This window comes from Caulobacter sp. SSI4214 (assembly GCF_012184455.1).
GTDB lineage: Bacteria > Pseudomonadota > Alphaproteobacteria > Caulobacterales > Caulobacteraceae > Caulobacter > Caulobacter vibrioides_E.
In genome coordinates this window covers 1-56,315 of the sequence record NZ_SZWJ01000008.1, presented here as the reverse complement: position 1 = coordinate 56,315, position 56,315 = coordinate 1, and the positions used below count along the sequence as shown (strand labels likewise).

At 67.9% G+C, this 56,315-nt stretch carries 49 protein-coding genes and 4 pseudogenes (1 of these 53 running past the window's edge); 25 read left to right on the top strand and 28 right to left on the bottom strand.

The window, feature by feature from the left end:
* Window positions 1-575: the 5' portion of a type I secretion system permease/ATPase gene (locus tag FCU40_RS04120; RefSeq protein WP_168073074.1), read on the bottom strand. The gene continues 1,159 nt to the left of window position 1, outside the view; the window shows 575 of its 1,734 coding nt (coding positions 1-575); it begins with the start codon at window positions 573-575; its stop codon lies off the left edge, out of view.
* A gap of 257 nt (window positions 576-832) precedes the next feature.
* Window positions 833-3,724 (bottom strand): S-layer family protein, encoded by a 2,892-nt coding sequence (locus FCU40_RS04115; protein WP_168073072.1) that lies wholly within the window; start codon window positions 3,722-3,724, stop codon window positions 833-835.
* A gap of 263 nt (window positions 3,725-3,987) precedes the next feature.
* Between FCU40_RS04115 and FCU40_RS04110 the strand changes: the two genes are divergently transcribed.
* From FCU40_RS04110 to FCU40_RS04095, 4 genes are all read left to right on the top strand, one after another.
* The gene (locus FCU40_RS04110) at window positions 3,988-4,287 is read left to right on the top strand and encodes a helix-turn-helix transcriptional regulator (protein WP_004624362.1); all 300 of its coding nucleotides are present in this window, start codon (window positions 3,988-3,990) and stop codon (window positions 4,285-4,287) included.
* Window positions 4,288-4,353: 66 nt separating this feature from the next.
* Complete coding sequence (locus FCU40_RS04105) at window positions 4,354-5,925, top strand: hypothetical protein (RefSeq protein WP_168073071.1); 1,572 nt, start codon at window positions 4,354-4,356, stop codon at window positions 5,923-5,925.
* Window positions 5,926-6,007: 82 nt separating this feature from the next.
* Window positions 6,008-7,303, top strand: coding sequence for an FkbM family methyltransferase (locus FCU40_RS04100; RefSeq protein ID WP_168073070.1), 1,296 nt, complete (start codon window positions 6,008-6,010; stop codon window positions 7,301-7,303).
* A gap of 11 nt (window positions 7,304-7,314) precedes the next feature.
* Window positions 7,315-8,619: a glycosyltransferase family 4 protein gene (locus tag FCU40_RS04095; protein ID WP_168073069.1), complete on the top strand. Its 1,305-nt coding sequence runs from the start codon at window positions 7,315-7,317 to the stop codon at window positions 8,617-8,619.
* On the opposite strand, the gene FCU40_RS04090 is transcribed toward FCU40_RS04095, so the two are convergent.
* The 14 genes and pseudogenes from FCU40_RS04090 to FCU40_RS04025 form a co-directional block, all read right to left on the bottom strand.
* Window positions 8,616-10,112: a tryptophan halogenase family protein gene (locus tag FCU40_RS04090; RefSeq protein WP_168073068.1), complete on the bottom strand. Its 1,497-nt coding sequence runs from the start codon at window positions 10,110-10,112 to the stop codon at window positions 8,616-8,618. The two genes, FCU40_RS04095 and FCU40_RS04090, sit on opposite strands and share 4 nt — an antisense overlap.
* A gap of 10 nt (window positions 10,113-10,122) precedes the next feature.
* Complete coding sequence (locus tag FCU40_RS04085; RefSeq protein WP_241693542.1) at window positions 10,123-11,157, bottom strand: cupin-like domain-containing protein; 1,035 nt, start codon at window positions 11,155-11,157, stop codon at window positions 10,123-10,125.
* The gene (locus FCU40_RS04080) at window positions 11,154-11,876 is read right to left on the bottom strand and encodes a SapC family protein (RefSeq protein ID WP_004624348.1); all 723 of its coding nucleotides are present in this window, start codon (window positions 11,874-11,876) and stop codon (window positions 11,154-11,156) included. The genes FCU40_RS04085 and FCU40_RS04080 overlap by 4 nt, the downstream gene beginning before the upstream one ends.
* 95 nt (window positions 11,877-11,971) lie before the next feature.
* Window positions 11,972-15,082, bottom strand: a complete 3,111-nt coding sequence (locus FCU40_RS04075; protein WP_004624346.1) for a TonB-dependent receptor — start codon at window positions 15,080-15,082, stop codon at window positions 11,972-11,974.
* A gap of 357 nt (window positions 15,083-15,439) precedes the next feature.
* Entirely contained in the window at window positions 15,440-16,804 is a 1,365-nt protein-coding gene (locus tag FCU40_RS04070; protein WP_168073067.1) for an alginate export family protein, read from the bottom strand.
* Window positions 16,797-17,519, bottom strand: coding sequence for a YoaK family protein (locus tag FCU40_RS04065; RefSeq protein ID WP_168073066.1), 723 nt, complete (start codon window positions 17,517-17,519; stop codon window positions 16,797-16,799). The genes FCU40_RS04070 and FCU40_RS04065 overlap by 8 nt, the downstream gene beginning before the upstream one ends.
* Window positions 17,516-17,944: a DoxX family protein gene (locus FCU40_RS04060; protein WP_004624341.1), complete on the bottom strand. Its 429-nt coding sequence runs from the start codon at window positions 17,942-17,944 to the stop codon at window positions 17,516-17,518. Before FCU40_RS04060 ends, FCU40_RS04065 begins: the two co-directional genes overlap by 4 nt.
* Window positions 17,945-17,946: 2 nt before the next feature.
* On the bottom strand, window positions 17,947-19,797 hold the full coding sequence (locus tag FCU40_RS04055; protein ID WP_168073065.1) for an amidohydrolase: 1,851 nt from the start codon (window positions 19,795-19,797) through the stop codon (window positions 17,947-17,949).
* A 35-nt stretch (window positions 19,798-19,832) separates the two neighbouring features.
* The gene (locus tag FCU40_RS04050; RefSeq protein WP_168073064.1) at window positions 19,833-20,072 is read right to left on the bottom strand and encodes a DUF1427 family protein; all 240 of its coding nucleotides are present in this window, start codon (window positions 20,070-20,072) and stop codon (window positions 19,833-19,835) included.
* Window positions 20,073-20,094: 22 nt separating this feature from the next.
* Window positions 20,095-20,757 carry a hydrolase gene (locus tag FCU40_RS04045; RefSeq protein WP_004624335.1) on the bottom strand — a complete coding sequence of 221 codons (663 nt, stop codon included), beginning with the start codon at window positions 20,755-20,757 and terminating at the stop codon, window positions 20,095-20,097.
* A 201-nt stretch (window positions 20,758-20,958) separates the two neighbouring features.
* Entirely contained in the window at window positions 20,959-21,627 is a 669-nt protein-coding gene (locus FCU40_RS04040) for a hydrolase (RefSeq protein WP_168073063.1), read from the bottom strand.
* 105 nt (window positions 21,628-21,732) lie between these two features.
* Window positions 21,733-22,977 (bottom strand): histidine-type phosphatase, encoded by a 1,245-nt coding sequence (locus FCU40_RS04035; protein WP_168073061.1) that lies wholly within the window; start codon window positions 22,975-22,977, stop codon window positions 21,733-21,735.
* 283 nt (window positions 22,978-23,260) lie between these two features.
* Window positions 23,261-23,758 (bottom strand): annotated as a pseudogene (locus tag FCU40_RS04030) (hypothetical protein); the annotation flags it as partial.
* A gap of 77 nt (window positions 23,759-23,835) precedes the next feature.
* Window positions 23,836-24,432 carry a GNAT family protein gene (locus FCU40_RS04025; protein WP_168073112.1) on the bottom strand — a complete coding sequence of 199 codons (597 nt, stop codon included), beginning with the start codon at window positions 24,430-24,432 and terminating at the stop codon, window positions 23,836-23,838.
* A gap of 154 nt (window positions 24,433-24,586) precedes the next feature.
* On the opposite strand from FCU40_RS04025, the gene FCU40_RS04020 reads away from it, so the two are divergent.
* The gene (locus FCU40_RS04020; protein WP_168073059.1) at window positions 24,587-25,891 is read left to right on the top strand and encodes an acyl-CoA dehydrogenase family protein; all 1,305 of its coding nucleotides are present in this window, start codon (window positions 24,587-24,589) and stop codon (window positions 25,889-25,891) included.
* A 249-nt stretch (window positions 25,892-26,140) separates the two neighbouring features.
* A complete protein-coding gene (locus FCU40_RS04015; RefSeq protein WP_168073058.1) occupies window positions 26,141-26,653 on the top strand; it encodes a methylated-DNA--[protein]-cysteine S-methyltransferase in 513 nt (170 codons plus the stop codon).
* On the opposite strand, the gene FCU40_RS04010 is transcribed toward FCU40_RS04015, so the two are convergent.
* Both FCU40_RS04010 and FCU40_RS04005 read right to left on the bottom strand, forming a co-directional pair.
* A complete protein-coding gene (locus FCU40_RS04010) occupies window positions 26,650-27,075 on the bottom strand; it encodes a DUF4345 family protein (protein ID WP_004618613.1) in 426 nt (141 codons plus the stop codon). The genes FCU40_RS04015 and FCU40_RS04010 overlap by 4 nt on opposite strands.
* 17 nt (window positions 27,076-27,092) lie before the next feature.
* On the bottom strand, window positions 27,093-27,476 hold the full coding sequence (locus FCU40_RS04005) for a VOC family protein (RefSeq protein ID WP_168073057.1): 384 nt from the start codon (window positions 27,474-27,476) through the stop codon (window positions 27,093-27,095).
* A 174-nt stretch (window positions 27,477-27,650) separates the two neighbouring features.
* Between FCU40_RS04005 and groES the strand changes: the two genes are divergently transcribed.
* The 4 genes from groES to FCU40_RS03990 all read left to right on the top strand — a co-directional run bounded on the left by groES (window position 27,651) and on the right by FCU40_RS03990 (window position 30,391).
* Window positions 27,651-27,941: a co-chaperone GroES gene (groES, locus tag FCU40_RS04000; RefSeq protein ID WP_004618615.1), complete on the top strand. Its 291-nt coding sequence runs from the start codon at window positions 27,651-27,653 to the stop codon at window positions 27,939-27,941.
* Window positions 27,942-27,997: 56 nt separating this feature from the next.
* Window positions 27,998-29,641 carry a chaperonin GroEL gene (gene groL, locus FCU40_RS03995; RefSeq protein ID WP_168073056.1) on the top strand — a complete coding sequence of 548 codons (1,644 nt, stop codon included), beginning with the start codon at window positions 27,998-28,000 and terminating at the stop codon, window positions 29,639-29,641.
* 262 nt (window positions 29,642-29,903) lie between these two features.
* Window positions 29,904-30,035 (top strand): hypothetical protein, encoded by a 132-nt coding sequence (locus tag FCU40_RS23210; RefSeq protein WP_004618617.1) that lies wholly within the window; start codon window positions 29,904-29,906, stop codon window positions 30,033-30,035.
* Between the two features lie 41 nt (window positions 30,036-30,076).
* Window positions 30,077-30,391, top strand: coding sequence for a hypothetical protein (locus tag FCU40_RS03990; protein WP_168073110.1), 315 nt, complete (start codon window positions 30,077-30,079; stop codon window positions 30,389-30,391).
* Here FCU40_RS03990 and FCU40_RS03985 read toward each other — a convergent pair whose 3' ends face one another.
* Window positions 30,392-31,336 (bottom strand): articulin, encoded by a 945-nt coding sequence (locus FCU40_RS03985; protein ID WP_168073055.1) that lies wholly within the window; start codon window positions 31,334-31,336, stop codon window positions 30,392-30,394. It lies immediately after the preceding gene.
* A gap of 145 nt (window positions 31,337-31,481) precedes the next feature.
* On the opposite strand from FCU40_RS03985, the gene FCU40_RS03980 reads away from it, so the two are divergent.
* A complete protein-coding gene (locus tag FCU40_RS03980) occupies window positions 31,482-32,660 on the top strand; it encodes a DUF3089 domain-containing protein (protein WP_168073054.1) in 1,179 nt (392 codons plus the stop codon).
* Between the two features lie 139 nt (window positions 32,661-32,799).
* Here the strand turns inward: FCU40_RS03980 and FCU40_RS03975 are convergent, their stop codons facing one another.
* On the bottom strand, window positions 32,800-32,982 hold the full coding sequence (locus tag FCU40_RS03975; protein ID WP_004618621.1) for a DUF1328 domain-containing protein: 183 nt from the start codon (window positions 32,980-32,982) through the stop codon (window positions 32,800-32,802).
* Between the two features lie 143 nt (window positions 32,983-33,125).
* Here FCU40_RS03975 and cobT point away from each other — a divergent pair, with 143 nt between their 5' ends.
* Both cobT and FCU40_RS03965 read left to right on the top strand, forming a co-directional pair.
* Window positions 33,126-35,072: a cobaltochelatase subunit CobT gene (gene cobT, locus FCU40_RS03970; protein WP_168073053.1), complete on the top strand. Its 1,947-nt coding sequence runs from the start codon at window positions 33,126-33,128 to the stop codon at window positions 35,070-35,072.
* Window positions 35,069-36,157 carry an esterase-like activity of phytase family protein gene (locus FCU40_RS03965; RefSeq protein ID WP_168073052.1) on the top strand — a complete coding sequence of 363 codons (1,089 nt, stop codon included), beginning with the start codon at window positions 35,069-35,071 and terminating at the stop codon, window positions 36,155-36,157. Before cobT ends, FCU40_RS03965 begins: the two co-directional genes overlap by 4 nt.
* A 41-nt stretch (window positions 36,158-36,198) precedes the next feature.
* On the opposite strand, the gene FCU40_RS03960 is transcribed toward FCU40_RS03965, so the two are convergent.
* A complete protein-coding gene (locus tag FCU40_RS03960; RefSeq protein ID WP_241693541.1) occupies window positions 36,199-37,443 on the bottom strand; it encodes a serine hydrolase domain-containing protein in 1,245 nt (414 codons plus the stop codon).
* Window positions 37,444-37,728: 285 nt separating this feature from the next.
* Here FCU40_RS03960 and FCU40_RS03955 point away from each other — a divergent pair, with 285 nt between their 5' ends.
* Together FCU40_RS03955 and FCU40_RS03950 are read left to right on the top strand one after the other, a co-directional pair.
* A complete protein-coding gene (locus FCU40_RS03955) occupies window positions 37,729-38,043 on the top strand; it encodes a hypothetical protein (protein WP_004618625.1) in 315 nt (104 codons plus the stop codon).
* A 275-nt stretch (window positions 38,044-38,318) separates the two neighbouring features.
* Window positions 38,319-38,612: a hypothetical protein gene (locus FCU40_RS03950; protein WP_004618626.1), complete on the top strand. Its 294-nt coding sequence runs from the start codon at window positions 38,319-38,321 to the stop codon at window positions 38,610-38,612.
* 155 nt (window positions 38,613-38,767) lie between these two features.
* Here the strand turns inward: FCU40_RS03950 and FCU40_RS03945 are convergent, their stop codons facing one another.
* The 3 genes from FCU40_RS03945 to rpmB form a co-directional block, all read right to left on the bottom strand.
* Window positions 38,768-41,392 (bottom strand): S8 family peptidase, encoded by a 2,625-nt coding sequence (locus tag FCU40_RS03945; protein ID WP_168073051.1) that lies wholly within the window; start codon window positions 41,390-41,392, stop codon window positions 38,768-38,770.
* 54 nt (window positions 41,393-41,446) lie between these two features.
* The gene (locus FCU40_RS03940; protein WP_168073050.1) at window positions 41,447-42,445 is read right to left on the bottom strand and encodes an ATP-binding protein; all 999 of its coding nucleotides are present in this window, start codon (window positions 42,443-42,445) and stop codon (window positions 41,447-41,449) included.
* Between the two features lie 405 nt (window positions 42,446-42,850).
* On the bottom strand, window positions 42,851-43,150 hold the full coding sequence (gene rpmB / locus FCU40_RS03935) for a 50S ribosomal protein L28 (RefSeq protein WP_004618631.1): 300 nt from the start codon (window positions 43,148-43,150) through the stop codon (window positions 42,851-42,853).
* A 242-nt stretch (window positions 43,151-43,392) separates the two neighbouring features.
* Between rpmB and FCU40_RS03930 the strand changes: the two genes are divergently transcribed.
* Entirely contained in the window at window positions 43,393-43,857 is a 465-nt protein-coding gene (locus FCU40_RS03930) for a DUF3617 family protein (RefSeq protein WP_004618632.1), read from the top strand.
* Window positions 43,858-44,037: 180 nt separating this feature from the next.
* Here FCU40_RS03930 and FCU40_RS03925 read toward each other — a convergent pair whose 3' ends face one another.
* Entirely contained in the window at window positions 44,038-44,508 is a 471-nt protein-coding gene (locus tag FCU40_RS03925) for an NUDIX domain-containing protein (protein WP_168073049.1), read from the bottom strand.
* A gap of 286 nt (window positions 44,509-44,794) precedes the next feature.
* Here FCU40_RS03925 and FCU40_RS03920 point away from each other — a divergent pair, with 286 nt between their 5' ends.
* Genes FCU40_RS03920 through FCU40_RS03910 form a run of 3 tightly spaced genes read left to right on the top strand, consistent with a single transcriptional unit; the run spans window position 44,795 to window position 46,538 of the window.
* The gene (locus FCU40_RS03920; RefSeq protein ID WP_004618636.1) at window positions 44,795-45,568 is read left to right on the top strand and encodes an SDR family oxidoreductase; all 774 of its coding nucleotides are present in this window, start codon (window positions 44,795-44,797) and stop codon (window positions 45,566-45,568) included.
* Between the two features lie 10 nt (window positions 45,569-45,578).
* Window positions 45,579-45,983, top strand: a complete 405-nt coding sequence (gene folB, locus FCU40_RS03915) for a dihydroneopterin aldolase (protein WP_168073048.1) — start codon at window positions 45,579-45,581, stop codon at window positions 45,981-45,983.
* Window positions 45,984-45,986: 3 nt separating this feature from the next.
* A complete protein-coding gene (locus FCU40_RS03910; RefSeq protein WP_168073046.1) occupies window positions 45,987-46,538 on the top strand; it encodes a hypothetical protein in 552 nt (183 codons plus the stop codon).
* A 62-nt stretch (window positions 46,539-46,600) separates the two neighbouring features.
* Here FCU40_RS03910 and FCU40_RS03905 read toward each other — a convergent pair whose 3' ends face one another.
* Window positions 46,601-47,131 carry a fasciclin domain-containing protein gene (locus FCU40_RS03905; protein WP_168073044.1) on the bottom strand — a complete coding sequence of 177 codons (531 nt, stop codon included), beginning with the start codon at window positions 47,129-47,131 and terminating at the stop codon, window positions 46,601-46,603.
* 236 nt (window positions 47,132-47,367) lie between these two features.
* Between FCU40_RS03905 and FCU40_RS03900 the strand changes: the two genes are divergently transcribed.
* From FCU40_RS03900 to FCU40_RS23205, 6 genes and pseudogenes are all read left to right on the top strand, one after another.
* Entirely contained in the window at window positions 47,368-47,736 is a 369-nt protein-coding gene (locus FCU40_RS03900) for a DUF4870 domain-containing protein (RefSeq protein ID WP_004618644.1), read from the top strand.
* 3 nt (window positions 47,737-47,739) lie between these two features.
* Window positions 47,740-48,159, top strand: a complete 420-nt coding sequence (locus FCU40_RS03895) for a hypothetical protein (protein WP_168073042.1) — start codon at window positions 47,740-47,742, stop codon at window positions 48,157-48,159.
* Window positions 48,160-48,331: 172 nt separating this feature from the next.
* Window positions 48,332-49,282, top strand: a complete 951-nt coding sequence (locus tag FCU40_RS03890) for a tetratricopeptide repeat protein (RefSeq protein WP_168073041.1) — start codon at window positions 48,332-48,334, stop codon at window positions 49,280-49,282.
* A gap of 239 nt (window positions 49,283-49,521) precedes the next feature.
* Window positions 49,522-50,085 carry an alkyl hydroperoxide reductase subunit C gene (gene ahpC / locus FCU40_RS03885; RefSeq protein ID WP_168073040.1) on the top strand — a complete coding sequence of 188 codons (564 nt, stop codon included), beginning with the start codon at window positions 49,522-49,524 and terminating at the stop codon, window positions 50,083-50,085.
* Between the two features lie 135 nt (window positions 50,086-50,220).
* Window positions 50,221-51,807 (top strand): alkyl hydroperoxide reductase subunit F, encoded by a 1,587-nt coding sequence (gene ahpF, locus FCU40_RS03880; protein WP_168073039.1) that lies wholly within the window; start codon window positions 50,221-50,223, stop codon window positions 51,805-51,807.
* Window positions 51,808-51,931: 124 nt separating this feature from the next.
* Window positions 51,932-53,020 (top strand): annotated as a pseudogene (locus FCU40_RS23205) (phosphatidylinositol-specific phospholipase C1-like protein); the annotation flags it as partial.
* A 710-nt stretch (window positions 53,021-53,730) separates the two neighbouring features.
* Here the strand turns inward: FCU40_RS23205 and FCU40_RS23070 are convergent.
* Together FCU40_RS23070 and FCU40_RS23065 are read right to left on the bottom strand one after the other, a co-directional pair.
* Window positions 53,731-53,928 (bottom strand): annotated as a pseudogene (locus FCU40_RS23070) (helix-turn-helix transcriptional regulator); the annotation flags it as partial.
* Window positions 53,911-56,315: pseudogene (locus tag FCU40_RS23065) on the bottom strand (glycoside hydrolase/phage tail family protein); the annotation flags it as partial. The pseudogenes FCU40_RS23070 and FCU40_RS23065, both read right to left, overlap by 18 nt.

The window sequence follows — 56,315 nt, the reverse complement described above, 5'->3', positions numbered from 1 at the left end:
GCGATCGAGGCCATGGTCGCCATCTGGATCGGGTTCTTGGTGGCGCCGTCGTTCATGACAGCCAGGCCGAAGATGACGATGCAGCTGATGATGGCCAGGATCCCGAAAAAGGGGTGCAGGATCCAGGACACGATGATGAACACCGGCGTCCAAGGCGCGTCGCAGAAGGCGATCAAGCCGCCGGTCATGAACTCGCGCACCGCGTCCATGTCGCGGAACGCCTGGGCGCCCGCGCCACGGCGGTTCAGGGTGGAGTCCAGCACCGCCTTGAAGATCGGATCGCGGGCCACGCTGTCGAACTTGAGCCCGCCGCGCACCAGCACCTGGGTCCGCAGCGCTTCCAGCAGGCCATAGACCAGGAACAGGAACACGCAGATCAGCGTCAGCACGACCAGGGTCGAGACGTTGCGGCTGGACAGCACGCGGTCATAGACCTGCAGCATGTACAGCGGGCTGACCAGCGCCAGGATGTTGATGAAGAAGCTGAACACCATGGCGGTGATCACCGCCGGCCGGGCGACCAGAACGGCCTGGTCGAGGATGGTCGGCTTGGCGCCGGTGCGAGTGAAGAACATTTCGAGCCTTCAGGGCGCGGCGGCGTGCCGGCGCGGTTTGTACAGTAACAACTTAAGTGGCGTCTCGACCACGAAATTGTGGCGAAAAAGCAGCGCGCCACTCGTATGCGCTAGACCACAGGACTAGCCCGGACGCAAGCCATCCAGGTCTCGCCGATGAACCCAAGAAAAATGCCGCCCCGACAAGTCGAGGCGGCATCTTACTAGTCAGAATACCCCGGCCGCCTCTCGCGAAAAGAGACGACCGGAGATATTTTTTAGATCGAGAAGACGTGGCCGACGCTGAACGTGCCGCCCGTCAGGTCGATCGTGCCCGAGAGCTTCACGACTTGGTCGACGCCGTTTTGGAACGTCGTCGCCGAGCTGTTGTCGACCACGATGTAGGTGTCGCCGTTGTAGACGAACCACTTTTCGACCGAGGTGCCGTTGTTACCAGCGCCCGAGCCCGGGACCGTCGAGGCGGTCGCCGCGTTCAGGTAGTCGGCGAAAGCGGCGGTGTTGGCCAGGGCGACCTTGTCAGCGGCAACGAAGGTGTAGGCAGCGGCGGTGTTGCCGGCGGCGAACAGGGCGTTGGCGTTGATCACGTCACCGGCGACCGAACCAGCGGTCTTCGTGAAGTCCGTGATGGTGGCATAGGTGTTGCCGTTCGCGTTCGCCGCCAGGACGAACGTGTCCGAACCCGCGCCGCCGGTCAGGGTCGAGAGACCCGCGGCCGTCTGGATGGTGTCGGCCTTGGCGCCACCGATGATGGTGTCGCTGGTGCCCGCGCCGATCAGCGAGTTAGCGGCCGTGGCCGAACCCGTGATCGAAGCGCCCGCGCCCGTGAAGGTCGAGGAATAGCTCAGGCCGCCGGTGTTGGCGCTGGCGTCCACCACCTTCAGAGCGGTGTTGCCAGCGTCGCTCGTCAGGCTCACGGCGGCCGAACCGGTCACCACCAGCTTGGTGGCGGCGGCGTCGATCAGCGTGAGGGTGTGCGTGTGAGCATTACCCGTCGGGTCGGTGTTCGCGGCGTTGACCGTCACCGTTTCCACACCCTGAACGGTCAGCGTACCAGCGTTGAGGTTCGCGGCGTTGGTGGTGTTCAGGGTGAAGGCGTCGCTGGTGCCCGAGGCGTCAGCCAGGGTGACCGTGGTGGTGGCGCCCGGAGCGGCCGAGATCGTCAGACCGGCGCCAGCGGCGACGCCCGTGAACGTCACGTTACCGGCGACGTTGTTGGCGATCGACAGGCCGGTGAAGCCCGTCGCGTTGTACGAACCGGTCGCGGCGGTGCCCAGACCCAGGGTTTCGAAGCCCGTGATGTTCGAGTTCAGCGACGGGTTCGAGAACGTGCCGGCGGCGACGTTCAGAACCAGGGTGTCGGCGCCCGTGCCGCCGGCGATCGCCTTGGTCGGAGCAGCCGAGATCGTCACGGTGTCGTTGCCAGCGCCGCCCGCGAAGGCCGTGTTGGTCGCATCGATCGTAACGTTCACGCCCTTGGTGTTGCCGGTGGCATCGACCGAGGTCAGCGTACCGCCGAGAGCCGAGACGTCGGCCGTGACAGCCGAAGCGCCGGTCAGGGCGAGGGTCTTGATGGCCGACAGGTTGTTGGCGACCAGCGTGGTCGTCGTCGAAGCATTGACCGTCACGGCGGTAGCCGTAGCGGCCGACAGAGCGACGGTGCTAGCCGACGAACCCGAGGTGTTCACCGTCACCGAACCAGCGTTGGCGTCTTGGATCACGCCGCCCGTGACCTTGCTCACATTCAGCGTCAGCGCGTGAGCGGTGGTCGTGTTGGTGATCGTCAGGTTCTGGTTGGTGCTGCCGTAGGAGACGGTGGCGACGCCCTTGCCGGTCACGGTAGCAGCGCCGGTGTTGCCGCTGATCGAGACGTTGGTCAGCGTGCTACCCACGCCGCCCGAAGCGCCCGAGTTGTCGTTGATCACAACGCCCAAACCGCCCGAGACCGTAGCCGACGAGAACGCGTTGGCGCCGGCGTTGCCGATGGTCACATTGCCGCCAGTGCCGTTCGTGATCGTGACAGCACCGCCACCGCCGTTTACGGTGAGGTTTTGGTTCGCCGTGTTCGACACCGTCACCGAGGTCGACGTGCCAGCCTTGATCGTTTGCGCAGCGGCGGCGTTTTGCAGGGCGAACGTGGCCGTGGCCAGACCCGACCAGCTCGAGACGTCGACCGAGCCAGCAAGCAGACCCGTCGTCGAGGTCAGCTGCAGGTTTTGGATATTCTTGACCGTCAGCAGGCCCAAATTCAGGTTAGCGCCGCCGACGTCGCCCAGCTTCAGGGTGTTGTTACCGGCGCCGCCGTCGATCGTGTCGAGACCCGTGACGGTGGTGTCGGTGCCCGTGAAGGTGTCGTCGCCCGAGGTGCCGACCAGGGTGTCGATGCCGGTGGTCAGGGCGAAGGTTTGGCCACCGCCGTTGCTTTGGCCGTAGGCGGTCAGCAGGTTGATGCCGGCGCTGTTGTTGGCCACCAGGTGACCGTCGTCAGCCAGATCCTTCACCAGGTTGGTTTCCGCGGCGGCGTAGGAACCGATGCCGGCGCCGTTGTTGTAGCTGGTGGCGGCGAACAGGATTTCACCGACGATCGCGGCCTTGACGGCCAGCGACAGGTCAGCGGCGGCGATACCCGGAACGTTCGCTTGGATGAAGGCGGTGTAGTAGTTGACCGAAGCGGTGCTGCTCAGGTAGGCGACGGCGTTGGCGACGTTGATGCCAGCGGCGGCGGCGGCCGAGTTGCCGATGATCACGTTGTAGGCGGCGGCGGTCGCGTCGCCGATCGAAAGAGCGCCGTAGTTGCTCGCGAACGAGGTCTTGGCGCTGGACAGGGCCAGCGAAACCGATTGAGCGATGAAACGGTTTTCGCCGTTCAGGCTGGCTTGAGCGCCCGTGCCGACATAGGCGGCGTTCAGGTAGGCCAGACCCGCTTCGCTCGGCGCGACGCCGGTGAAGAACTGGTAGGCGCCGACGCTGACGGCGACGGTCGAGTCCGAAGCCAGGTCGACGGTTTGCGACAGAGCTTGGTCGTTGGTCAGCGAGCCAGCGGCGTTCTGGTTGGCGATCGCCTGCAGGGTCAGAGTTTGAGCCGAGGTCGGCCCGGTGCCGGCGTTGGCGTTCGTGAAGAACGTCGTCAGCTGCGAAACGTTATAAGCCATTTGGCTTGTCTCCCAAAAAAATCCCACACCCCCCTGCGACCGAACGGCGCGCATGGGAGCAGCGATGGCTATAGAGCAAACGTCATACGTCCACAATAGGTGAATTTGAGGGGTACAGCATTTTTCTAACCGGTACAGCAAATTCCTATGTCGCGTTCCTTGAACCCCTCCCCGCGAAGGGGTATATGTGCGACGTTCCGCTGGGCGTATCGAGCGAGCGCGCGCCCGCGCTCCCGGCGTCGGCGGACGCGAGGCTTTATAGTATGTATGGCAACCCACAACGCCGCAGCGCCTCGGAGGTTCAAGACCTCCGCCGCGAAGGCGGCCGATGGCTGAAGGAAATGCGCGAGGCCGTCGGTCTCTCGCAGCGACAGCTCGCCGCGAAGGTCGGCGCCGACTACTACACCTTCATCTCGCAGCTGGAGACCGGCCGGGGTCGTATTCCGCCCGATCGCTATCGGGACTGGGCGCGCGCTCTGGAAGTGTCGGAAAAGACGTTCGTGCGCGAGTTGCTGCGCTTCTACGATCCGATCACCTACGATATCCTGTTCAGCGAAGAGTAGTTGGTTTAGGGTGGTGGCGCCGGTGGGGGCCGGCAGTCGCTCCAGACGCGGGGAAACGTCCGTCGCATGGCCGCTCAGGTCCTTTCATTCTTTCAGCGTTCGCCGCGTTACGCGCCCGCTCCCGCGGATTGGAGCCAGCAGGAGCTGGCCGAATTCTACCGTGTCGAAAGCGCGCTGATCCGGGCCGGCATTCGCGTCGGAACCGACCGGGGCCTCAGCGACGAGAAGGACCCCTGGTTCGTCTTCTATCGCACCGACGACGGCGAGGTGGTGATCCACTTCGCGCGTATCGATGGCGAGTACCTGATCGCCGGTCCCGCCTACGAAGAGATTGCGCGCGGCTTCGATTTCTCGGCGCTGGTCCGCAACATGGTCGCGAGCCACCCGATGGTGCGGCGCTCGCAAAGCAACGACAATATCTCGATCCACCCCGCCGCACTGCTGGTCGCCGTGGTCGGCACGGCTTTCTTCAAGACCGGCGAGGCGCGCGCGGCCGAGACCGGCGCGAGCCAAGCGCCGCAAAAGCCCGCCGCTGGGCGCCCGGCCCTCCTGTCGTCCAGCTCCGCCTCGGCGCTGAAGAACGGCGTCGCGCCGATGGCGGCCGCCAATCAGCCGGCCAGCGACTCGGTTCAGCTGCCGGCCAACCAGGCGGTGCTGATCCTGGCGGCCGCTCTATTGGCCTCTGACTATGGCGTCAGCCCCGCCAGCGTCGACCCCGTCGCCCATTCGGCGATCACGGCGGCGGCGGCGGCCCTGGATTTCGGCGGCGCGCCGCCCGCGAACACCTCAAGCGAGAACAGCCCGCCGCTGAACGGCTCCGCCCATGCGGTCGCGTTCGACAACTCACCAGAGCATATGGTGTCGTCCACACTGGCGCTTGTTGCTCTGCTAAGCGCGCGTCCAGTTCTCGATGTCGCCGCTTCGCATGACGACGTTCAGCCGCTCGCCAGCGTCATTCATCAAGAGTTGGCGACCTTCAGCCCCGTCGCGCGCCTGCCCACCGACCCGGCCAATTGGTCGCTGGACCTGCGCCTGATCCCCGGCGCCCTGCCAACGGTCGAGGCCGTGCAGCTGGTGCGGGGCATCGTCGGCGACATCAACGCGCAGAAGATCTCGGTCATCGAGGTGAGCCAGTTGCCTGACGTGCTGGCAGACCTTATCGCGCGCGGCGGTCACTATACGACGGCGCCGGCCCCCGCGCAGGGGCAAACGGTCACGGCCGATCCAGTTCCCACCTCCTCCGCCCATGACGGCGAGCCCCATGATCCTGGCGCGACGAGCGTCGCGGCTCCGGACACCGGCAGCGTCGCCAAGCCCGCAACGGTCGGATCGACGGACATCGTCGCCTCCAAGCCAGGCTTGACATCCGCGCCGGCGTCCGCGCCCGCGCCCGCGCCCGCGCCGGTTTATGCCTCGGTGGATCTGGCCAAGCAGTTCGTGGACTACTTCGTCAGCCATACCGATCACATCAGCATCATGATGCAAGGTCAGAAGGTGGTCATGTACGACGAGCGCGTGTTGCACGACGCGACCTCGGTCGATCACGTGACCAGCATCAATTTCGACTTCATCGACGGCAGCGCGATCAGCCTCATCGGCGCGCAATCGGCCTTCCTGCACGGCGGGAATCTGGTCTAGACCGGGCGTCGGGCGCCTGAAGCACCCGACGTAACCGGATCGAAAGAGCGCGCCCCTCGGGGCGCGGTCGGGAAGGACTATTTTGAGACCCGCACGCTTGGACTTGGCGATCGCTTCCGCCATGCGCGTTCCCGGCGTCGCGCCGGTCGTCGAGGCCGCACCGCCCTCCCCGCCCCCGTCTTCGCCGCCGCCTCGCCGCCGTTTCGCGCTGGCCCGCCGCCTATTGGCGCCGGTGCTTTCGCCGGTGGCGCACTATGTCCGCCGCTATCTCCAGGCCACCGTCGAGCACGAGCTTCGCCAGACCCAGGCCCACCTGGGCGCGCTGGCCGGCGAGCTGGCGTCGGTTCAAACCCGCCTGGACCACACGCAGGGCCTGCTGCAGCAGTCGCACGCGCTGCTGCATCAGGTCATCGGCCGACACGACCAGGACGCCGCGGCGATGCGCGCGCTTTCAGCGCATCTGGCGCGCCTGGAATCGCCTCTGGCGCGCATCGAGACCCGGGGCGTCGATCTTTCGGACAATCTGGCCCGCCTGCCGGGCCTGTTCGGCCCGCGCTTCGACGAGCTTGAGATCAAGCTGCGGCCGCTGATCGCCTATGACGACGAGTCGATGGCCATCCGGATGCGCGACGGCTACGTGCTGGCGCCGCGCGCCCTGCCGACCTTCGTGACCATGCTGGCCAACGCCACCAGCAAGGGTCTCGAGCCCGGCACCAGCGACGTGCTGCGCCGCCTCGTCCAGCCCGGCATGACCGTCGCCGACGTCGGCGCCAATATCGGCCTGCTGACCCTGGTTCTGGCCTGGGCGGCCGGACCGACGGGCAAGGTCTTCGCCTTCGAGCCCGAGGGCGTGCCGCGCGCCAATCTCGAGAAGATGAAGCACCTGAACGGCCTGGCCTGGGTCGAGGTGCGCGACCAGGCGGTGGGCGAGAAGCCGGGCCGCCTGACCTTCCACGTCAGCGACATCATCGGCCACAGCTCGCTCTACGCCCTGCCCGACGCGGAAGAGGCCCACACGGTCGAGGTCGAGGTGGTGCGTCTCGACGACATCGCTCCGGCCAAGCGCATGGACGTGGTCAAGATCGACGTCGAAGGCGCGGAGCTGGATGTCCTGGCGGGCATGAAGGGCCTGATCGCCAAGAACCCGGACCTGGCCATCGTCGCCGAGTTCGGCCCCGAGCACCTGAAGCGCGTCGGCCAGACCCCCGTTCAGTGGTTCAAGGCCTTCGCCGACGCCGGCTTCAAGGCCTATCTCATCGACGAGGCGACCGGCGCGGCCGAGCCGACCAACGCCAAGACCGCCGCCAAGGTGGTCTCGGCCAACATCGCCTTCGTGCGGGCCGGCGGCGACGCCGAACGCCGCCTGTTGCGGCGCTAGGACGTAAGACGATGAGAATCTGCTGGGTCACGCCGCTTTCGCTGCGTTCCTCGATCGGTCGGGTCAGCGCCGGGGTCACGCGGGAGTTGGCCGCGCGCGGTCACGCCGTCCAGATCCTGCGTTGCGAGGATCAGGACGACGCCGCCGAGGCGCTGCACGCGACCGCCCTGCCCGTCCACCACTGGCGAAGCTATGACCTCTCGCGCTTGCGGACCGAGTTCGACGTCGTGGTGGTCAATATCGGCGACAACTACCTCTTTCACGGCGGGGTCTTCGCGATCCTGGACGCCGCGCCGTGCCTGGGGATCTTCCACGACTTCTATCTCTACAACCTGTTCTCGGGCTGGCTCTATTACAACGGCCTCGACTATCGGCGGCATGACGCCGAGATCGTCGCGACCTATGGCCCGGAGGCGGAGACGCACGCGGTCGCCGTGCGCTCGGGCCAGATGCCGGACATGGGCGAGATCGCCCGCCACGTGCCGATGACCGAATGGCTGGCCGCGCGCTGCGAAGCCGCCTTGGCCCATGCCAACTTCTACGCCGCGCGCCTGGAAGCCGCCTGTCCGGGGCCCGTCGAGGTGACGCCTCTGTGCTGCCCCGACCGCGCGACCCCGCCGGGGCCACCCAAGGCCAAGGGCCCGCTGACCGTGACCACGGTTGGGGTGATGAATCCCAACAAGCGGGTCGCCGACGTGATCCGCGCCCTGGGCGGGTCGGAAACCCTGAAGGCCTGCGTCTACCGCCTGGTCGGCCCGATCCTGGACGAGGAGCGCGCCCGGCTGGAGGCCGTCGCCGCCGAGGTCGGCTTCGAGAACCTGGTCATCGAGGGCCCGGTCGACGACAAGACCCTGGACCAGCGCCTCGACGAGGCCGACATCATCTGCGCCCTGCGCAAGCCGGTGTTGGAAGGCGCCTCGGGGTCGGCCTGCGAGGGGATGCTCAGCGGCCGACCGACCATCGTGCCCCGCGCCGGCTTCTACGGCGAACTGCCCGACGACTTGGTCTTCAAGATCGACGGCGAGATCGTGATCGACGAACTCCGCGCCGTGCTCGAGCGCCTGGTCGGCGACCAGACCTTGCGGCGCGAGACCGGCAAGGTCGCTCGCGCCTGGGCGCTGAAGACCCTGAACGCCGCGCGCTACGCCGAGACCATCGAGCGGCTGGCGGAGGTCCAGATCACCAGCCGCCCTCTACTTGCGGTCGGCCGACGGATCGGCGGAGAGCTGAACGCCATGGGCCTGTCCGCCGGCGACCCGGCCGCCAGCCGCATCGGCGCGACCTTGCAAAAGCTGTTCGCGCCGCTCGAGGGTTAAGCGCTCTTGCTCAGCGGCGCGCAGTAGTCGTCGAGGAAGGCCTGGTGCGGCGGCAGCCGGGCCACCGCCCTGGCGATATTGGCCTTCAGGTCGTCCAGCGCCTGCTTTAGCTGAGCCGGCGGCATCAACCGCCCCATGCCATGATGACCGCGCGGCTCCAGCCGCTGGCCCAGCATGACCTGCAGCCAGGAGTCGACCTGGAACAGCTCGCCCGGCGCCTGGAACAGGTGGCCGCTTTCGCGGAACAGGGCGATGCGCTGGGCCAAGCTGTCGGGGATCTCCATCTCGCGCACGCGGTCCCAGAACGGGCTGTCGGTCCGTTCGGTCAGCTTGTAGTGCAGGATGATGAAATCGCGGATCTTCTCCAGCTCGTCGTCGGCCAGGCGATTGTAGCGCTCGACCACGGCGGGGCTGATCCCGTCGAACGGGAACAGCTGCATCAGCCGGCTGATCCCGATCATGATCATGTGGATCGAGGTGGACTCCAGAGGCTCGACGAAGCCGCTGGCCAGACCCAGCGCTACGACGTTCCGATCCCAGGTCTTGCGCCGCTTGCCGGTGCGGTAGCGGATCAAGCGCGGCGGGATCAGGGTCTCACCCTCGATCTCGGCCGCCAGCATCGCCTGGGCCTCGTCGTCGCTCATGTGGTCGCTGCAATAGACCAGGCCGTTGCCAACGCGGTGCTGCAACGGGATCTTCCAGCGCCAGCCTGCCCGGTGCGCGATGGCGCGGGTGTAGGGAACGGCGGGGCCGGTCGAGCGAGTCTGGACGGCCAGGGCGCTGTTGGTTGGCAGCCAATGGCTCCAATCCTCGTATCCGGCCTTCAAGGTCTGCTCGATCAGCAGACCCCGGAAGCCGGTGCAATCGATGAAGAGATCGCCCTCGACGACGGCGCCGGACTCCATGACCAGCGCCTCGAGATGGCCATCGGCGCCGCGCTGGCGAACGCTGGCGATCTTACCTTCGACACGGCGCGCGCCGGCCGCCTCGGCCATGCGACGCAGGAACTGGCCATAGAGGCCGGCGTCCAGGTGGTAGGCGTAGTTCAGCCGGGGGTCGTCGCCGGCGGAAAACCGTTCCTGCTCGGCCGCCCGCAGCTCCAGGCAGTAGTCCCCCAGATCGCCGCCAAAGCCCCCCGCCCGCGCCTCGAGCCAGAAGTGATGGAAGCCGCCCATCCAGGTGGATTTGCCGACCTGGCCGAACGAGTGGATGTAGCGATCGCCGACCTGGCCCCAGTTTTCGAACAGGATGCCCAGCTTGAAGGTGGCCTGGGTGGCGCGCATGAACGCCGCCTCGTCGATCCCCAGCAGGGCGTTGAAGGTGCGCGCCGTGGGAATGGTCGACTCCCCGACGCCGACCGTGCCGATGTCCTCGGACTCGACCAGGGTGATGTCCAGCAAAGGGCCGAGCTGGCGTGACAGAGCGGCGGCGGCCATCCAGCCGGCCGTGCCGCCGCCGGCGATCACCACCTTGCGAACGGGCGGCTGATTCATGGCGTCTTCCTCAGCGATTGACACGGTCGAGCAGGACGGCGCGCAGGCGACGTGCCCGCGAGGCGTCCAGCGGGGCGAGCGGACCGCGCGCGGCTTCCGGCAGGTGGGCGGCGGCGCGGTCGGCCGGGCCGAAGAGATAGTAGTCGAACAGCGCCTTCCAGCCCCGCTTTTCGAAGTCGGGACGGTCGCGCAGGCTGAGCAGGCCGTGCAGCAGGGTGTTGGCCGGCGTGTCGGCGAAGTCCGGCGCGACGTTCCACCAGTAGTTCACCAGCACGTTGAACGGCGCCAACGCCTCGACCTGATGCCACCACAGGGCCGGATAGACCAGCACGTCGCCCGCCTCCAGCTCGGCGACCTGGGCGACGGAGAGGGCCTCGCGAAAGCCGGGGTGAGCGTCGAAATCCGGTTCATCGAAGTCGACCATGCTGACCACCTGGCCGCCTGGCGTGGGGTCCAGCGGCCCCGGATAGAGATTGGCGACCTGATCGGGCGGGAACAGGGTGAAGCGCCGCCGGCCCACCGCGCAGACGGCGATATTGTTGGACATGTCGTAGTGGGCGGCCGCCACCGTGCGATTGCCGATCCAGATCCCGGCCAACGGCGGCTGCGGTCCGAACACCTCGGCGCCCAGACCCAGGTCGTTCTCGGCCTTCAGGCTCGGGAAATAGGCGTCGAGATCGGCCGAACCGACATAGATCGACGGCGCGCCGTCCCGCCCCTCGACCGCCTCGAGGCGACGCAGGAAGTCCTCCAGCGGCGCGCGCTCGGCCTTGAAGTTCAGGCCCGTGCGGCCCGCGTCGTAGAAGAAGCGCCCCTTGATCGCCGGATCGCCCAGATACCCCACGACCCGACCGCCCTGGTCGTGGGCGCGGATATGGTCGCGGGCCGCCTGGGCGCTCTTCAGCCCCGCCTGAACCAAGGGCCAGTCGCGGGCGAGGCCCTTGAAGACCATCGGCGTCTGCCCCGCCAGGATGGCGTCGAACGGGATCTGGGCCGGCGTCGCGACCGTGGTCTCCAGCGTCCGGCGCGGCGTCGGGGCCGTCATGCCAGCAGCGCTCGGCGGCGGTTCTTGCGGGCGATCAGGTCCTCGATATTGCCCATCGAGGCGATCACCGCCCAGGCGGCGCGCAACAGGCCCGACTGGTGCAGTCGTTCGAGGTCGGAACCGGTCACGGCCGCCAGGCGATCGGGCGCCAGGGTGAAGACGTCCGGCAGCTCATAAATCTTGTGATCGTCCAGCTTGATCTCGATATCGACCGGCTCGATCAGGCCTAGCTCATCGAAAGCGGCGAACATCGGGCCCGTCACCTCCAGCCCCTCGTGGATCACGCCCAGGGTGCGGTTGATGTCCTGGAGATAGGGCGCGGCGCCGCCGGCCGGCAGGAACAGACGCTCCCCCTCGCTGTGGCTGACGCGCGGATGGTCGAGGTCGACATGGATCATCGGCCGAGGCTGGCCGCCCCGCGCGTCGTGCTGAAGCGCGATCGAGAACGGCCCGCGCCGCTGCGCCGCTGGGATGTAGCGGGCGTTCCAGCCGGTTTCGTCCAGAAACAGGTTCTCGTCGCGGTCCAGGCCCAGCAGGGCCACGGCCTGGTAGGCGCCAGCCGGGTCCTTGCGGATCAGGATCGGATATTCGCGCTGCGCGGCCTCGAACTCGGTCGGCAGCAGCAGGGCCTGGTTGATCGCGTCGCCGAACGCCACGCCGTGACCCACGATCACGCGCAGGTCGGCGTGGTCGACATTGTTCAGCAGCACTCGGTTCATCGGCTCGCACTCACTTCAAGCCCCGCACTTCAAAGGAAGACGGGGGCCGCCGCAAGCGCGACGGCCTCCAAGTCCTTGTTTCCAGACGTTCCGAACTAGAAGCGGTAGCGGGCCCCAAGCAGGAAGCGCCGATCCAGTTCCTGAGCGAACCACAGCTCGTTTTCATCGCGAGCATAGGTGCGCAGGTGTTCGTTGGTCAGGTTGATGCCTTCGAAGGACAGCGACAGCTTGGGCGTGACATCGTAGCTGACGCTGAAGTCCACCTGGCCGAAGGGCTCCACATTGACGGGATTGCGCCCGCCGCCGCGGTTGGTGGCTTGAAGGAACCGATCACGCCAGTTGTAGGCCACGCGGGCCGACAGCCCGTGCTTGTCGTAAATCAAGGTGGCGTTGGCGGTGTCCGACAGGCCCAGCAGCGCGAACTGGTCCTCGTTCGGATTGGCGGCGTTGTCGAAGCCGACATCGCCGCTGACCTTGGTATAGGCTCCCGCGACGCCGAAGCCCGTGTCGCCGAAGAAGTGCTGCGCGGCGATTTCGAAGCCGTGGATCTTGCCGGTCTTGTTGTTGATCGGCTTGGAGACCTGGAAGTTGTAAAGCGGGTCGCTGCTGTTGGGCGTGATGTCGATCGCGGCGAGGATTTGGTCCGCGTAGGTCTGATCGAGGTCGCCGCCGGCGATGCGGTGGGCTTGGTACTGGGCCGTCGCCGCCGCCACCGAGCCGGTCTGCTGGATCAGCGCCGTCATGGTGAACAGGTTGACGTCGGTCTGGCTGGCGCCGATGCCGGACAGGGCGTTCTTGGCCGCTTCCGACCGGCTGCCCGGCCCCGCCGCGCTGGCGTCACGTAGGCCGAACAGGTTCTGCATCTGCGTGCCGGTGCCGACGAAGTTGGTCACCTGCTTGTCGAAGAAGCCGATCGAGATGTAGCTGCTGGGCTTGTAGTACCACTCCAGCGAAACATCGAAGTTGTCCGAGATCAGCGGAGCGAGGCCGGGGTTGCCGCTCGCGCCCAGCGGGATGCCGCCGTTGGCGGTCGGGCGGTTCGGGTTTCCAGGGATCGAGGCCGAGGCGAACAGGTTGCCATACTCGGGACGCGCGATGGTGCGGCTGAACGAGAAGCGGCCGGTCAAGTTGTCACGAAGGTCGATGCGGAAGTCCATCGACGGCAACAAGTTATGGTAGCTGCCCTTGCCGGACACCGGCTGATAGGTGTTGCCGGCAATGACGCTGAAGTCGTTGTCGGCCGTCCAGATGATGTTGCTGGGCACGCGGACCAGCGAGGTCGACTTGGTTTTGGTGGTCTCGTATCGGACGCCGGTGACCAGTTCGGTCGGCATGCCCGCCAGTTCGGCCTTCCAGGTGACCTGGGCGTAGGCCGCGGCGATGTCTTCCTTGACCCGATTGTCGTCCTGACCGGTGACCTGGACGGGGTTGACCGCCTTATAGACCGGCGACAGGGCGTTGTAGAGGTCAAGGGCGTTGGCGCGGAACGACACCAGACCCGGGCCGCTCTGCTTGGGATTGAAATCGTCGAACTGACAGGCCAGGCAGAACTGCTTGACCAGGCTGCCCGCGTATTTCTGGACGTCGCCGGGCGCCGAAATGCCCCAGGTGCCAAGGTCTTGCTGGGTCTGGATGTTGGTCTGGATCATTTTCGACGTGCGGTAGTCGACCCCGAAATCGAAGCGGCTGCCCTTGTCGTCCAGGTCCCAACGGCCGTCGAGGCGGATTTCCTTGACGTCCTGGCGCTGGCGCTCGGCCCAGGTGCGCGCCACCTGGCTGCCGAGGTCGCCGATGTCCAGCTTGCCGTTGCCGTTGCCGCGCGGCGCGGCGTCGTTGATCGTGAACGTCTGGACCGGGATCTCGCCGCTATAGTCGACCTGGTGCGAGGCGATGATCGGCGCCCCGATGGCGACGGCGGTCGAGCTGGCGCCGTTCGAGGCGTCGGGCCGGCTATCGGCCTTCGAGATGTGGCCGTCCAGGGTCAGCTTGAACTTGTCGGTGACGTCCCAATCGGCGTTCAGGCCGATCGACTTCAGCGTGTCCTTCGTCGCCCGATATTGCTGTTCGAAGCCCATGTCCTTGGTGCCGCTCAGCGTTTCCTGGGTCAGCAGGGCGGTGGCGACGACGGGATTGGTGTCGAAGACGACCTTGTCGAACGGGCGGTTGAACCAGTTGGAGCTGTCGTTGCGACGCTCGAACTGCTTGTTCTGAGCGTAGAGGCCGTCCAGCGTGACCTTGAAGTTCTCCACCGGGCGGTACTGCACCGAGGCCTGACCGTTGATCCGCTCGCGCTCGCCTTGGGCGAAGTGATAGCGGCTGTCGTTCGGGATCGCGACAAGAGTGTTGGGATTGCTAGGCGCGTTAACGATCTGGGTCGCGCCGCCGGCGCGGACGAAGCCGTTGGCCGGGTCGTTGAACTGGGCGAACGTGCGCATGTTCCAGTCGTTCGAGGTGGCCGAACGGCTGGTGAAGTCACGCTTCTGGTAGCTGCCGAACAGGGTGACGCCGAAGGTCTCGTTGTCATTGACCCAGTTGACCAGGCCCGAGGCCTCCGGCGTGATCTTGCTGCCGAAGTCGTCGACCTTCTTGTCCATGCTGGTGTCATAGGCGCCCTTGACGCCGATGCTGCCGGTCAGGCCGGGCTTGGCGTTGTCCAGAGGGCGACGGGTCTTGACGTTGATCGTGGCGCCGATGCCGCCCGACGGCACGGCCGCGCGGCCAGTCTTGTAGACCTCCAGCGTTGTGACGCCTTCCGAGGCCAGGTTGGAGAAGTCGAACGAACGGCTGGTGCCGGCCGCGCTATCCGAGGACTGATCGCCGCCGACCGCGGCGACCTTCGCTGTGGGCATCGAGCGGCCGTTCAGGGTCACCAGGTTGAAGCTGGGTCCGAAGCCCCGGACCGTGACCTGCGAGCCTTCGCCATTGGTCCGGTCGATCGACACGCCGGTGATCCGCTGCAGCGACTCCGCCAGGTTGGTGTCCGGGAACTTGCCCATGTCCTCGGCGGAGATCGCGTCGACCACGCCGCTGTTGTCGCGCTTGATCGCGATGGACCGCTCCAGCGACGCCCGGATGCCGGTGATGATGACCTGGTCGACGGTGTTTTGATTGTCCTGCGCCTGTTGTGCGAACGCCGGCGTGGCGAGCACGGCCGCCGTGATGGCGACGCAAGAGGCAGACGCGTGCAAGCGACGAAGCCGCTTCATAGCCGTTCCCCCTAAAAAGCCCCTGCGGGGCGATGTTATTGTTACGGACCGGAATTAGCTCCGGCCCCTCTTCCCGTTCTCGACCCGTGATCAACCAGGGCACGAGAGACCAGTTAGCGGTAACATCGGTATTGATCTGTCGCAACGGCAAAATGACAGCGCTGACAATCTTTTTCAAGCCGATTTACGTCCATTTTTATGACAAATGAACGCCGTTCGCCGACCTGCCTCCGGAGGCAAAGGGGCGCCGAAGCTCGGCCCTACGCGCGGCGATTGAGTTACATTTCGCGAACGGATCGGCTTTCGGGCCGAGCGGCTAAGAAGGACTTCGGCTTAGATCCGGGCGGACGACGACGGTCAGAAGCGCAGTTGGACGAACAGCGCCGCCAGGTCGACGGCGTGGCCGCCAAGCCGTCGCACGGCCTCGCCCGCCGACTGATGGGCCAGCTGCCCTTGAATCTTGAGGTTGCGCGTGGCCTGCCAGGTCGCGTCGAGCACCGCCGCGTCGCCGACCGCCTTGGCGTGATCGTTCCCCACCGGCGCCAGGGCCGCGCTGGGCTGCAGATAGATGGCGTCCTCGCCGGTCTCGCGGCGACGGATCATGTAGCTGGCCTCCAGCGTCAGGTCCTTGCGGGGCGAGAGGCCCAGGCTGGGCCGCAAGGCCACCAGGTTGCTCCAGCTGGTCAGGCTGGTCTCGTTGAAATAGGCCCCCTTGGGGAACAGGGGATTGAAGGTCTCCAGCCGCCCGTCATTGGGGTTACGGTCTCCCGAGCCGACGTCGAGGCGCAGGCCCAGACGCGGCCTCCACGGCGCGGCCAGCGTATAGCCGCCGGCGGCCGAGCCGCCCCAGGCGCGGATGGTCCGGCCGGCGAAGCGCCCGCCCTGGAGCATGGCCTCGGTATCGTAGTCGAACGGCCCGTGCGTCCCGGCCAGGCGCGCGCCCAGCGAGGTCCGGCGCTCGTCGCCGGTCACGGCCCCGAACTTCACCCCGTCGCGGTCCAGTTCCAGGACGTAGAGGTCCAGGCTGGCGTGGGGCGACAGACGCGCCTGACCATACAGCCCGTAAAATCGCTGGGCGCGATTGCGGGTGTCGTTGAAGGCGCCTTGCTGGATCAGGACCGGCTCCAGATAGAAGGCGTCCAGCTTCAGCGGCCCCGCCTCGCGGGTGATCCGCGCGCCATCGAAGCTCTGGCGGATGTTGGGCGCCTCGCGCACGGCGATGAAGCGCTGGGTGGCGTTGAACGACAGCTCCTGGCGGCCCAGGCGCACGCGCCACCCGTCGGCGGGCTTGAGGTCGACGAACAGCACCTGGGCGTCGAGACCGTCGCGATCGGTGGACGATGGCGGATCCTTCTTGCCGATGTCGCGGTGCACGCCCAGCTCGCCATAGACGCGGACGGCGTCGCCCAGATGCAGATCGGCGCTCAGCAGAAAGCGCGTCAGGGCGAAGGTGTCGGCCTGCTCGCCGCCCAGGCCAAAGCGCGGGGCGTCGATCGAGTCGACCCGCAGCCGGGCCTCGCCGCCTAGCGACAGATAGCCCGCGTCGCCGATCGGGATGTAGCGTAGAGCGTCCAGACCGGTCTTGTCCGGGACCTTGGCCAGATAGCCGTAGTCCTCGTCCGAGCGGATCAGCTTGAAGGGCGGCGCCTCGGCCGCGTGGGCGGCGCCGGCCATCGCCAGGCCGACCAGCGCGCCGGCCAGGCCTTTTCGAAGGTCACCCATGACGGCCATCCCGCGCGGCGCGCGCCAGGTCGAAAGGAATCAGGGTCAGCAGGGTCGCGAAGACCGCCAGGACCGCGATGGCCACGGCCCAGAAGCCAAGGGCGACAAACCCCAGGCCGCCGCCGATGGCCCCCAAGGCGAAGGCCGCGACCGGCGGCAGCATCTTGCCCACCCGGGCCCTGGCCTCGGCGCTGGGTCCGTGCAGCAGGTCGACGACGTCGATGACGATCTGGGTGACGTTCCCGGTCATCACCGTGGTCGGCGACATGTGCGAGAACAACAGCCGCGCGGCGGCGTTCTGCACGGCCATGGCCACCACGCCGATCATGCCGGTCAGGATCGCGGCCGGCTGATCGCCGTTCCGGAACGGTCCCAGGAGCAGGCCGGCGGCCATGAACGCCATCAGCAGCATGGCCTGGCCAAACAGGACATAGCCCATGGCGAGACGCGGATTGTCCCGGCCTCGCCGGATCAGGAGGCTCGTGACGGCGACCGCCGTGATGAACACCGGCAAGGCCAGCAGCTTGGCGACGATCCCCGAGTGGTGGGTGACGATCGCCGCGCCGATCAGCACGAAGTTGCCGGTGACATGGGCGGTGAACAGGCCAAACAGGCCCACGAACCCCACCGTGTCGATGAATCCGGCGGTGAAGGCCGCCAGGACGGCGGTGCGGCCGTCGCCGGGCGGCCGGGGCGAGACGGGGGTCGTGTTCATGCGCCGCGCTCCCGACGGTCCAGCAGGGCGACCAGCACGAACCCACCGATCAGGCCGACGTGTTCGAAGAAGGCGTTGGTCGCCATGAAGCGGTCGTGGCCCGCGGGCATCGACCAGAAGGCGTTGGCGGTGATCGCCGCCAACAGGGTGAAGACCCCCAGCATCCCCGCCCCCAGCCAAAGCCAGCGGCGCGTCAGGATCAGCAGCGGGCCGAGGATCTCGACGGCGATGGTCAGCGCGGCCCAAAAGGCCGGCGGGGTCATGCCGAAGTGGGCCTGCTCGGCCGTGGCGCCCTGGAAATCGGTGATCTTGACCACCGCGCCCAGCAGATAGGCGCCGACCAGGGCCAGGCGGGCCAGCGGCGCCGTCGCGGGCCAGTCCAGGATCGCGTCGACGAAGCGCGGATTGCGTCGGGCGGCGATCATGGTCACACCGCCCAGCAGCCGCAGCCCATCACGCCCCAGAACGAGCGCGCGTCGGCGGTCGGGGCCTCCCGGCCCAGCGCGGCGGCGTGGTCGTGGCCGTGAACGTTGCAGGCGTTGGCGCAGCCGCAGGCCGAGGCCAGGGCGCGGGCGTGGCCCCGCGAACGCTCCTGATAGCCGCCGAAGGTCCGCACCGGCGACCAGTCGGGCATCGGCGGCGGCAGGACCGGCGCCAGCTTGGTGAAGTCGCCCTCGCCATGGACCACCTTGCCGCCCAGCAGGGTCAGCACCGACGACAGGTGCGGAATCTCGTCCTCGGGCACGGTCATGTAGTCGTCGCTGAGCACCGCCAGGTCGGCCAGCTGGCCGACGGCGATCTGGCCCTTCTTGCCTTCCTCGTTCGAGAACCAGGTGTTGGCCGTGGTCCACAGGCGCAGGGCCTCCTCGCGGTCGACGCGATTGGCCGGGGGATAGAGGCGCGTACCGCCCACCGTCTTGCCGGTCACCAGCCAGTTCAGCGAGACCCACGGATTGTAGCTGGCCACCCGCGTGGCGTCGGTGCCCGCGCCGACCGGGATCCCGGCCTTCAGCATCTTGGCGATCGGCGGCGTGGCCTCGGCGGCCTTGGCCCCATAGCGCTCCATGAAGTACTCGCCCTGATAGGCCATGCGGTGCTGCACGGCGATGCCGCCGCCCAGGGCCGCGATGCGGTCGATATTGCGGTCGCTGATGGTCTCGGCGTGGTCGAAGAACCAGTGCAGGCCGTCGAACGGGACGTCCTTGTTGACCTTCTCATAGACGTCCAGCGCCCGGCTGATCGTCTCGTCATAGGTGGCGTGCAGACGCCAGGGCCAACGGTTCTCTGCCAACAGGCGGATCACCGGCTCAAGGTCGCTTTCCATGTTGGCCGGCATCTCGGGACGTTCCACCCGGAAGTCCTCGAAGTCGGCGGCGCTGTAGACCAGCATCTCGCCCGCGCCGTTGTGACGGTAGGTGTCGTCGCCCTGGCCGGGCGTCACCTGCTTGGACCACGCCTGGAAGTCCGACAGCTCTTCCTTCGGCTTCTGGGTGAAGAGGTTGTAGCTGATCCGCAGAGTCAGTTCGTCATCGGCGTGCAGCTTCTCGATGATCGCGTAGTCGTCTGGATAGTTCTGGAAGCCGCCGCCGGCGTCGATCACGCCGGTCACGCCCAGGCGGTTCATTTCCCGCATGAAGTGGCGCGTGGAATTGAGTTGGTATTCCGGCGGCAGCTTCGGCCCCTTGGCCAGGGTCGCGTAGAGGATGGTCGCGTTCGGCTGGGCCAGCAGCAGGCCTGTCGGATTGCCGGCCGCGTCGCGGACGATCTCGCCGCCCGGCGGATTGGGCGTGTCCTTGGTGTAGCCGACGGCGCGCAGGGCCGCGGCGTTCAGCAAGGCGCGGTCATAGAGGTGCAGGATGAAGACCGGCGTCTCGGGCGCGGCGGCGTTCAGCTCCTCCAGGGTCGGCAGGCGCTTCTCGACGAACTGGTGCTCGGTGAAGCCGCCGACCACGCGCACCCACTGGGGCGGCGGGGTGTTGGCGGCCTGCTTCTTCAGCATGGCCATGGCGTCGGCCAGGGTCGGCACGCCGTCCCAGCGCAGCTCCATGTTGTAGTTCAACCCGCCCCGGATGATGTGCATGTGGCTGTCGATCAGCCCCGGAATGACCCGGCGGCCCTTCAGGTCGATGATCGTCGGGTTCGGACCGGCGGCGGCGCGGACCTCACCCTCCTCGCCCACGGCGGCGAACTTGCCGTCGCGGATCAGGGCGGCGTCGGCGCGCGGGTTGCCCCGGTCAAGGGTGGTGATCTTGCCGTTGACGAGCAGCAGGTCGGTCATGACGGGTCTCTCTCGCGGGAGGGAAAAGGGATGGATCAGGCCTGAGGATCGGAGGAGCCCGGCCGGGGGCCGGCGCGCTCGGGCTCGCTGGCGTGCGCCTCGACCGGCGGCCGGGCGATCAGAGCCTTGGCCGCGGGGACGATCCGCTCGCCCAGCAACATGCCCAAGAGGCCCAGCAGGGCGATGGCGGGCGGCGCGGGCGAGCGCACGCCCAGCAGCGCATAGATGACGCCCACCATGAGGCCGACGGCCAGGGACAGCAGGTACGGCTTCATGGCGGCGCTCCTCTTGAAGGGATCAGGCGGCGTGACTTTCGGACGCGCCGAACATGGTCTTGGCGTAGGTGATGCCCAGGCCATAGGCGCCGCCGAACTGGCGAGCGACGCCGGTGGTCAGGTCATAGGTCTCGCCGCGCGCCCAGTCGCGTTGCAGCTCCAGCAGATATTGCAGCGAGGTCATCGGCTGGGCGCCGGCCTGGACCATGCGGGTCACCGCGCGCTCGTGGGCCTCGGTCGAGACGTCGCCGCAGGCGTCGGTGATGACATAGACCTCGAAGCCTTGGTCGAGCGCCGACAGCGCCGGGCCGACGATGCAGACGCTGGTCCACAGACCCGCCAGCACGATGCGCTTCTTGCCGATGGCGTTGACCTCGGCGATCACGGCCTGGTCTTCCCAGGTGTTCATCGAGGTGCGGTCCAGCAGGGTCTTGCCCGGGAAGGCGTCGGTGACTTCCGAGAACATCGGACCCGAGAAGCTCTTTTCGGCGACGGTCGTCAGGATGGTCGAGACGCCGAATCCGGCGGCGCCGTTGGCGACAAGGGCGGCGTTGGTGCGCAGCAGGCTGGCGTCGATCGACTTGGTGGCGAAGGCCATTTGCGACTGGAAGTCGATCATGATCAGGGTGTGATCGGTCGGCTCCAGCAAGCGGGCGCCGGGGGTCGCGGTGGCTTGGAGGGTCATGGTCGAGGTCCTTCTCTGATCGGGTGGAGGACCGCTTCCCGGTCGCCCCGTCGTTGCTGACAGGGAGACTTTGACCGTGACACCGAACCGCATAAATGGAAATGATAGAAATACATTGTTTCCATAATTGACATAGACGTGCGCTGGAGCAGGGCTAGCTCCGGCCCGCCGCGGAAAGCCGCGAACCGGAGCGCTTGAGCATCAGGCCGCGCTGGCGTGTCCTTCGGAGGCGCCGAACATCGTCTTGGCGTAGATGATGCCCAGGCCGTAGGCGCCGCCATAGGTGCGGGCGATGTTGGCGGTCAGCGCGTAGGTCTCGGTGCGGGCCCAGTCGCGCTGCAGCTCCAGCAGGTATTGCAGCGAGGTCATCGGACGAACGCCGGCCTGGACCATGCGGTCCATGGCCCGATCGTGGGCCTCGGCCGAGACGTCGCCGCAGGCGTCGGCGATCACATAGACCTCGAAACCCTGAGCCAGGGCCGACAGGGCCGGACCGACGATGCAGACGCCGGTCCACAGGCCCGCCAGCACTAGGCGCGACTTGCCGATGGCGTTGACGCGTTCGATGACGTTGGCGTCCTCCCAGGTGTTCATCGAGGTGCGGTCGATGGCTGGCAGGTCCGGGAAGGCCGACTTGATCTCGTCGAAGATCGGGCCCGAAAAGCTCTTTTCGGCCACGGTGGTCAGGATGGTCGAGACGCCGAAACCGGCGGCGGCGCGGGCCACCAGGGCGGCGTTGGTGCGCAGCTCCGTGGCGGAGATCGAGTGGGTGGCGAAGGCCATCTGCGACTGGTGATCGATCATGATCAGGGTGTGATCAGTCGGCGAGAGCAGCAGCGGACCAGGCGTAGGCTTGGCGACGAGGGTCATGACGGCGTCCTTCAAGGGCGAGGAATGGAGATCCCCGCACTCTGTCGCCGCGGCCGCCGGCGATCTTGTACTAAGGCCGCCTATTTTTATCCGCTTGTGACGCCCCTAATCCCTGGCCGGGGCCTTCAGCTTGCCGCCGACGATGGCCTTGAAGGTCTCGAGCGGACACAGGGTCGGCTGTCCCTTCACCGCGCAGCCCGGGATCGGGAAATAGGCATGGGCCGGCGGGTTGGCGGCGGTCAGGGGTTGCAATTCGCGCAGCTGATCCATGGTCTGGGCCGTGTAGAAGGCCCGCACATAGGCCTTGCCGTCGCCGCCCTTCAGCAGTTCGAAGCCCATCGCGCCGCCGGGCGGCGGATCGTCCTGGGGATAGTCGGCGGCGGTGAAGTGCGCGTCCAGGAAACCGCGCAGGGCGGCGATATTGGTGTCGTGGCCGGTCAGCAGGGTCAGCTTGGCGCCGGTTCCGGACGCGCCGTCCAGCGCGGCCAGGATCTCCTTGGCGATCGGCGCGGCGTAGCGCTGGGCGATGTAGGGCGCGCCAACCTCGTAGTGGAACTTCACGACGTGGAAGCGCAGCATCGCCTGGATGTCGGCCTTGGAGGCGCGGCCCCAGCCGACCTCGGCCATCGGCTTGCCCTCGACATATTCCAGAAGGATCGTCTGGCCGGCCGTCGAGGCCACCGACAGCGCGCCCTCCAGGTTGGGCGTGTCGTTCTGGGCGGCCGTCAGCCGCGACGGCTTCTCGGCGACGCCACAGCCGGCCTTGGTCGCCGGATCGCAGCCCAGGACGCGCTGCAGCACCGCGAAGTCCTTGGCGTGAATCCGGGCCTCGGCCGCCACGCCGGGCTTCTGACGCAGGGCGGCCTTCAGGGCGATGTCGCCGTCGATACCCTCTGCCGGATGGAAGATCGGATCGTCCGCCTCGCTGTCGGGATGGGCGACCTTGAGGCCGCAGCCGGGCTGAAGCGTCTCGGCGAAGGCCTCGGCGGTCTTGATGGCCCGCGACTTGCCGCTGGCCCAAGACACGATATCGCCCGGCGCGGCGCAGCCGTCACGCGGCAACAGCCCGCGCGCGCCCAGGAAGGTGCGGTAATAGGCGCCCATCAGCCGCGCGCCGGCCGCGCCGTGCGGGGTCAGCTCGCCATAGGGCGTGGTCCAGGCGCCCCAGGGCTGGGCGGTCGTTCCGGCGGGCGTGGCCACGGCCTTGGTCGGCGGGCGCACGCTGTGGCGCATCACCAGAACCATCCGCTCCAGCTTCAGGCCGTCGGTCGGATCGCCCCTGTCGGCCGCCTGGGCCGAGCCCGCCGCCAGAAACGCCGCCGCCACCAGCGCGCTCCGAAACCCCGCCATGATCCCGTCTCCCCAAGTCTCGGGACAGGCTCTAGGCGAGATCGGCGACGCGACCATGACAGCGGACGTCCGGGGGCGGACCAAGCGCCGGCCGTTATTTGCCGGAGACGGCCTTCAGGTCGGCGTCGACCTTGGCGATGGCCTCGTCGGTGATCTTGCCCTGGGCGTAGGGCTGCAGCTGACGCAGGCTCATCGCCTTGAACTGGTCGAAGGCCGGGTGCGTCGAGATCGACGGCATGTCCTTGTCCAGCACCGCCTTGGCGGCCGGATTGGCGACCACCGTCTCCAGCGGGGTGTCGGCCGAGAAGGCCGGCGCCGCGGCGGCGGCCTTCTCGGCGGCCTGGGCCTTGGCTTCCTCGCGCGTGCAGGGCAGCGGGTGAACGGAGTCGGCGCGGACGACGTGGACGCGGCCGGCGTCGCCGCCATAGCCCTCGCCCGCCATCAGGCCCATCAGCTCCTTCTCCGACAGGCTGGCGAATTTCAGGACCGCCTGCTCGTCGCCCTCGAAGCTCATCAGGGCGATCGTGCCGATCGGGCGGCCGGGGAACAGAACCTTTTCGAGCTCGGCGGCCAGGGCCTGCAGCTCGGTGGGATCCAGCTGGTCGACGCGCGTGTCTGCGATGACGAAGGCCAGGGGCGCCACGGCCCCGCACTTGCGCGGCTTGCGCCAGCGGGCTTTCAGGAACGCGTCCGCGACGCCCTGCGCCTTGTGCTTGGGCACTTCTCCGGGACGGCTTTCTCCGTCCGTGAACAGGATACGCAGGCATGCGATGGCCGTCATGGGGACCGACGCTAGCGCCTGATGCTTTTGGAAGTCTTACGACCGTCGAGAGAACGGCGTTTTATTTCGCCAGGTCGTCAGACGAAGGTTTCGGCGAGGCGGAACTCCAGACGTTCACGGATCGCCGGCCAGTCGTAGTCGGTGATCGAGAAGACGGCGGTGTCGCGCACGTGGCCGGTCCAGGTGATCTTGTGATTGCGCAGCACGCCTTCCTTGCTGGCGCCCAGCTTCTCGATGGCGGCCTGGCTGCGCGCGTTGCGCACGTCGGTGACCAGCTCGACGCGGATGGCCCCGGCCTTGTCGAAGGCGTGGGACAGCATCAGGCGCTTGCTCTCGGGGTTCACCGGACCCGACCGCGCGTCGGGGTTCAGGAAGGTGGAGCCGATCTCCAAACCCCCGTGCAGCCTGCGGATATTGAGGTAGCTGGAGGTGCCGACCACCTTGCCGTCCGACAGTCGGCGGATGGCGTAGCCGATGCGCTCGCCCCGCTCGGTCTCGCCTTGCAGCGCGCCCCAGAAGTCCTCGAAGCCCTCGCCGCAGCCGTTGACCGACATGATCTCCCAGCTGTCGGGATCGCAGTCGATGGCCCCCTTCAGTTCGTCGCGATGGGCGACGGTGACGGGTTCGAGCCGGACGTAGCGGCCCTCGAGCGTATCGGCGGTCAGGTTCAGCATAGGGGTCTTTTCGGCCAGGCGCGCCGACATGACAACCCGGTTCGGCGCGTTCGGCGCGACGATCGGGCGCATGGCGCTTGCCGCGCCGGTCAGGGCGGTCTACAAAAGCTTCAAACAACTGTTTGACACGAGAGAGCGGGAAGAGGGAACGGCCATGGATTTCGACATCTCCCCCAAGCAACGCGCCTTCCTGGATCGCGTGACGGCGTTCATGGACGAGCACGTCTATCCGGCCGTCCCGGCCTACGAGGCCGAGATGAACGTGCTGGGCGCCGAACGCTGGAAGGTCGTCCAGGTGGTCGAGGAGCTGAAGAAGAAGGCCAAGGCCGCCGGCCTGTGGAACTTCTTCATGCCGCCGCACAGCGGCCAGCATCACGTCGACGACACCTTCGAGTTCGAAGGCGAGCAGCTGACCAACCTGGAATACAGCCTGATCGCCGAACAGATGGGCAAGGTCGGCTTCGCCTCGGAGGTCTTCAACTGCTCGGCGCCCGACACCGGCAACATGGAAGTGCTGATGCGCTACGGCACCCGGGCGCAGAAGGAAAAGTGGCTGCGTCCGCTGATGAACGGCGAGATCCGCTCGGCCTTCCTGATGACCGAGCCGGCGGTGGCCAGCTCCGACGCCACCAACATCGAGACCCGCATCGAGCGCGACGGCGACCACTATGTGATCAACGGCCGCAAGTGGTGGAGCTCGGGCGTGGGCGACCCGCGCTGTAAGGTGGCGATCGTGATGGGCAAGACCGATCCGACCGCCTCGACCCACAGCCAGCAGAGCCAGGTCCTGGTGCCGCTGGACGCGCCGGGCATCGAGATCGTCCGGATGCTGCCGGTGTTCGGCTATGACGACGCCCCGCACGGCCACGCCGAGGTGATCCTGAAGGACGTGCGCGTGCCGATCGAGGACGCCCTGCTGCTGGGCGAGGGCCGCGGCTTCGAGATCGCCCAGGGGCGCCTGGGTCCGGGCCGCATCCACCACTGCATGCGCACCATCGGCACGGCGGAAGTCGCGCTGGAAAAGATGGTCCAGCGCCTGATGACCCGGAAGGCGTTCGGCAAGTACATCTCCGACCACTCGGTCTGGGAGCAGCGCATCGCCGAAGCGCGCATCGACATCGAGATGTGCCGCCTGCTGTGCCTGAAGGCCGCCGACATGATGGACAAGGCCGGCAACAAGTCGGCCCGCCTGGAAATCGCGATGATCAAGGTCGCCGCGCCGCGTCTGGCCCTGAAGATCATCGACGACGCCATCCAGGCCCACGGCGGCGGCGGCGTGACCACCGACTACGGCCTGGCCAAGGCCTATGCCGGCATCCGCACCCTGCGCCTGGCCGACGGTCCGGACGAGGTGCACTGCCGCACCATCGCCCGCATGGAAATGTCCAAGTACGGCGACCTGGCCTACAAGCAGAAGGCCGAGCGCGACGCGGCCCTGCACGTGCCGGGGATCCGGTAGTCAGCGCCCTTCCCCCTTGATGGGGGAAGGGTTTGGGATGGGGGTGATCGCTGAGTCGGCGGCGTCGCGCGGCATCAACCCCCGTAGTCACCCCCACCCAACCCTCCCCCATCGAGGGGGAGGGTGGCTCTAAATCAAATACTTAGAGCGTGACTCGCGCCGTAACCGGTTCCCACTGTCGGCGTCACGCTCTAGGCAAACCGCAAATTCCGGGCGGACAACCTGATCCGCTCGCGCGACCATCGCCGCATGAGTCGTCCCGCCCGCCTCGTCCTCGACCGCGCGCCCTCGCCGATCGGCGAGCTGCTGATCGTCACCGACGAGACGGGCGCGTTGCGGGCGCTGGATTTCGATGACCACGCGCAGCGCCTCGATCGCCTGCTGAGGATTCACTACGGACCGCTGCGTCCTGAGCCGGGCGCGGCGCCCATCGCGATCCGCGAGGCCCTGTCGGCCTATTTCGCCGGCGCGTTCGCGGCGCTGAACACCCTTCCCTGGGCGACCAACGGCACGGCCTTCCAGCAAGCGGTGTGGACGGCGCTGACCCAGATCCCCTCGGGCCAGACGATCACCTATTCGGAACTCGCCCGCCGCGTCGGCCGCCCGGCCGCCGTCCGCGCCGCCGGCCACGCCAATGGCGCCAACCCGCTCGGCATCGTCGTACCCTGCCATCGGGTGATCGGCCTGAACGGCGCGCTGACCGGCTATGGCGGCGGAATTGAGCGCAAGCGCTGGCTGCTCGCCCACGAGGGGGCGCTTTAAACCAGGTTCATCCCGCGCACGATGATCCGGCCGACCTGGAACGACGGCAGGGTCAGGGTCAGGCCGATCAGGGCGTTGAACACGATCGAGCCCAGGTTGAACCGCGCCTCCGCGCCGTCCAGGGCCAGGGAGGCGGCCCGGCCCGCCGCCGCGCCCAGCCAGGCGATGGCCAGCACCAGGGCCATGGCCGCGCCGATCCGGGGCTGGTAGCCGAGATAGAGCGCCGTCACCCCGTGGCTGGCGATCAGCACGCCGCCCAGGGCGCGGCCCTCGGCGAACAGCGGCGGCTTGGGCGTGTCCTCGTCGGCCAGTCCCGCCAGCTCCAGCATGATCTGCGGCCGCGCCAGGATCATCCCGCCCAGGGTTCCGCCAATGACGCAGGCCAGGACCGCCAGGAACAGCGACAGGACATAGTTCGACATGCCTAGGGGGCTCCCCTTCACTCCGGCGCGCGGCAGACGGCCTCGACGTTGAAACCGTCCGGATCCAGAACGAACGCGCCGTAATAGTCCTTATCGTAATGCGGGCGAAGTCCTGGCGGACCATTGTCTTTTCCGCCGGCTTTCAGCGCCGCCGCGTGGAAGGCGTCGACCTGGGCGCGGGTTTCCGCCGCGAAGGCGACGTGCAGCTTGCCGCGGGTCGGATCCGCGCCCGAAATCCAGAACATCGGCCGCTGGACGCCATAGCCGACCACGTCCACGCCGCCGGTGAATGCCTTGGGCACGACATAGAGCTGGCGAATGCCCAGCGGCGCCAGGGCGGCGTCATAAAAGGCCGTGGATCGCTGGTAATCCGTCACGCCCAGACCCATGTGGTCGTACATCGAAGCCCTCCCGCGTTAACCGCGCCAAAAAAAGTTCGCGGGCGACGTCCTTGACTCCCGTCGAGGCCCTACTTAACTCACGCCCGACGTTGGCACTCGATGGGAGCGACTGCTAACAGCCCGCTCCCCGGTCCAGCGCAGCCTTTACAGAAACCGTTCCGACGGAGAACCACAATGAAGTTTCGTCCCCTGGGCGACCGCGTCCTCGTGAAGCGCGTCGAAGAAGAAACCAAGACCAAGGGCGGGATCATCATCCCCGACACCGCCAAGGAAAAGCCGCAAGAAGGCGAAGTCGTCGCCGTCGGCCCCGGCGCGCGCAACGACAAGGGCGATATCGTCGCCCTGGACGTCAAGGCTGGCGACCGCATCCTGTTCGGCAAGTGGTCGGGCACCGAAGTGAAGGTCGACGGTCAGGACCTGCTGATCATGAAGGAAAGCGACGTCCTGGGCGTGGTCGAGGCCTAAGCCTCCCGCTCCCGAGCGCTTTCTTCCCCTAACCTCTTTTCAGAAAGGCACCTAAAATGGCCGCCAAAGACGTCTATTTCTCCTCCGACGCGCGCGACAAGATGCTGCGCGGCGTCAACGTCCTCGCCAACGCGGTGAAGGTCACCCTGGGTCCGAAGGGCCGCAACGTCGTCATCGAAAAGTCGTTCGGCGCGCCGCGCACGACCAAGGACGGCGTCTCGGTCGCCAAGGAAATCGAACTGGCCGACAAGTTCGAGAACCTCGGCGCTCAGATGATCCGTGAAGTCGCCAGCAAGACCAACGACAAGGCCGGCGACGGCACCACCACCGCCACCGTGCTCGCTCAAGCCATCGTGCAAGAAGGCCTGAAGTCGGTCGCCGCCGGCATGAACCCGATGGACCTGAAGCGCGGCATCGACAAGGCCGTCGCCATCGCCGTCGAGGACATCAAGGCCTCGTCGAAGAAGGTCACGACCAACGCTGAAATCGCTCAGGTCGGCACCATCTCGGCCAACGGCGACAAGGAAGTCGGCGAGATGATCGCCAAGGCGATGGACAAGGTCGGCAACGAAGGCGTCATCACCGTCGAGGAAGCCAAGACCGCCGAGACCGAACTCGACGTCGTCGAAGGGATGCAGTTCGACCGCGGCTACCTGTCGCCGTACTTCATCACCAACGCCGACAAGATGGAAGTTCAGCTGGAAGAGCCGCTGATCCTCCTGTTCGAAAAGAAGCTGTCGTCGCTGCAGCCGCTGCTGCCGGTGCTGGAAGCCGTCGTCCAGTCGGGCCGTCCGCTGGTGATCATCGCCGAAGACGTCGAAGGCGAGGCCCTGGCCACGCTGGTCGTCAACAAGCTGCGTGGCGGCCTGCGCGTCGCCGCCGTCAAGGCTCCGGGCTTCGGCGACCGCCGCAAGGCCATGCTCGAAGACATCGCCATCCTGACCGGCGCTCAAGTCGTCAGCGAAGACCTGGGCATCAAGCTCGAGAACGTCTCGCTCGACATGCTGGGCCGCGCCAAGAAGGTCTCGATCACCAAGGACGACACCACGATCGTGGACGGCGTCGGTGAGAAGGAAGCCATCGAAGCCCGCATCTCGCAGATCAAGAAGCAGATCGAGGACACCACCTCGGACTACGACAAGGAAAAGCTGCAAGAGCGTCTGGCCAAGCTGGCCGGCGGCGTCGCGGTTATCCGCGTCGGCGGCTCGACCGAAGTCGAGGTGAAGGAAAAGAAGGACCGCGTCGACGACGCCCTGAACGCGACCCGCGCGGCCGCCGATGAAGGCATCGTCCCGGGCGGCGGCACGGCCCTGCTGAAGGCCTCCAAGGCCCTGGCCGGCGTCACCGGTGACAACGACGACCAGACCGCTGGCATCGCCATCGTCCGTCGCGCCCTGCAATCGCCGATCCGTCAGATCGCCGAGAACGCCGGCGTCGAAGGCTCGATCGTGGTCGGCAAGATCCTGGAAAACGCCAGCAGCTCGTTCGGCTTCAACGCCCAGACCGAGCAATATGTCGACCTGGTCGCCGACGGCGTCATCGACCCGGCCAAGGTCGTTCGCACGGCTCTGCAGAACGCCGCCTCGGTGGCCGGCCTGCTGATCACCACGGAAGCCGCGATCGTCGAAGCCCCCAAGAAGGGCGGCGCCGCCCCGGCCGGCGGCGGCATGCCCGGCGGCATGGGCGACATGGACTTCTAAGAAGTCCATAAAGTCGCCCATCCTCCAAAGAGATCTGGATCGGCCCAGCCGATCCAGAGCGGCGACATGGACTTCTAAGAAGTCCTGTCGGCTAGCAGCTGAAAAGACGAAGGGCGGGGCCGCGAGGCTCCGCCCTTTTTCTTTGTTCCGAACACGGCGCGTCACGGCGCCCTCAACTTCCCGTGACGGGCGAATGGCCACGCATCCAAAGACCTCCGGCGGCGTTAACTTGCCGCTCAAGGTTCCAGGCATGGAGGCGTGTATGTCGTTCGTGCGTTTCCTTCCCGCCCATCGCAGGCGGCGGATGTCCAAGACGGTGGTGGTCGTGGCCGGGCTGTCGGCCTGGCTGGTTCTGGGCCTGGTCAGCCAGGCGGCGTTCCAGCTGATCGGCTAAGGCCCCTTTCGGCGAAGGCCAGCCGGCGCTACATGCGCCTCATGTTCCGCCAGCGCCCCGACGCCGACATGATCGTTCAAGGCTGGGTCATCGGCGTGATGGTCGAGATCGCGGGCGAGCGCGCGCCCGTCCGCCACTACTTCGCCGTCGGCAAGGCCGATCGCGCCCAGGCCGAATGGGCCGCCGTGGATCTGGCGATGAACGCCGGCCCCGTGGCGTCCAGCCCGGTGGCCGGACAGGAGCCCGTCGAGGCCCTGCGCGAGATCGTCGCCTACCGGATGCGCGAGCTGGGCCTCAAGCCAGGCGAGGCCCGCGCCCTGGGCGACAAGCACCCCCGACGCTGGTTGAACCTCTAGCTAGTACCGGCTGCCCCCGCACCCGCCGCAGCCGCCGCTTTGGCCGCCGCCGACATGGACCGATGACGACGCCGAGACGGACGAGGAGGCCGACGCGCTCGCCGAGGCCGAGCCCGACGCGGAGCCGCCGACATACCCGCCCGCGTAGCCGCCAACATAGCCGCCGCCGCGTCCGCCTGACGGCCGGCCGACATAGCCCATCGGCAGGGGCGGCGGCTCGACGGCGTAACCCCAGCCGCTGGATCCGGCGGCCGTGGGATTCCAGCCGCCCCCGACCCCGTAGCGCGACACGGCGTATCCGCCGCTATAGGACACGCTCTCGTGGCTCTCCTCGTAGGATGAGCGCTCGCGGCTTTCCTCGCGGGTCTCCGGGCCGCAATCGCAGGACCACCGAGGCGGCGGCGGGCGATCCACATAGACGGGACGATCGATATAGATCGGCCTCTCGACGATCTTTTCGACCGGAACCCGGACGATCCGCTCGACGGGCTTTTCGATGATCCGATCCACGGGCCGATCGATATAGACCGGCCTCTCGACGATCTTCTCCACCGGAACCTGGACGATGCGTTCGACGGGCACCTCGACGCGCTTTTCAACGATCCGATCGACGGGACGGTCGATATAGACCGGCTTTTCCACGATCCGCTCGACCGGCACGTCCACGCGCTTTTCGACCACGACGGGCCGCTCGACGATCACCGGCTTCTCGACCACCTTCTCGACGGTCACCGGGCGATCCACATAGACCGTGACCTTCTTTTCCACGACGACCGGGCGATCGACATAGACGATCCTGACCCGCGGCTTGGGCGCGTGCCGTTTCGGGACAGGCGCGTGACGAACCGGCGCGCCGGGAAAGCCGTCGGCCAAGGCCGGTTGGATCACCGAAACACTCGCCAGCGCCGTCGCGGCGCCGACAAGGAGCAGGGTCTTGAGCGTCATCGACCACTCCGTCGCAAAGCTTCACTGTCCCAGAGCGGAACGATCGGACGGTGTTTCGCAACCTCCGCGCCAAAGTCCCTTGGCGATCGCGTCTGTTTTGGACATGCTCGCTCGAAACGGGCGTTTGAACGCCAGGGAGGAACCGATGAAGACGACGTGGCTCGCCTGGACCCTGGCGGCGGCCTTGACCGCGGGAAGCGGAGCCCTGGCCCAGACGCCCGCGCCCGCCCCCGCGCCCAACGACTACGGCAAGACCGAGAACTGGCTGTGCTGGCCCGGCCGCCAGGACGCCTGCGCCGTCGACCAGACCACGACCATCATCCAGGCCGACGGCAAGACGGCGACCGAGACGTTCAAGCCCGCCGCCGCGCCGGCCTATGACTGCTTCTACGTCTATCCGACGGTCTCGGCCCAGCCGACCGGCAACAGCGACATGACCGTCACCGCCTCGGAGCGCATGGTGGTCGAGCAGCAGCTGGCGCGCTTTACCAGCAAGTGTCGGGTGTTCGCGCCGATGTACCGCCAGGTGACCCTGGCGGCCCTGCGCGCGGTGATGATGGGCCAGCCCTCGCCCGGCGACGGCGCCCTGGCCTACGGCGACGTGCGCGACGCCTGGACCTGGTATCTGACCCACGAGAACAAGGGGCCCGATGGTAAGGCAAGGGGCGTGGTCCTCATCGGCCACAGCCAGGGTTCACGGGTGCTGCAGACCCTGCTGAAGCAGGAGATCGACGGCAAGCCGGCCCAGAAGCGGATGATCTCGGCCCTGATCCTGGGCATGACCACGCCGGTCGTCGATGGCAAGTACGGCTCGATCCCCCTGTGCGCCAAGGCCGACCAGGCCGGCTGCATCGTCACCTATGTCTCGTTCCGCGAGACCAGCCCGCCGCCGGCCAACAGCCGTTTTGGCGTCACCGACGCGCAGGGCCATCCGGCCGGCTGCGTGAACCCCGCCGCCCTCTTGGCGGGCAAGGCCTCCACCGAGGAGGTTCCGCTTCGGTCGTATCTGAGCGCTAAGGGCTTCGGCGCGGTCTCGGGCCAGGCGCCCAAGCCGTTCGCCACGGGCGTGACGGTGACGACGCCGTTCGTCGCCCTGCCGGGTCTGCTTTCCGCTCGCTGCGCCAGCGAGCGCGGCTTCACCTATCTGTCGGTCAAGGTGAACGCCGATCCCGCCGACCCGCGCACCGACGAGATCACGGGCGACGTCGTCGTGGGCGGCGCGGTGCTCAAGGACTGGGGCCTGCACCTGATCGACGTGAACCTGGAGATGGGGGATCTGGTGGCGCTCGTCGATCGGCAGGCGGCGGCATACGCGGCGAAGTGAGCGCGCGCGGGATGCTCCCCCGCGATGCGGGGGAGATGTCGCGAAGCGGCTGAGGGGCTAACTGGACATATGCCGAGCTCGCCCCCTCCGGTCCTCTGGACCACCTCCCCCGCATCGCGGGGGAGGAAGTCGGTCGGACCTACTTCGGACCGGTCACGGCCTTGAACACCGTGGTGCCCAGCACAAGCATGATCACGAAGCCGATCAGGAACAGGAAGAACAGGATCTTGGCGACGCCCGCGGCCGCGCCCGCGACGCCGGTAAAGCCCAGCGCCCCGGCGATCAGGGCGACGACGGCGAGAATGATGGCCCATTTCAGCATTTGCGTTTCCTCTCGAAGGCGCGTGAGCGGCGCCGGCGGAAAATCCCAAAGGCGGCGCCCTAGCGGCGCCGTCGGAAAATCAACGTTCCTTCCGCGCACGCCGTTCCTTGTTTTCGCCCGCGCGGGCCGCTAACTCGGAAGCCATGGCGTCCAAGCCCGAAAGCCCGACCGAACCCTTCAAGCGCGCGCTGGCGCACGCCGCGCGCTCGCTCGCCGAGACGCCAGACCTGGAGGTCGTGTTTTCGGGGGACGGCCCGCAGCTTCTGGGCAACCGCGCCGTGCTGCCTCACCCGCCGCGCGACCTCAATTCGAAGGAGGCCGCCCGCATCCGGGGTCTGGCCGACCAGATGGCCCTGCGCCTGGCCCACCACGACCCGATGGCCCACGCCCGCGCCCGTCCGGCCTCGCCCGATGGCCAGGCGGCGTTCGAGTCGATCGAGCAGGCCCGGCTGGAGGCCATCGGCGCCAACGCCCTGGGCGGCGTCCGCGCCAACCTGACGGCCGCCCTCGAGGCGCGGCTGGAAAAGCAGGGCCTGACCCGCGCCGTCGCCACCGACCGCCAGTCCGCCCCGATGGCCGAGATCCTGGGCCTGCTGGTGCGCGAGCGCCTGACCGGCGACGCCCCGCCGGACGGCGCCAAGGCGCTGGTCGATATCCTGCGAAGCGACATCGAGGCCCGGGCGGGCAAGGACCTGGACCGTCTGGCCGCCTCGATCGACGATCAGGCCGCCTTCGCCCGCGTGACCCGCGACATCCTGCGCGACCTCGACCTGGGCGAGGAAATGTCGGACGCGACCGAAAGCGCCGACGAGGACGACGGTAACGAGGACGAAAGCCCGACCGAAAACGCCGACGAGGATCAGGGCGAGGGCGAAGGCGAGCAGCCGGAGGGCTCCCAGCCCCAGGAGAGCGAGGCCTCGGACCGCGAGACCGAGGCCGGCGACGAGGAGATGGTCCAGTCGGACCAGGACGGCGAGCCCGACGAGTCCGACGAACAGCCCGAGATGGGCGACGGCGCCAAGCCGGCCCGTCCCGACAGCGGCCAGTCCCAGGGCGGCGAACCGCAATACAAGATCTTCACCACGGCCCACGACGAGGTCGTCGACGCCGAGGACCTGTGCGACGCCGAGGAGCTGACGCGCCTGCGGGCCTATCTGGACCAGCAGCTGACCGCCCTCTCCAGCGTCGTCTCGCGGCTGGCCAACAAGCTGCAGCGCCGCCTCCTGGCCCAGCAGAACCGCGCCTGGACCTTCGACCTCGAGGAAGGGATGCTGGACGTCGCCCGCCTGACGCGGGTGATCATCGACCCGACCGCGCCCCTCTCGTTCAAGCAGGAAGAGGACCAGGAATTCCGCGACACGGTCGTGACCCTGCTGATCGACAATTCCGGCTCGATGCGCGGGCGGCCGATCATGGTGGCGGCGATCTGCGCCGACATCCTGGCCCGCACGCTGGAGCGCTGCGGGGTCAAGACCGAGGTCCTGGGCTTCACCACCCGGGCCTGGAAGGGCGGGACCAGCCGCGACGAATGGATCAAGGCCGGCAAGCCTCCCGCCCCGGGCCGGCTGAACGACCTGCGCCACATCATCTACAAGGCCGCCGACGCGCCTTGGCGCCGGGCTCGCAAGAACCTGGGCCTGATGATGCGCGAGGGCCTGCTGAAGGAAAACATCGACGGCGAAGCCCTGATGTGGGCGCACCAGCGGATCATCGCCCGGCCCGAACAGCGCCGCATTCTGATGGTGATCTCGGATGGCGCCCCGGTGGACGACTCCACTCTGAGCGTCAATTCCGGCCACTATCTGGAGCGTCACTTGCGCCAGGTCATCGCTGAAATCGAGGGCAAGAGCCCCGTGGAGCTGATCGCCATCGGCATCGGCCACGACGTCACCCGCTACTACCGCCGCGCCGTCACCATCGTCGATGTCGAGCAGCTGGGCGGGGTGCTGGTCGAGCAGCTGGCGGCCCTGTTCGAGGAAGAGCCGCGCCAGATCGCCCGAACGCGCGGCCTGCTGGCCCCGCCGCCGGTCGTGACGCCCCAGACGTCTCAAACGGGCAAGCCGGCCAAGTCCGGCAAGGTTCCGGCGTGATCGGACCGCGCTCGGCGCTGGTCTTCGCGCTGATCGGCGGCCTGTCCGGCTTCGCGACCCAGTGCACGCCCAAGCGCCCGCCGCCGGTGGTCCAGACGCCGCCCGCGCCGGTCAAGGCCGGGCCGGAGATCAGCGTCACCGCCACGCCCGCGCCGCTGGACGCCTCCAACCCCGCCCGCGTCACCGTCGACGGCGGCTTCACCTATGCCGGCGGCCTGGTGCTGACCAGCACGAGCACCAGCCGGCTGCACGGCCTGTCGGACCTGGCCATCGGCGGCGACGGCCAGCTGACGGCGATCACCGACGAGGGCGATGTCTTCGAGGCCAAGCTTCAGCTGGACGCCAATGGCCGCCTGGCCGGCCTGACCGACGGCAAGCTGTGGCCGCTGAAAGGCCTGGACGGCCAGCCGATCCAGGGCGGCAAGACGCAGACCGACGCCGAGGGCCTGGCCATCCTGCCCAATGGCGATCGCCTGGTCAGCTTCGAGCGCAACCACCGCATCTGGCTCTACCCGACCCAGGCCGACGGAAGCTGGGGGACGCCGCGCCCGGTTCCCAAACCCGCCACCGTCTTTCCCGACAACGAGGGCATGGAGGCCCTGACGGCCTATCCGGCCGCCGGTCCGGACGCCTATCTGGTGGGCGGCGAGGAGGGCGAGGTCTGGCTGTGCCACCTGGCCGGCGCCTGCCAGTCCGCGCCGCCGCAGTCGGGCCCGGACTTCACCTGGGGCCTGACGGGCTTCGCCGCCTTCGGAGGCGGCGCGGTCGCCACCCTGCATCGCGGCTATGACCCGATCCGCGGCTGGCGCGCGATCGTCCGCTTCATCTCCGACCCCACCAAGCCGGCCGCCCAGCAGCGCATCACCGCCGCCCTGCATCTGGAAGGGTCGCTGATCCGCGACAATTTCGAGGGCGTGGCCCTGACCCGCTCCCCGTCGGGCGGGACGCGGCTCTATCTGGTTTCGGACGATCAGGCGGTGGGAAACAACCAGCGCACCCTGCTGCTGGCCTTCGACTGGGTCGCCCCGCCAAGCCCGCCGCCGCTTCCGCCCAAGCCGATCAAGAAAAAGCGCGGGCGTCACTAGGGGCGCGTCATTCCCGCCGCGAGGGGACGAGGATAAGCCGACTAGATCAACGACTTCAGCCGGTCGATCCCCGTCGCCTCCCGAACGATCCGGGCCGCGAGCGCATTGCCGTTCGCGGCGTTGGTGAAGACGACGATCGCGCGTCCGCGGCGGGCGTCGCCGACGCCCAGCGTCTTGAAGATCCCGTAGTTGCTGCCGCTGTGCTGGAACAGCGGGCCCCCCGAGGATTGTTCGAGTTCCCAACCCAGTCCGCGCGAAATGTCGCGTCCGCGGATGTCGAGCAGAGGGGTGAGCATCGCTCGCCGCGAAGCATCGCTGATCTCCCAGTCCGCCCGTGTCGGCCGGTCGATCATCAGCCGCATGAACTTCGCGTAGTCGGACGCCGTCGTCAGGAGCCCGCCGGCCGAATTGACCAGCAGGTCGTGCGTCGACGGCGCCGTCTTTGGGTCGATCTCGCGCATCGCCGCGATCGACTCTTCGTAGGTCCATGACGCGATCGGCTTGCGCCACCGCGAAGCGACCCCAAGCAGCCGGTCGCCCAGCTCGCGCGTGGGCTGGGGCGGAAGCGTCTCCTCGCCCTCCGGAGGCTCGGAATGGCCAAAGACCGCCGACCTGGCGATCCGTTCGTCCCAGCCGAAGCCGCTGTGAGACATGCCGGCCGGCTCGAACAGCTTGGCCTGCATCACGTCGCCAAGGCCCATGCCCATGATCGACTCGACGACCAACTGGAGCCAGACGAAGGCTTCGCCCGAATAGGTGTAGCTTGTTCCCGGCGCCTTGGTCGTGACGAGCGGTCCGGTGGCCCAGTTGGGCAAGCCGGTCGAATGCGCCAGCACGTGCCGGACCGTGATCCGTTCCAGATTCGGGTCATCCCCCAGATACCCGGGCCGGCGGTACGCGACGAGCGGCGTGTCGAGGTCCAGGCGCTTCTCATCGACCAGCCGCATCACGACATAGGCGAAGACCGGCTTGGTCATGGACGCGGCTTCAAACAGCGTGTCCTCCCGCACCGGGTCGCGGGTGAGAATGTTCTTCACGCCAAAGCCGCGGCTCCAGGCGAGCTTTCCGCGATCGATGACCGCGATGGCGACGCCGGGGACCCCGGCGATGCGCATGAAGCGCGGAAGCTCCTGAACCAAGTCGTCCGACGGGATCCAGGCGGCATCCTCGTCCAAGCACCGGGCTGGCGGTCGGGCGCGGGCCGCTGTCGCTCCGCCGCCGACGGTCAGCGCCGCGGATCCGGCCAGCAAGGCGCGCCGCGCGAACGTCGGTCCAGAAGAACTCATCTCGGTTTCCAATAAGGCCGTCGGGAAAGTCTCGCGTGCTGGCGACCCTATTTCAAGGGCCGAGCGCGCGGGGGCGGGCGGGGTGCGAGGCCGCCCCGAATTGGTTTCGTTGGCAACGATATGTTACCGCTAACATTTTTTCACCGAAGTGGCGCTTTCGCACTTGCAGCAGACAACGTTGTCATGCATCTCTGACGGCGACGGACGACGAGGCGAGACCCGGGGGCCGTCAGAGGAACGCGCCGGGAGGCGGTTGAACCCAACCTCCTTTCCGGGACTACCCACATGATCCGTCTGCTCGTTATCGCCATCTCGGCCCTGATGGCCACGACCGCCGCCACCTCGGCCAGCGCCGCCGAGATCGCCGTCAAGGTCGCCGGCCGCTCGACCCCGGCCGTCCACGCCGACATCGTCCAAGCCGCCAAGCAGCTGTGCCAGCAAGATCTGGCCGACGGCCCCGCCGTTCCGACCGATTTCGCCGCCTACTGCGTGCGCGAAGTCACCCGCGACGCGGTCCGCCGCGCCCACAGCCGCGATCTGGTCGCCTATGACAAGGCCCAGGGCCGCGCCACCTATCTCATGCGCGTCTCGTCGCGCTAAGGTCGCTCAACCGCGACGCCAGAGCCCTCGGGACTGCCGCCCCGAGGGCTTTTTGCCGCCGGTTTGATCGGCTTGGCGCCGCCGATGACGGCTTTTCGCGCGCGCTTGGCGCGACCGTCCCCATTTAGGGTGCAGCGCAACATAATCGTTGATCAGTCACACGAACGTCGCTATAGCCGATGACGACGACGCAGGCGGGCGTTCAGACCTTGGCCGGATCGTCAGAGGAACGCGTCTGGAGGTGGTTGCTCACAACCCCCTTTCGGAGCATCGAAATGATCCGCACCATCGCCATGGCCGCCTCGGCCCTCGCCCTGACCGTCGCCGCCCCGGCTTCGGCCGCTGAAATGCGCGTCAAGGTCGCCGGCAAGTCGGCCGCCGAAGTCCACGCCGAAATCGTCAAGGCCGCCTCGTCGGTCTGCTGGCACGACGTTCGTGGCGAAGCCCTGGCCGGCTACCTGTACCCGGCCTGCATCCGCGCCTCGGTCAACGACGCGGTCGCCAAGATCAACAACCCGGCCCTGACCGCCTACAACACGGCCAATTCGGGCGCCATCTCGGCCCGCTAAGCCGCGATCCAAAGTACCAAGCGTTCAAAACCCGCCGCGGCACAGGTCGCGGCGGGTTTTGCTTTTTTGCGGTGAGGGGGACTTTGGGGAGATCCTTGACTCATCGCTTCCCTTCGGAAGGTCTGCTAATCGCATGGAAGATGAGGCGGGCATAATCAGCCGATCAAGGTCTCCAGATCGATGAGCGCAGCTTTGGTCGTCAGCACGTTTGCAGCCTCGGCATAAAGGTCGACCTCTGCGCCATCGGCCGAAATCGACAACACGAGGGCATAGCGCCCGCTGTCGCCGAAGCGGCGTTTGCCGCCGTGGCTCTTCCACCAACCGGGCGCCGGATGAACGGCGATAGCGTCGTGGTCAACGAGGTCCGAGGCCTTGCCGCGCCAGATGTCACAGTGCAGCGAGCCGGCCGAGACCGCTCCAGGGCCGATGAGCCATTTCGATGTCTGGGTCTTCTTCCTATCCTCGGCTTGGCCATCGCCCTCGTTGGCGACCGCCTCTAGATCTTCGTCCTCGTCTTCATCGAGCGCCTCGTCATCGTGCTCGGCGGCCTCGATTTGGCTCAAACGGCTGCGGAATTCTTCTTCGGTCTCGTCGCGCTTCTTCATGGTGAAGCGCAGTCCGAACGAGCGATAGGTCTCCGGCCGAGTGGCCCCCTTACCGGTCAGGTTCGGCTCGATGAAGTACGAGAGCGTCACCCGCAGCGTCACGGCCTTGTCCTTCAGGTCGGCTAAGGCGGTCTTGGGCCAGGGCAAGTCGTAGAAGTGAATGGCGTTGTAGACCGGCGGCCCGCCGTTCGCCCCGGCTGCATAGGGCTGGATTTCGGCCTGGGCGATCATTGTGTAGTCGTTCTTGGCCGAGGCGATGGCCGCGTCGAGCTGGGGAACGCCGAACCCGGCTTGACGCAAGACGGCTCGTCGCTCGGCTAAGGCTGCCTTCCCGGCCTTCCAACTCTTGCCTCTGCCGATCAGCCGGCTGCGGATGGGTTCGGGCCAGCGGGCCGACTGCACGACCAGGGCACGGTAGGTTTCAGGCCATAGACCCGGCAGCGCCGCCTGCAGCTGGCCCACGAAGTGACCGGCCACACCCACCGCCGCGCTCGTCGCCCAGAATGGGACAAGAGGCTCGGTCTCGACGGCGTTGCTGGCCGCCAGAAGCGATAGCGCTGGGTGCCAATCGCAGAAGCCTAGCGCGTCGACCGCCATGTTGCCGGCCTCGAACATCACCTCGGGCTTGATCGGCAGGAGATCGGTCGGCAGGCCTCGCGTGCAGGTACTGTACGGACTGACCTCGTTGGCCCCACGAAGCGGAGCCAGGTTTTCCTCGGTAAGTTCGATCTTGGTTGTGTAACCACCGATCGTCAGAGCGTTCCAGGCCTGGGCCGGATCGTTGATCGGAGCGCCTTCGTCCACTTCGCTGGCGAGGCTGCCGACGACATTGCCGGCGGCGACAAGCACTAGGCGCTTCGGCGTCTCGGTAGCGTCCCTGGTGAACTCCCGCTCCCCGGCCATGGAGCCGGCGGCGATTTGGTCGATCGCGCCGCTCCAGGAACTGGGTCGACTAGCGTCGGCGTCGGGATGGCAGCTGGCCAGGCAGAAAGCCCGCTCAGGGCCGGGGCGTTCGGTCTCGATGATCCCCACCGCCGCCTGAGTGACCACGCCGTAGCTCGGAGGCGGCGTCGGGGAGAAGCCGGGCGGCGGCAGCAGCTTCACTGACTCGACGGTATGGGTGAGTTCGATGACCCGGCCATCGCTCATCGGGTGTTCGAGATCGCCCAGCAGCGCTAGGCTGGTCACGCTCGTGCCATGCCCACCATGCCGGTAGTGGTCCTCGGCGCCCCAGGCAGCGTCCACTGCGGTAGCGGCTGCAAGGCCATCCACCAGCAACGGATGAGCGCTGGCGACGCCAGTGTCCATGACGCAGACCGTCGGCGCGCCGGAGCGCGCGGGGATGATCCGTCCAGCTAGGTCATCGACGAAGTCAAATTGTGTGACCCGTTTCTCGCCCAGCATCAGGAAAGGCTCGATGGTACCGAGCCCCGGGCGTACCTCCTCGATCGCTCCGGGCACACGCGAGGCAAAGGCCAGCACCTGGCGGGCGGCGGCGTGGATGAACACCACCGTAGTGTCGGGGAAGAACAACCGCTGGGGATGAACGTCGATCCGGGCGTTCTGAGCCGCGCGAATCACCGCGCCAGGCACGCCCTCGAGCTTGCGGATCCACAACTCCCACCAGCGCGGCGCCGGATCGTCGAAGTTCGTGCCAGCGTTGAACAACTTCGAGGTCTCGGCTGCGGCGATGCGCTCGATCTTCTCGAACTCGGCGATGTGCTTGGGCGGACTATTGCGCAGGCCTTGCGCGGCGTACTCTTGGAGCCGTCGCGTCAGACCATGCCGAGCGTCGTCAGGGACGAAGACGATCGACTCCTCGGCGCGCCCCTCGGTTCGACGCGAGCTGAGGATGACCACGTCCTGACCCGGCAGCTCGAACGATAGCGGAATCTTGCTGGGGCCCTTGCGATCGCTGTTGGGCGCTTCCGTCGCCAAGGTCACTAACACGCCTGGTTTCAATCCGGCGATGGGCAGCCGGGCGTCCGCGCCGGCAAGGGGCAGTCGTGGTAGCGCGGCGGCCAGCTGCTCGAGCAGCGCCGCGCCATGAATAACGTTATCCTTGATCGGCTTGATCTCCATCTTCCGCTTAGGGAAGGCGTAAGCCGCCTCCCGGCGCACGCCGTCCAGCGTCAGATGGGGAGATTGGTGACCGTCGAAGTCTTGCCCAGCCATTGAGCGTTCCGCGCGATTCGGGAGAACCGATCATCGGCGGTTGTGAAGCTTGGCTCAAGACACGGTATGGAAGCGATCTCGGAAGGCCTTGCGGTCACGCAGCATGGCGGTCAGGTGATCGGCAGAAATCTCGGGGTGGCCGTCCAGGATGGCCTCGCGCACGGCCGAGTCGGCGGCGCGCACGATCTCGCCTTGGCTGAGGCCGCCAAGGTCCTCGCGCAGGCCCTTCATGGCCTTGGCCGCTAGCTTGAACTTGCCCAAACGCGTCTTGAGTATCGCCATGCCTTCGTCGGCCGTCGGCAGGCTGTACTCGATAACCTCGTCGAAGCGGCGCGCTAGAGCGTGGTCGAGAACCTCGACGTGGTTGGTGGCGGCCACGACAATGCTGTCGGTGCTGTTGGGTTCTTCCATGAAGGAGAGCACCGAATTGAGGATCCGCCGCATCTCGCCTACGTCGTTCGGGTCGCCGCGGCGCGCGCCCACGGCGTCGAACTCATCGAGCAGATAGACGCCGCGTACGCTAGCGACCTGGTCGAATACTAGGCGCAGTTTGCCGGCCGTCTCGCCCATATAGCGGCTGAACACGCTTTCCATCTTGATGGTGAAGAGCGGCAGGCGCAGTTCCGCAGCCAGTGCCGCCGACGTCATGGTCTTGCCGGTGCCGGGCGGGCCGATCAGCAGCAGATGGCTGGCCGGGGTCTGTCCATGCTCGCGCAAGGTGACGCGGGCCTCTTGCTGGCGGACCACGCGCGACAACTTATCGGCCGTCGCCGGGGCCAGGACCATGCCCGACAGGCGCGTCTTGGGGTAGCTGCTCTCGACAATGCTCTGCAGCTCGCCGCGCGGGCGCGCCAGCGGGATCGGCGCTGCAGCCATCGGCGCTGGCCGGCGGGCGTCGCGCAGGCGCTGAACGGCCTTCTTCAAGGCGTTGGCGTCGTCGGCATGGCCGGCGCGCGCCTCGTTGGCGGCGATCGACAGCGCGATCGACAGCAGGCGCTCCTCGTCACCCTCGGCATGGGAGTCCAGGAGCGCGAGAATGTGCCGGATCGTCATCGGAGCGCTCCCTTTCTCTGATAGCCTCGCAAGGATAACGCGAGTCTTAGTTAATGCCGGGTATGTAAATTCAGGCGCGTGCCTTTAGCCGAAAACATGACCGTCGGAACAGAGATAATCCAAACCTGCGTCAAAAACGGTCAGCAGGGCGACAGACTCCCCCCGGTGTGCCGACGACAATTGGCCGAAGCGCGCGACGCGCCTCCTGCGAACGTCGCATTTCTGGAGGCGCACCAACGTCCGCTCCTGGCGCCGCCCCGCCGTCGCGAAGCGCGGTCGACTCGCGGTGGGTGGCGGGCTGAATGTCCGTTGGCGGGATGGCGACGTCGGCCCCTGACGCGAAAAGCCCGCCGGGAGCGCTCCCGGCGGGCTTTCGAAATTCTCGGCCTTGGAAGCCGGTAAGCCTTAGGCGGCTTGGGCGGCGGCCTTCACCTTGGCCTTCACCTGGGCCTTGATCTTCAGGGCGCGCGGCGACAGCTGCTCGTCCTTGGCGCCCAGCAGGAAGGTGTCCAGGCCGCCCTTGAAGTCGAGCGTGCGCAGCGCCGCGTTGCTGATGCGCAGCTTGAAGGTCTGGCCCAGCGCTTCCGACTGGAGCGTGGCGGGCGACAGAGCCGGCAGGAAGCGGCGCTTGGTCTTGATGTTCGAGTGGCTCACATTGTGGCCGACCATCGGACCGATACCGGTAAGTTCGCAACGGCGCGACATGGTGGTTACCCTGGGCTTGGGCGAAGCCCCGCTCCGTTTAAGGAGCCTGGCCCGCTACATATGAATTCGGACACGCGGTCCGGACGAGGTCCGCCGCGCGAGAGCGGGCGATATAGGCGAAGGCTCGCCGTCGAGTCAAGGCTGGAGTCCCGACGCGGCGAAGGAACCATCGCCCCAACCTCGCCTTCAAGCACGGTTCATGTGCCGCTCTATATATAGGGCCGCAGAAGGAGACCTTTCGTATGCGTTCCACCGCCCTCGCCGCCTCCGCCCTGGCGCTCGCCGCCGGCGTCGCCCTCGCCGGCTTCAGCCTGGCCCAGACCCCCGCGCGCGCCCCCGCGAAGGCGACGATTCTGCCCGGCTATTGGGAGTACGACTACAAGGTCGGCATCATTCCGGTCAGCAGCGAGACCAAGTGCCTGAAGCCCGCCGACGCCGAGCAGTTCTCGCGCGGGATCTGCACCCGCAAATATCGCTGCGACTACACGACCAATGTCGTCTCGAACGGCAAGATCCAGCTGCAGGGCTCGTGGACCGACAAAAAGGACCGCGTCTCTCCGGTCACCGCCGAGGGCTCCTACACGCCCGAGAGCTTCAAGATGGATATCCACATCAAGACGATCAGCGGGATGCCGGTGGCCGGGACCATGACCGCCAAGCGCCTGTCGGCCGACTGCCCCGCCCCGGACCCCGCCAGCGGCAAGTGACGCCGCGACGCTTGGCCGCGTGAAACCGATTTGTGGTTAATCCGCTTTAAGCTACAATAGCTGGTAGGGAACAAACACTGAATCGGAGAACGTCGCCGATTCGGTCATGATTCGTTTCGCCCCTGTTCGAAGAAGCGTTAGCGCGCGTTAAGAGGCGTGGCCGGACGGCTTCCCAGGCCCCTACCACATCACGTCCGGTTCTTGCCCCGCCAGCGCCTCGGCAATCCGCCGGCGGGTGGCGGGGGTGGCCGACTCGGGCAGGGCGTCGGGCGCGAACCACCCCACCGCCAGGATCTCGCCCGCCGCGTCGGAGGCGCAGGGCTCCCAGGCGTCGACGCGGTAGAGCAGCACGTGGTCGCCCGGATGCAGCGCCTCGTTGCTGTGGGCCGACACCAGGCGCGGCCGCGAAAGCGCCCGGACCCCGGCCTCCTCCCGCAGCTCGCGAACGACGGCGGTCTCGGCCGTCTCGCCGCGCTCGACCCCGCCGCCGGGCAGGTACCAGCCCTTCAGATAGGTGTGCTCGACCAGCAGGACCTTGCCGGCCTCGTCCGTGACCACCGCCCGCACGCCCAGGGTCAGCCCCCGCCTCATCCGAAAGACGGCGTAGATCAGCGGGCGGGCGAAGGGTTCGATGCGGCGACGCCAGGTCATGGCCCAGCTCTGTACAGCTTAAAGCCTTTAGCCTGAAATCGGAATCGATTTCAGGCGTCAAAAAGGCTCTAAATCAGATGTTTAGAGCGTGAGATAAGCTGAAACCGGTTCCCACTTTCAGCCTCACGCTCTAGCGGCCTTGCGGTCAGCGTTCTCGACCTTTAAAGCCGGCTTGACCGCTGTTTTCTTTCATCCGGAGCCGCGCCATGCTCGCGATCGGTGTCATCGCCATTTTCCTGCTCATCATCATGGGCCTGAACGCCGTCGAGTTCGGCCGCATCGACTAATGAGCGCCCCGCGGGGTCCGGCGGGACGCGGCGCGGCCCTGGTCACCGGCGCGGGTCGCCGGATCGGCCAGGCCTTGGCGCTGGAAGCCGCCCGCGCCGGCTACGACGTCGCCGTCCATCATCGCGGCCCGGCCGAGGAGGCCGAGGAAACCATCGCGGCCGTTCGCGCCCTGGGCCGCCGCGCGGCGGCCGCGCGCGCCGATCTGTCGGTCGAGGCCGAGGTCCGGCGCCTGATCGACCAGGCCGGCCAGGCGCTCGGCCCCGTCACCCTGCTGGTCAACAGCGCCTCGGCCTTCCAGGACGACCGCGTCGGAAGCCTGTCGCGCCAGACCTGGGACCTGCATTTCGAGACCAATCTGCGCGCGCCGATCGTGCTGGCGGAAGCCTTCGCCGCCGCCCTGCCGGACGACCGGGAAGGCCTGGTCGTCAACATCATCGACCAGCGCGTCTGGCGGCCCAATCCGCAGTTCTTCAGCTACACGCTCAGCAAGGCGGGCCTGTGGTGGGCCACCCAGACCCTGGCCCAGGCGCTGGCGCCGCGCGCGCGGGTCAACGCCATCGGGCCGGGACCGACCCTGCCGTCGGTGCATCAGGCCCCCGGCGAGTTCGAGGCCGAGGCGGCCGGCACCCTGTTGCAACGCCGCGCCACGCCCGACGAGGTCGCGGCCGCCCTGCGCTATCTGATTGACGCGACGTCGGTCACGGGCCAGATGATCGCCGTGGACGGCGGCCAGCATCTGGGCTGGCGCACGCCTGACATCGTTGCTCCGTAGGAGGCCAGATTTGGCCGCTTCGCCCCTCCCCGACACCGCTCCCGCGCAAGACCTGGCCCGCGTCATCGTCACCAAGGTCTTCGTGCGCGGCCTGAAGGTCGACGCTCAGATCGGCGTCTACGACCATGAGCACGGCCGAGCCCAGCCGCTGCTCGTCGATGTCGAGCTGGACGTGGCCGCCAGCCACTGCGAGCGCCTGCCCGACACGGTGAACTACGAGATGATCGGCGAGGCCGCCCGCGCCATCGCCGCCGAGGGCCATGTCGACCTGGTCGAGACCTTCGCCGAGCGCCTGGCCCAGGCCTGCTTCTTCGACCACCGCGTGACCCGCGCCCGGGTGCGGGTCGAAAAGCCTCTGGCCCTGGCCCCGCACGCGGCCGCCGCCGGCGTCGAGATCACCGCCGTCCGGAGCTAGGGCTTGGAGATCCGTCACGCCGCCCGGCTCGCTCCGTTCCAGCCCGAGACGGTCTGGACCCTGGAGGCCGGAACGCTGGTGGAGACCCGTGGCCCGCGAAGCCGCCGCTTCCCGCTGTCCAGCCTGACCCGGTACAGACTCGCCGCCGAAACCGGCGGCGGGCGGCGGCGCAGCCTGTTGGTCACCTTCGGGCGGCGGCGCTTGGTGATCGTCTCGCAAAGCTATCTGGGCCCCGGCCGGTTCGAGGACCGGCTCGCCAGCTTCTCGATCCTGGCCCGGGCGATCGCGGCGGTGGGGGCGGACCTCGCCCCTCGCGCCCGGTTCGGTCTGGCGCGGTTCGAGGCGCGGACGGCCCTCACGTGGGTGATGGGTCTGATGGCGTTCGGCGCGATCGCCACGCTGCTGTTCTCGCTGACCGCCGGCATGGCCGCGGTCGGGATCGACATGGCCGCGAGGATGAGCTTCGCGCTGTTCCTGATCCTGGCCGCCTTGCCATGGTTGAGCCGAGGCCAGCCCTTCGATCCGCGCGATCCGCCCAGCGACCTGCTGCCCTGATCGAGAAAACCCCGACCGCCGAGGCGGCCGGGGCGCGATTAAAGGTCGGAGCGCGCGCGCGATCAGCGCGGCATCAGCACCGAGTCGATGACGTGAATGACGCCATTGCTGGCGGCGACGTCCGTGGCGGCGACGGTGCTCTGGCCGCCCTTCTCGTCGGTGATCACGACCTTGCCGGCCTTGACCGCGGCCTTGAACTCGCAACCGCCGACGGTCTTGATCGTGTAGGCGCCGCCGTGGGCCTTGATGGCCGCGACCAGATCCTTGGCCACGACCTTGCCGGCCACGACGTGGCAGGTGAGAATCTTGGTCAGGGTCGCCTTGTTCTCCGGCTTCACCAGGGTCTCGACCGTGCCGGCCGGCAGCTTGGCGAAGGCGGCGTTGGTCGGGGCGAACACGGTGTAAGGACCCGGCGCCGACAGGGTGTCGACCAGGCCGGCGGCCTTGACGGCCGTGACCAGGGTCGAGAAATCGGCGTTGCCGGCGGCGACGCCGACGATGTTGGGGGCGTGGTCGCCGGCCAGGGCGGGCGCGGCGAAGGTGGTGGCGGCGAGCGCCAGAGCGGCGGCGCCGCCCAGAATCGAACGCGTCATAGTCAGGACCTCATGCTTTGGGGTGAGCCTTGGCTCGGGGGTGTCGACGGCGCGCTGTCGATGACTTCTACGGTCCTCCCCCGGCCCCGGACGAAAGACGGACCATGACTCTTTGGTAATCTTCTTCGCCATTGCGTCGCCCCGCCGATGACTTCGCCTTCATGACGCGGGCTTCATTTGCATCCCGGGCCGTTCAGCGCGACGATTGAGAAACGTCGTTCTTCCAAGGCTCAGAAGTGACCGACCCCATCGCCGACCCCGCCGTTCCGCCGCGGCTGCAGGACGACAAGACCCTGCCCCTGATCATCTACGTCCTGCTGATCGCCGGACCGGTGACGGGCGTCAGCCACGTGGTCGCGGTGATCCTGGCCTATATCAGCCGCAAGGACGCCCCGGACTGGCTGGCCAGCCACTATCAGTTCCAGATCCGCACCTTCTGGCTGTCGCTGCTTTTCTGGACGATCGCCGCCATCCTGACTCCGGTGGGCGTCGGCGTCGTGCTGTTCGTCGCCGTCGGCCTGTGGATCATCGTCCGGGCCATCGTCGGCCTTTCCAACCTGCTGAAGGGCCAGCCCTATCCCACGCCCAAGAACTGGATGCTGTAAGCCATGACCGATCTCGCCGCCGAACAACCGTCCGGCCCTACCCCGGGCGCCGCCGAGGAGGAGAAGGTTCTCCCCGCCATCGTCTATGGCCTCTACCTGCTGGGCTTCACCAACGGCCTGACCTTCATCGCCGGCCTGATCGTCGCCTATGTGAACCGTGACACGGCCGGACCGATCAACGAGAGCCATTTCACCTTCGCCATCCGGACCTTCTGGATGGCGATCGCCTGGTTCCTGCTGGGGATGGCGATCCTGCTGGTCGGGATCCCGCTGTCGATCGTGCTGATCGGCATTCCGCTGATGGTGCTCGGCGGAACCATCATAGGCGCGGTCGGCCTCTGGTGCGTGACGCGCTGCATTCTGGGCATCTACTATCTGTCGCGCGGCGAGGCTTATCCACGTCCGCGCGCGTGGTTGGTTTAAGGGCGCCCGGCCCGTCCGGCGCCCGCCGAGCCATCAGATGACTTGAGCGCTTCCCCCGCCGGTTGAGACGGCTCGACGGCGCGTCGGGTCTGAGATGAGCTGCGCGGTCTGGCGGTGGGAATGCTCCGGTGGGGGAGCGGCGCCCATTCTTGGGTACGTCTGGGGGGACGTGATGCTGGCGCGACTGGTTGGGATCATCTTGGGGCTGATCCTGGCGAGTTCGGGATACGTGGTGGCGGGCTGGGGCTCGCTGGGGAACTGGGCCGCGCATCTCGATCTCGGACCGCTCGAGCCATATCGGACCAACGCCGGCGTGGCGGCGGCGATCGTGGGCGGGGCGCTCATCGTCGCCGCCCTGTCGCCGCGCCGCAAACCCAGGAGGCCGAGGCGCGCGCCCATGGCGCTCGGCCTGGACCTGGAACCGGAACCCCAGACCAAGACCGCCCCGCCCGAACCCGCGTCCGTGCCTACAGTCCCCGTGACCGCGCCGATCATGGAGACCGCCGCGCCGCCGCCCCAGCCGCCGCGCGCCCTGACCTTCGCCGAGCAGCGCGCGCGCCTGGTCTCGCTGAGCCGCTCGGAGTCCTGGGCCGAGGCGGCGCGCGCCCTGAACGCCATGAAGTCCCTCGCCCGCACCGACGAGGAGCTGGCGATCCTGCATCGCGATCTCGGGGACTTCGCGCGCGGCCAGGGCAATCTGGACAGCGCCGCCGAGGCCTATGAGACCGCCGTCGGCCACGCCCGCCAGGTCTGTCATGACCGCCCCTCCGACGAAGCCTCGGAACTGCTGGCCGGCGCGCTGTCGGGGGTGGGCGACGTCGCCGAGGCCGAGGGCCGCCTGGACGCCGCCCTGGCCGCCTTCGAGGAGGCCTTGGCTCTGCGCCGCGCGCGCGGCGGCCGCGAGGCCGGCGATCCGAACGCCCAACGCGCCCTTTCGGTGAATTTGGAGCGCCTCGCGGACCTGCGCGAGGATCGCGGCCACCGGATGCGCGCCCTGGACCTTTACCGCGAAAGCTATGACATCGCCGGCCGCCTCGCCGCCGCCGACCCGGCCCGCTTCGGTCCGGACCTGGCGGCGACCCGCACGCGCCTCAACGAACTGGAAGCCAAGATCTCGAGCTGAGGCCCGCCGGATTATTCCCACAAGTTTTTATGACGGGCTTCCACGCCGCATCCGCGCGCCATCATACTCGAAATTCGATAGTGTCGCCTAAAGGCCGCCTAGGAGACCCCCGCAGCCATACTCCCGCTTCTCTTTCTCGGTTGAATAGATTAAATCTATTCCGACGAGAAGATTTATCAATTTGATCAATTGAAAAGCGCCGCGCTAAAAGGGCGCATCCTTTTCCAACGGAGCGTCTCATGTCGCTGATCAACACCGAGATCAAACCCTTCACCGCCCAGGCCTACAAGGACGGCAAGTTCGTCACGGTCAGCGAAGCGGACACCAAGGGCAAGTGGTCGGTCTTCTTCTTCTATCCGGCCGACTTCACCTTCGTCTGCCCGACGGAACTGGAAGACCTGGCCGACAACTACGACACGTTCCAGAAGCTGGGCGTCGAGATCTACGCCGTGTCGACCGACACGCACTTCTCGCACAAGGCCTGGCACGACAGCTCGCCGGCCATCGGCAAGATCAAGTACACGATGATCGGCGATCCGTCGGGCCAAGTGACCAACAACTTCGAGATCATGCGCCCGGGCATCGGCCTGGCCGACCGCGGCACCTTCCTGGTCGACCCGCAAGGCGTGATCCAGTTCATGGAAGTCACCGCCGAAGGCATCGGCCGCAACGCCGCCGAGCTGATCCGCAAGGTCAAGGCCGCCCAGTACGTGGCCTCGCACCCGGGCGAAGTCTGCCCGGCCAAGTGGGAAGAGGGTGAGAAGACCCTCGCCCCCTCGCTCGACCTCGTCGGCAAGATCTAAGACCTGAACGATCCCGCGCCGCCGCTCTTCGGAGGGCGGCGGCGCATCCCGTTCCGATCGTTCGCCGCGTTCGATCGCCCTCCCCCCGACAATCGAACGTTCCTTTCACTCCCCCAGCCTCCCAGGGAGCCCCTCATGCTGGACGCCGGTCTGAAGACCCAACTGAGCACCTATCTGCAGAACCTGCGCCAGCCGATCGAACTGGTCGCCACGCTGGACGACTCGGCCGGTTCGGCCGAGATGAAGGCGCTGCTGGAAGACATCGTCGCCACCTCGGACAAGGTCAGCCTGAACCTGACCGGCGACGACGCCCGCAAGCCCTCGTTCGCCATCGCCCGCGCCGCCAATGACGCCGATGTGCGCTTCGCCGGCCTGCCGCTGGGCCACGAATTCACCTCGCTGGTGCTGGCCCTGCTGCACGTCGGCGGCCACCCGCCACGCCTCGACGCCGAGGTGATCGAGCGCATCAAGGCGCTGGACGGCGACTATCGCTTCGAGACCTATTTCTCGCAGTCGTGCCAGAACTGCCCCGACGTGGTGCAGGCCCTGAACACGATGAGCGCCCTCAACCCGCGCATCCGCCACGTCGCCATCGACGGCGCCCTGTTCAAGGCCGAGGTCGAGGCCCGCGAGGTCATGGCCGTGCCGACCATCCTGCTGAACGGCCAGCCGTTCGGCCAGGGCCGCATGGACGTCGAGCAGATCCTGGCCAAGCTGGACGTCGGCGCCGCCGACCGCATGGCCGACAAGATCAAGGCCAAGGACGCCTTCGACGTGCTGGTGATCGGCGGCGGCCCGGCCGGCGCCGCGGCGGCGGTCTACGCCGCCCGCAAGGGCATCCGCACGGGTGTCGCGGCCGAGCGCTTCGGCGGCCAGGTGCTGGACACCATGGACATCGAGAACTTCATCTCGGTGCCGCACACCGAGGGCCCGAAGATGGCCTCGGCGCTGGAACAGCACGTCAAGGACTATGACGTCGACATCATGAACCTGCAGAAGGCCGTCGGCCTGGTCCCGGCCAAGACCGCCGGCGGGCTGATCGAGGTCAAGCTCGAGAACGGCGCCAGCCTGAAGTCCCGCACCGTGATCCTGTCGACCGGCGCCCGCTGGCGGAACGTCAATGTCCCGGGCGAGGCCGAGTACAAGAACAAGGGCGTGGCCTATTGCCCGCACTGCGACGGCCCGCTGTTCAAGGGCAAGCGCGTGGCGGTGATCGGCGGCGGCAACAGCGGCGTCGAGGCGGCCATCGACCTGGCCGGCATCGTGGCCCACGTGACCCTGATCGAGTTCGACAGCCAGCTGCGCGCCGACGCCGTCCTGCAACGCAAGCTGGCCAGCCTGCCGAACGTCAAGATCGTCACCTCGGCCATGACCACCGAGATCCACGGCGAGAACGGCAAGGTCTCGGGCCTCTCCTACAAGGACCGCAACCACGACAGCGTCCACCGCGTGGACCTGGAAGGCGTCTTCGTCCAGATCGGCCTGGTGCCCAACACCGAGTGGCTGAAGGACAGCGGCGTCGCCCTGACCCCGCGCGGCGAGATCGAGGTCGACTATCGCGGCGAAACCTCGATCCCCGGCGTCTTCGCCGCCGGCGACGCGACGACCACGCCCTACAAGCAGATCATCATCGCCATGGGCGAAGGCGCGAAGGCCTCGCTGTCGGCTTTCGACTACCTGATCCGCCAGGTCCCGGCGGACGAGGCCGCGGCGGCGGCGTAACGGCGTCTGGCTTCCGACAGCTTGAAGGCCGCCCAAGGCTCCTTGGGCGGCCTTCTTCGTGGCCCCTTACGTCAAACCGTCACGCCTGGGCGATACTGCGACGCTCTGATTTCGGAGTTCGCCCATGCTGCCCCTGTTCGCCGCCCTGGCGGTCGCCGCCGCCCCCTGCCCCGCCAGCGACGAAAGCGCCGCTTGCGTCCGCCAGCGCATGGACGCCTTGCGGATGAACGACCTCCTGGCCGTGGGCACGCACAATTCCTACAAGCTGGCGATTCCGGCCGAGGAGATGGCCGCCATGGTGGCCGCGCGCGGCCGCGAGGCGCTGAGCATCGATTACGGTCACCGCCCGCTGACGCAGCAGTTGGACGCCGGCGCCCGCCAGCTGGAGCTGGACGTGGTGGCCGACCCCGAGGGCGGGCGTTACGCCAAGCCGCTGACCGTGTTCGGCCACGGAACGACCCTGCCGCCGGCCGTGGCGGCGGCCCTGGCCAAGCCGGGCTTCAAGTCGATGCACATGCCCGACGTCGACTTCCGCGTCTCGTGCGTCGCCTTCGTGACCTGCCTGCGCGAGATCCGCGCCTGGTCGGACGCCCACCGCGACCACGTGCCGATCATGATCCTGATCAACGCCAAGGACGACGGTCCCTCTATGCCCGGCGGCGTGGTCCCGCTGCGCTTCACCGAGGCCCTGTTCGACGCCCTGGACGCCGAGATCCGCTCGGTGTTCGGCGAGGACCGGCTGATCACTCCCGACCAGGTGCGCGGCAAGGCCGCCACCCTGCGCGAGGGCGTGCTGAAGACCGGCTGGCCCAAGCTGGCCGAGGCGCGCGGCAAGGTGTTCTTCGCCCTGGACGAGGACCCCGACAAGATCGCGGTCTATCGCGGCAAGCGCGCCTCGCTGGAAGGGCGGGCCATGTTCGTCAACACCGACGAGGCCTCGCCGGCCGCCGCCTATCTGACGCTGAACGACCCGATCAAGGACCGGGCGCGCATCGCCGCCGCCGTCAAGGCCGGCTTCATGGTCCGCACGCGCGCCGACGAGGGCACCTGGGCCGCGCGCGACAACAATCCGCGCCAGCGCACGGCCGCCCTGACCAGCGGGGCGCAGTATGTCTCGAGCGACTATCTCTGGCCCGACCCGCGCTTCCCCGGAAACTACACCGTGCGCCTGACGGGCGGCGACGTGGCCGTCTGCAACCCGGTGCGCCAGCCCGCCGCCTGCGACAACCTGGCGATCGAGGCCCAGCCCGGCGCGCCGATGCGTGGCTACCTGCCGCCCGAAAAGCGTCCCGACCTGACCAGGATTCTCGGCGCCCCGCCCCAGCCTGGCTCGCCGCGCGCCCTGGCCGACGCGGCGATCTTCGACGAGAGCCGCGCCCTGAAGGACACCCCGCGCTGGAAGCGGGCGATCGACGACGCCGACGGTCCGCCCATGGGCCACTTCGAAGAGGTCCTGGGCCTGCGCCTGACATCGGAGAACGCCCCGATCCTGACGGCTCTGCTGGAGCGGGCCGGCGACGATCGCTCGGTGGTCGGCGTCGCCAAGGACCACTGGGGGACCAAGCGCCCCTATATCGGCAAGGACGCCGCCCCGATCTGCGAGGCCAAGACCGCGCACCTGGCGGCCAATCCCGACTATCCGTCCGGCCACTCGACCTTCGGCGAGCACGCGGCGATGATCCTGGCCGAGGTGATCCCCGACCGCGCCGACGCCCTCTACGCGCGCGGCCGCGACTATGCCGACAGCCGTTGGATCTGCGGCTCGCACAGCTACAGCGCCACCGAGGCCGGCGTGCAGTCGGGCGCGGTGATCTATGCGGCCGAGCACCGTTCGGAAGTCTTCCGGCGCGATCTCGACATGGCCCGGGCGGAAGTCGCGGCGGCCATGGCGGACGCGGGGGTCAAGACTCCGTAAGAAGGGCGTCAGCCGGGGCGGGTCTCGACCAGTTCCTCGATGAACAGCGCCATCAGCCCTGACTGGGATTTGACGGCCGCCTTGGCGTAGACGCGCGCCAGCTGGGCTCGGACGGTGCCCGGAGCCGCGCCGCGCAGGGCGGCGATCTCGGCGACGTCGCAGCCCTTCAGCGCGAAAAGCGCGACATCGGCCTCGGCCGCCGTCAGCACGATCGGCGCGTCGGCGTCGCGGGTCCCCCGCCCCGTCTCGCGCCGGGCGATCAGCGCCCCGATCTGGTAGTCGCGCGCGGCGTCGATGAAGCGCAGGCGAAGGGCCTCGACGGCGGGCTCCAGGGTCCGGGTCTCGACCTTGAGGGGGCCATCGTCGGGCAGGACGAGGTCGTCCTCCGACAAGGCCAGCGCCGCGCGGCCCGCGCGGGCCGCCATCCTGACGTGGTCGCCCCGCTCGACCGGATCCAGGGCGAAGGCCTCGGTCAGGGGCGCGAGCGCGTCGCGCAAACGCATCGGCCGGTCGACGACATAGCCGCCCACCGCGCCGCTGGCCTCGCCCGGATCGATCGCCACCCCGGCCCGCGCCGCCAGGGCCTGGATCAGGTCTGGCAGCGGCGCGATGCCGGTCCGGCCGGTCAGCCAGTGGCCCAGCACCCAGTTGCCGCCGTCGGCCCAGACGTCCGAGCGCGCCGGGAAGTCGGGGAACGGCCGGGCGTCCCAGCACCAGGCGCTGGCGGCCTCGATCATCGGGCCGCCATAGACCGGCGAGACGGGATTGGCCGCCGGCTCCTCCAGCCAGGCCAGCACCGTCTCCAGATAGCGCCGCTGGCCAAAGTCGTCGCGCTCGCCCGTCGAATAGGGCGGCAGGAAGCTCTCCGAGCTCTTGGGGTCGATAAAGAGGTTGGGCGCGTTGGCGCCCTTGTCGACGGCGGGGCAGCCGAACTCGGTCAGACGGATCGGATTGGACTTCGGGACCCAGGCCGTCGGCGTCGCCGAGCGCGCGCCGCCGGGGCGGTCGTGGTGCGGATTGCTCCACCAGGAGAGCAGGTCCTTGGCCCGCCAGATCCACGGCTCGCCATGGGCGCCGTCGGTGATCGGCGTGCGGAGCTGGGCGTCGCGATCGGCGGGGCTGGCGTAGAACCAGTCGAAGGCCTCGCCGCCCGTCAGCCCGGCGCGCAGATAGGCCGGGTCGTGCGGCCCCAGGAAGCCGGCCGCGGCGTCACGATGGGCCTCGCCCTCGCGCCAGTCGGTGACCGGCGGATACCAGTCGACGCCGACGAAATCGATGTTCGGATCGGCCCACAGCGGGTCCAGGTGGAAGACCGCGTGGCCGCCGCCCGGCTGGTGGCCGAAATATTCGCTCCAGTCGGCCGCGTAGCCCAGCTTGGTCGCGGGACCGACGACGGCGCGGACCTCGGCCGCCAGCGCCTTCAGCTTGGCCACCGCCGGATAGGTCCCGCCCGCGCCGCGCGTGGTGGTCAGGCCGCGCAGCTCCGAGCCGATGACGAAGCCGTCGACGCCGCCGGCCTGGGCCGCCAGCCCGGCCTGATGCAGCACCATGCGGCGCAGGCCCCAGGACCCGTCGAAGAAGGCGTCGACCTGGGCGCTCGCCGCCGCCGTCCCGTCCGTCCCGGCCTCGCAGGCGATGCGGCCGCGCCACGGATAGGCGGCTTGCCCGGCCGGCGGGTCCATCAGGATGAACGGATACAGCGTCACCTTCAGGCCGCGTCGCTTCAGCTCGGCGATGGCCTGCAGCACCACCGCGTCGGCCGGCGTGCCGCCGTAGGCTGGGGCGCCATCCTTCAGCGAGACCAGATGGGCGTCGGCGCGACCGACGCCCGCGACGCTCCAGGCCAGCGGCAAGGTCTCCTTGGCCCTCTGTTCGACGCCCGGCCGGATCTCGCATTGGCCGCAGCGCAGGTCGGTCCCGAACCAGGCCACGACCAGCGTGACGTGATCGACGTTGGGCAGCTGCGCCTGAAGCTGGTCCAGCGCCACCACCAGATCGGGTCGCCCCTCGGCGTTGTGGACGCTCTCCGAGGCGGTCCGCGTCAGGCCCTCGCGCCGCAGCACGGCCTCCGTGGCGTAGACGAACTCGCCCGCGCCGGGGATCAGGCAGACGCCCTTCAGCCGCTCCTCGAGGCCGACGGTCCCTGGAACGCGCGGCCGGCGGAACACCTCGAAGGACAGCTGTGGCGGGCGATTGCCGTAGGCCTCCAGCGGCAGGTCCTCGAACACCACATAGGCCACGCCGCGATAGGCCGGCGCCGCGCCTTCGACGGCTGTTATCAGCGGGTCGGGCGCCTGGTCCTCGCGGCCGAGGTGAACGCGCATCGTCACGCCGGTCATGTCCATGACCTTGCCGTCGGCCCAGACGCGGCCGAGGCCGTCGATCGGTCCTTCGGCCACGGCGACCGCGAACGACAGGCTATAGGCGTAGGCGCTGGTCTTCTGGCCCTTGGAGCCGCCGACCCGCCCCTCGATCCGGCGCTCGCGGAACCGCGCGGCCCAGATCACCTGGCCGCCGACCCGGGCGCGACCGAAGACGCAGGGCAGCGGCGCGCCCTCGGCCGCGCCGGTCAGGCGCAGCTCGGGAAGGCGCG

Coding starts and splice junctions, on each gene's coding strand:
- FCU40_RS04115 (WP_168073072.1), bottom strand. CDS start 3,724: ATGGCTTATAACGTTTCGCAGCTGACGACGTTCTTCACGAACGCCAAC.
- FCU40_RS04110 (WP_004624362.1), top strand. CDS start 3,988: ATGTATGGCAACCCACAACGCCGCAGCGCCTCGGAGGTTCAAGACCTC.
- FCU40_RS04105 (WP_168073071.1), top strand. CDS start 4,354: ATGGCCGCTCAGGTCCTTTCATTCTTTCAGCGTTCGCCGCGTTACGCG.
- FCU40_RS04095 (WP_168073069.1), top strand. CDS start 7,315: ATGAGAATCTGCTGGGTCACGCCGCTTTCGCTGCGTTCCTCGATCGGT.
- FCU40_RS04090 (WP_168073068.1), bottom strand. CDS start 10,112: ATGAATCAGCCGCCCGTTCGCAAGGTGGTGATCGCCGGCGGCGGCACG.
- FCU40_RS04085 (WP_241693542.1), bottom strand. CDS start 11,157: ATGACGGCCCCGACGCCGCGCCGGACGCTGGAGACCACGGTCGCGACG.
- FCU40_RS04080 (WP_004624348.1), bottom strand. CDS start 11,876: ATGAACCGAGTGCTGCTGAACAATGTCGACCACGCCGACCTGCGCGTG.
- FCU40_RS04075 (WP_004624346.1), bottom strand. CDS start 15,082: ATGAAGCGGCTTCGTCGCTTGCACGCGTCTGCCTCTTGCGTCGCCATC.
- FCU40_RS04070 (WP_168073067.1), bottom strand. CDS start 16,804: ATGGGTGACCTTCGAAAAGGCCTGGCCGGCGCGCTGGTCGGCCTGGCG.
- FCU40_RS04065 (WP_168073066.1), bottom strand. CDS start 17,519: ATGAACACGACCCCCGTCTCGCCCCGGCCGCCCGGCGACGGCCGCACC.
- FCU40_RS04060 (WP_004624341.1), bottom strand. CDS start 17,944: ATGATCGCCGCCCGACGCAATCCGCGCTTCGTCGACGCGATCCTGGAC.
- FCU40_RS04055 (WP_168073065.1), bottom strand. CDS start 19,797: ATGACCGACCTGCTGCTCGTCAACGGCAAGATCACCACCCTTGACCGG.
- FCU40_RS04050 (WP_168073064.1), bottom strand. CDS start 20,072: ATGAAGCCGTACCTGCTGTCCCTGGCCGTCGGCCTCATGGTGGGCGTC.
- FCU40_RS04045 (WP_004624335.1), bottom strand. CDS start 20,757: ATGACCCTCCAAGCCACCGCGACCCCCGGCGCCCGCTTGCTGGAGCCG.
- FCU40_RS04040 (WP_168073063.1), bottom strand. CDS start 21,627: ATGACCCTCGTCGCCAAGCCTACGCCTGGTCCGCTGCTGCTCTCGCCG.
- FCU40_RS04035 (WP_168073061.1), bottom strand. CDS start 22,977: ATGGCGGGGTTTCGGAGCGCGCTGGTGGCGGCGGCGTTTCTGGCGGCG.
- FCU40_RS04025 (WP_168073112.1), bottom strand. CDS start 24,432: ATGCTGAACCTGACCGCCGATACGCTCGAGGGCCGCTACGTCCGGCTC.
- FCU40_RS04020 (WP_168073059.1), top strand. CDS start 24,587: ATGGATTTCGACATCTCCCCCAAGCAACGCGCCTTCCTGGATCGCGTG.
- FCU40_RS04015 (WP_168073058.1), top strand. CDS start 26,141: ATGAGTCGTCCCGCCCGCCTCGTCCTCGACCGCGCGCCCTCGCCGATC.
- FCU40_RS04010 (WP_004618613.1), bottom strand. CDS start 27,075: ATGTCGAACTATGTCCTGTCGCTGTTCCTGGCGGTCCTGGCCTGCGTC.
- FCU40_RS04005 (WP_168073057.1), bottom strand. CDS start 27,476: ATGTACGACCACATGGGTCTGGGCGTGACGGATTACCAGCGATCCACG.
- groES (WP_004618615.1), top strand. CDS start 27,651: ATGAAGTTTCGTCCCCTGGGCGACCGCGTCCTCGTGAAGCGCGTCGAA.
- groL (WP_168073056.1), top strand. CDS start 27,998: ATGGCCGCCAAAGACGTCTATTTCTCCTCCGACGCGCGCGACAAGATG.
- FCU40_RS23210 (WP_004618617.1), top strand. CDS start 29,904: ATGTCGTTCGTGCGTTTCCTTCCCGCCCATCGCAGGCGGCGGATGTCC.
- FCU40_RS03990 (WP_168073110.1), top strand. CDS start 30,077: ATGTTCCGCCAGCGCCCCGACGCCGACATGATCGTTCAAGGCTGGGTC.
- FCU40_RS03985 (WP_168073055.1), bottom strand. CDS start 31,336: ATGACGCTCAAGACCCTGCTCCTTGTCGGCGCCGCGACGGCGCTGGCG.
- FCU40_RS03980 (WP_168073054.1), top strand. CDS start 31,482: ATGAAGACGACGTGGCTCGCCTGGACCCTGGCGGCGGCCTTGACCGCG.
- FCU40_RS03975 (WP_004618621.1), bottom strand. CDS start 32,982: ATGCTGAAATGGGCCATCATTCTCGCCGTCGTCGCCCTGATCGCCGGG.
- cobT (WP_168073053.1), top strand. CDS start 33,126: ATGGCGTCCAAGCCCGAAAGCCCGACCGAACCCTTCAAGCGCGCGCTG.
- FCU40_RS03960 (WP_241693541.1), bottom strand. CDS start 37,443: ATGAGTTCTTCTGGACCGACGTTCGCGCGGCGCGCCTTGCTGGCCGGA.
- FCU40_RS03955 (WP_004618625.1), top strand. CDS start 37,729: ATGATCCGTCTGCTCGTTATCGCCATCTCGGCCCTGATGGCCACGACC.
- FCU40_RS03950 (WP_004618626.1), top strand. CDS start 38,319: ATGATCCGCACCATCGCCATGGCCGCCTCGGCCCTCGCCCTGACCGTC.
- FCU40_RS03945 (WP_168073051.1), bottom strand. CDS start 41,392: ATGGCTGGGCAAGACTTCGACGGTCACCAATCTCCCCATCTGACGCTG.
- FCU40_RS03940 (WP_168073050.1), bottom strand. CDS start 42,445: ATGACGATCCGGCACATTCTCGCGCTCCTGGACTCCCATGCCGAGGGT.
- rpmB (WP_004618631.1), bottom strand. CDS start 43,150: ATGTCGCGCCGTTGCGAACTTACCGGTATCGGTCCGATGGTCGGCCAC.
- FCU40_RS03930 (WP_004618632.1), top strand. CDS start 43,393: ATGCGTTCCACCGCCCTCGCCGCCTCCGCCCTGGCGCTCGCCGCCGGC.
- FCU40_RS03925 (WP_168073049.1), bottom strand. CDS start 44,508: ATGACCTGGCGTCGCCGCATCGAACCCTTCGCCCGCCCGCTGATCTAC.
- FCU40_RS03920 (WP_004618636.1), top strand. CDS start 44,795: ATGAGCGCCCCGCGGGGTCCGGCGGGACGCGGCGCGGCCCTGGTCACC.
- FCU40_RS03905 (WP_168073044.1), bottom strand. CDS start 47,131: ATGACGCGTTCGATTCTGGGCGGCGCCGCCGCTCTGGCGCTCGCCGCC.
- FCU40_RS03895 (WP_168073042.1), top strand. CDS start 47,740: ATGACCGATCTCGCCGCCGAACAACCGTCCGGCCCTACCCCGGGCGCC.
- FCU40_RS03890 (WP_168073041.1), top strand. CDS start 48,332: ATGCTGGCGCGACTGGTTGGGATCATCTTGGGGCTGATCCTGGCGAGT.
- ahpC (WP_168073040.1), top strand. CDS start 49,522: ATGTCGCTGATCAACACCGAGATCAAACCCTTCACCGCCCAGGCCTAC.
- ahpF (WP_168073039.1), top strand. CDS start 50,221: ATGCTGGACGCCGGTCTGAAGACCCAACTGAGCACCTATCTGCAGAAC.